48 protein-coding genes (2 of these 48 only partly in view) are annotated in these 57,384 nt (G+C 67.3%); 25 read left to right on the top strand and 23 right to left on the bottom strand.

Annotation, left to right across the window (positions count from 1 at the left end; all coding sequences use genetic code 11):
• Positions 1–800, top strand: the 3' portion of a protein-coding gene (locus tag LZK98_RS19195) for an alpha/beta hydrolase (RefSeq protein ID WP_233784111.1). Its footprint begins 136 nt before the window's first position; the window shows 800 of its 936 coding nt (coding positions 137–936); its start codon lies off the left edge, out of view; the stop codon is at positions 798–800.
• Positions 779–2,323, top strand: coding sequence for an MFS transporter (locus tag LZK98_RS19190; RefSeq protein WP_233784110.1), 1,545 nt, complete (start codon positions 779–781; stop codon positions 2,321–2,323). Before LZK98_RS19195 ends, LZK98_RS19190 begins: the two co-directional genes overlap by 22 nt.
• Here LZK98_RS19190 and LZK98_RS19185 read toward each other — a convergent pair.
• Positions 2,315–3,655: an Nramp family divalent metal transporter gene (locus LZK98_RS19185; protein ID WP_233784109.1), complete on the bottom strand. Its 1,341-nt coding sequence runs from the start codon at positions 3,653–3,655 to the stop codon at positions 2,315–2,317. The two genes, LZK98_RS19190 and LZK98_RS19185, sit on opposite strands and share 9 nt — an antisense overlap.
• Before the next feature lie 54 nt (positions 3,656–3,709).
• Positions 3,710–4,366, bottom strand: coding sequence for a uracil-DNA glycosylase (locus tag LZK98_RS19180; RefSeq protein ID WP_233784108.1), 657 nt, complete (start codon positions 4,364–4,366; stop codon positions 3,710–3,712).
• A gap of 22 nt (positions 4,367–4,388) precedes the next feature.
• On the opposite strand from LZK98_RS19180, the gene folK reads away from it, so the two are divergent.
• Both folK and LZK98_RS19170 read left to right on the top strand, forming a co-directional pair.
• Positions 4,389–4,874, top strand: a complete 486-nt coding sequence (gene folK / locus LZK98_RS19175) for a 2-amino-4-hydroxy-6-hydroxymethyldihydropteridine diphosphokinase (protein ID WP_233784107.1) — start codon at positions 4,389–4,391, stop codon at positions 4,872–4,874.
• Between the two features lie 939 nt (positions 4,875–5,813).
• Positions 5,814–11,723 carry an autotransporter outer membrane beta-barrel domain-containing protein gene (locus tag LZK98_RS19170; protein ID WP_233784106.1) on the top strand — a complete coding sequence of 1,970 codons (5,910 nt, stop codon included), beginning with the start codon at positions 5,814–5,816 and terminating at the stop codon, positions 11,721–11,723.
• 159 nt (positions 11,724–11,882) lie between these two features.
• On the opposite strand, the gene LZK98_RS19165 is transcribed toward LZK98_RS19170, so the two are convergent.
• On the bottom strand, positions 11,883–12,629 hold the full coding sequence (locus LZK98_RS19165) for an isocitrate lyase/PEP mutase family protein (RefSeq protein ID WP_233784105.1): 747 nt from the start codon (positions 12,627–12,629) through the stop codon (positions 11,883–11,885).
• Positions 12,630–12,739: 110 nt separating this feature from the next.
• Complete coding sequence (locus LZK98_RS19160) at positions 12,740–13,594, bottom strand: TolB-like translocation protein (protein WP_233784104.1); 855 nt, start codon at positions 13,592–13,594, stop codon at positions 12,740–12,742.
• A gap of 134 nt (positions 13,595–13,728) precedes the next feature.
• On the opposite strand from LZK98_RS19160, the gene LZK98_RS19155 reads away from it, so the two are divergent.
• Positions 13,729–15,639: a M48 family metallopeptidase gene (locus LZK98_RS19155; protein WP_233784103.1), complete on the top strand. Its 1,911-nt coding sequence runs from the start codon at positions 13,729–13,731 to the stop codon at positions 15,637–15,639.
• A 22-nt stretch (positions 15,640–15,661) separates the two neighbouring features.
• Here LZK98_RS19155 and LZK98_RS19150 read toward each other — a convergent pair whose 3' ends face one another.
• The 3 genes from LZK98_RS19150 to LZK98_RS19140 form a co-directional block, all read right to left on the bottom strand.
• The gene (locus LZK98_RS19150) at positions 15,662–17,347 is read right to left on the bottom strand and encodes a cation acetate symporter (protein WP_233786642.1); all 1,686 of its coding nucleotides are present in this window, start codon (positions 17,345–17,347) and stop codon (positions 15,662–15,664) included.
• A gap of 29 nt (positions 17,348–17,376) precedes the next feature.
• Positions 17,377–17,700, bottom strand: coding sequence for a DUF485 domain-containing protein (locus tag LZK98_RS19145; RefSeq protein ID WP_233784102.1), 324 nt, complete (start codon positions 17,698–17,700; stop codon positions 17,377–17,379).
• A 277-nt stretch (positions 17,701–17,977) separates the two neighbouring features.
• Positions 17,978–18,949: a DMT family transporter gene (locus tag LZK98_RS19140; protein ID WP_233784101.1), complete on the bottom strand. Its 972-nt coding sequence runs from the start codon at positions 18,947–18,949 to the stop codon at positions 17,978–17,980.
• A gap of 105 nt (positions 18,950–19,054) precedes the next feature.
• Here LZK98_RS19140 and LZK98_RS19135 point away from each other — a divergent pair, with 105 nt between their 5' ends.
• Complete coding sequence (locus LZK98_RS19135; RefSeq protein ID WP_233784100.1) at positions 19,055–19,540, top strand: Lrp/AsnC family transcriptional regulator; 486 nt, start codon at positions 19,055–19,057, stop codon at positions 19,538–19,540.
• A gap of 136 nt (positions 19,541–19,676) precedes the next feature.
• On the opposite strand, the gene LZK98_RS19130 is transcribed toward LZK98_RS19135, so the two are convergent.
• From LZK98_RS19130 to LZK98_RS19110, 5 genes are all read right to left on the bottom strand, one after another.
• Positions 19,677–20,477, bottom strand: a complete 801-nt coding sequence (locus LZK98_RS19130) for a LytR/AlgR family response regulator transcription factor (RefSeq protein ID WP_233784099.1) — start codon at positions 20,475–20,477, stop codon at positions 19,677–19,679.
• Positions 20,478–20,599: 122 nt separating this feature from the next.
• Complete coding sequence (locus LZK98_RS19125) at positions 20,600–21,694, bottom strand: sensor histidine kinase (protein ID WP_233784098.1); 1,095 nt, start codon at positions 21,692–21,694, stop codon at positions 20,600–20,602.
• Between the two features lie 87 nt (positions 21,695–21,781).
• Entirely contained in the window at positions 21,782–24,403 is a 2,622-nt protein-coding gene (locus tag LZK98_RS19120; RefSeq protein WP_233784097.1) for a TonB-dependent receptor, read from the bottom strand.
• Positions 24,404–24,552: 149 nt separating this feature from the next.
• Positions 24,553–26,691 (bottom strand): NAD-dependent DNA ligase LigA, encoded by a 2,139-nt coding sequence (ligA, locus tag LZK98_RS19115; protein WP_233784096.1) that lies wholly within the window; start codon positions 26,689–26,691, stop codon positions 24,553–24,555.
• Between the two features lie 317 nt (positions 26,692–27,008).
• Positions 27,009–27,506, bottom strand: a complete 498-nt coding sequence (locus LZK98_RS19110; RefSeq protein WP_233784095.1) for a winged helix-turn-helix transcriptional regulator — start codon at positions 27,504–27,506, stop codon at positions 27,009–27,011.
• Between the two features lie 98 nt (positions 27,507–27,604).
• Between LZK98_RS19110 and LZK98_RS19105 the strand changes: the two genes are divergently transcribed.
• From LZK98_RS19105 to LZK98_RS19080, 6 genes are all read left to right on the top strand, one after another.
• On the top strand, positions 27,605–28,174 hold the full coding sequence (locus tag LZK98_RS19105; protein WP_233784094.1) for a dihydrofolate reductase family protein: 570 nt from the start codon (positions 27,605–27,607) through the stop codon (positions 28,172–28,174).
• A gap of 9 nt (positions 28,175–28,183) precedes the next feature.
• On the top strand, positions 28,184–28,849 hold the full coding sequence (locus tag LZK98_RS19100; RefSeq protein WP_233784093.1) for a glutathione S-transferase family protein: 666 nt from the start codon (positions 28,184–28,186) through the stop codon (positions 28,847–28,849).
• A gap of 297 nt (positions 28,850–29,146) precedes the next feature.
• Positions 29,147–29,731, top strand: coding sequence for a hypothetical protein (locus tag LZK98_RS19095; RefSeq protein ID WP_233784092.1), 585 nt, complete (start codon positions 29,147–29,149; stop codon positions 29,729–29,731).
• Between the two features lie 45 nt (positions 29,732–29,776).
• Positions 29,777–31,297 carry a fumarate hydratase gene (locus LZK98_RS19090; protein WP_233784091.1) on the top strand — a complete coding sequence of 507 codons (1,521 nt, stop codon included), beginning with the start codon at positions 29,777–29,779 and terminating at the stop codon, positions 31,295–31,297.
• Positions 31,298–31,300: 3 nt separating this feature from the next.
• Positions 31,301–32,440 (top strand): MBL fold metallo-hydrolase, encoded by a 1,140-nt coding sequence (locus LZK98_RS19085; RefSeq protein WP_233784090.1) that lies wholly within the window; start codon positions 31,301–31,303, stop codon positions 32,438–32,440.
• An 83-nt stretch (positions 32,441–32,523) separates the two neighbouring features.
• A complete protein-coding gene (locus LZK98_RS19080; RefSeq protein WP_233784089.1) occupies positions 32,524–32,949 on the top strand; it encodes a hypothetical protein in 426 nt (141 codons plus the stop codon).
• An 80-nt stretch (positions 32,950–33,029) separates the two neighbouring features.
• On the opposite strand, the gene LZK98_RS19075 is transcribed toward LZK98_RS19080, so the two are convergent.
• Entirely contained in the window at positions 33,030–33,584 is a 555-nt protein-coding gene (locus LZK98_RS19075; RefSeq protein ID WP_233784088.1) for a DUF3617 domain-containing protein, read from the bottom strand.
• 156 nt (positions 33,585–33,740) lie between these two features.
• Between LZK98_RS19075 and LZK98_RS19070 the strand changes: the two genes are divergently transcribed.
• The 7 genes from LZK98_RS19070 to LZK98_RS19040 all read left to right on the top strand — a co-directional run bounded on the left by LZK98_RS19070 (position 33,741) and on the right by LZK98_RS19040 (position 39,285).
• Positions 33,741–34,763 carry a DNA/RNA non-specific endonuclease gene (locus LZK98_RS19070; RefSeq protein ID WP_233784087.1) on the top strand — a complete coding sequence of 341 codons (1,023 nt, stop codon included), beginning with the start codon at positions 33,741–33,743 and terminating at the stop codon, positions 34,761–34,763.
• Positions 34,750–35,172: a hypothetical protein gene (locus LZK98_RS19065; protein ID WP_233784086.1), complete on the top strand. Its 423-nt coding sequence runs from the start codon at positions 34,750–34,752 to the stop codon at positions 35,170–35,172. The genes LZK98_RS19070 and LZK98_RS19065 overlap by 14 nt, the downstream gene beginning before the upstream one ends.
• 68 nt (positions 35,173–35,240) lie before the next feature.
• Complete coding sequence (gene uvrB, locus LZK98_RS19060; protein WP_233784085.1) at positions 35,241–37,430, top strand: excinuclease ABC subunit UvrB; 2,190 nt, start codon at positions 35,241–35,243, stop codon at positions 37,428–37,430.
• A gap of 76 nt (positions 37,431–37,506) precedes the next feature.
• A complete protein-coding gene (locus LZK98_RS19055; RefSeq protein WP_233784084.1) occupies positions 37,507–38,247 on the top strand; it encodes an SDR family oxidoreductase in 741 nt (246 codons plus the stop codon).
• A 59-nt stretch (positions 38,248–38,306) separates the two neighbouring features.
• Positions 38,307–38,804 carry a hypothetical protein gene (locus LZK98_RS19050; protein WP_233784083.1) on the top strand — a complete coding sequence of 166 codons (498 nt, stop codon included), beginning with the start codon at positions 38,307–38,309 and terminating at the stop codon, positions 38,802–38,804.
• A 40-nt stretch (positions 38,805–38,844) separates the two neighbouring features.
• Positions 38,845–38,994 (top strand): hypothetical protein, encoded by a 150-nt coding sequence (locus LZK98_RS19045; protein ID WP_233784082.1) that lies wholly within the window; start codon positions 38,845–38,847, stop codon positions 38,992–38,994.
• A 3-nt stretch (positions 38,995–38,997) separates the two neighbouring features.
• The gene (locus LZK98_RS19040; protein ID WP_233784081.1) at positions 38,998–39,285 is read left to right on the top strand and encodes a DUF3175 domain-containing protein; all 288 of its coding nucleotides are present in this window, start codon (positions 38,998–39,000) and stop codon (positions 39,283–39,285) included.
• Between the two features lie 381 nt (positions 39,286–39,666).
• Here the strand turns inward: LZK98_RS19040 and LZK98_RS19035 are convergent, their stop codons facing one another.
• Positions 39,667–39,882, bottom strand: coding sequence for a hypothetical protein (locus tag LZK98_RS19035; protein ID WP_233784080.1), 216 nt, complete (start codon positions 39,880–39,882; stop codon positions 39,667–39,669).
• 71 nt (positions 39,883–39,953) lie between these two features.
• Here LZK98_RS19035 and LZK98_RS19030 point away from each other — a divergent pair, with 71 nt between their 5' ends.
• Positions 39,954–40,544, top strand: a complete 591-nt coding sequence (locus LZK98_RS19030; RefSeq protein WP_233784079.1) for an NADPH-dependent FMN reductase — start codon at positions 39,954–39,956, stop codon at positions 40,542–40,544.
• Here the strand turns inward: LZK98_RS19030 and LZK98_RS19025 are convergent.
• Positions 40,538–42,295: a hypothetical protein gene (locus tag LZK98_RS19025; RefSeq protein WP_233784078.1), complete on the bottom strand. Its 1,758-nt coding sequence runs from the start codon at positions 42,293–42,295 to the stop codon at positions 40,538–40,540. The genes LZK98_RS19030 and LZK98_RS19025 overlap by 7 nt on opposite strands.
• Positions 42,296–42,424: 129 nt before the next feature.
• Complete coding sequence (gene mutS, locus LZK98_RS19020) at positions 42,425–44,992, bottom strand: DNA mismatch repair protein MutS (protein ID WP_233786641.1); 2,568 nt, start codon at positions 44,990–44,992, stop codon at positions 42,425–42,427.
• A gap of 139 nt (positions 44,993–45,131) precedes the next feature.
• Between mutS and LZK98_RS19015 the strand changes: the two genes are divergently transcribed.
• Positions 45,132–47,399, top strand: a complete 2,268-nt coding sequence (locus LZK98_RS19015; protein WP_233784077.1) for an NADP-dependent malic enzyme — start codon at positions 45,132–45,134, stop codon at positions 47,397–47,399.
• Between the two features lie 146 nt (positions 47,400–47,545).
• On the opposite strand, the gene LZK98_RS19010 is transcribed toward LZK98_RS19015, so the two are convergent.
• A complete protein-coding gene (locus LZK98_RS19010; RefSeq protein WP_233784076.1) occupies positions 47,546–48,334 on the bottom strand; it encodes an SDR family oxidoreductase in 789 nt (262 codons plus the stop codon).
• A gap of 17 nt (positions 48,335–48,351) precedes the next feature.
• Positions 48,352–49,497, bottom strand: coding sequence for an acyl-CoA dehydrogenase family protein (locus LZK98_RS19005; protein ID WP_233784075.1), 1,146 nt, complete (start codon positions 49,495–49,497; stop codon positions 48,352–48,354).
• Positions 49,498–49,637: 140 nt separating this feature from the next.
• Between LZK98_RS19005 and LZK98_RS19000 the strand changes: the two genes are divergently transcribed.
• From LZK98_RS19000 to LZK98_RS18990, 3 genes are read left to right on the top strand one after another with little or no spacing between them, the layout of a single operon-like run.
• The gene (locus tag LZK98_RS19000) at positions 49,638–50,465 is read left to right on the top strand and encodes an SDR family NAD(P)-dependent oxidoreductase (RefSeq protein ID WP_233784074.1); all 828 of its coding nucleotides are present in this window, start codon (positions 49,638–49,640) and stop codon (positions 50,463–50,465) included.
• Positions 50,466–50,470: 5 nt separating this feature from the next.
• Positions 50,471–51,913, top strand: coding sequence for an MFS transporter (locus LZK98_RS18995; protein ID WP_233786640.1), 1,443 nt, complete (start codon positions 50,471–50,473; stop codon positions 51,911–51,913).
• A gap of 47 nt (positions 51,914–51,960) precedes the next feature.
• Positions 51,961–52,842: a tyrosine recombinase XerC gene (locus LZK98_RS18990; protein ID WP_233784073.1), complete on the top strand. Its 882-nt coding sequence runs from the start codon at positions 51,961–51,963 to the stop codon at positions 52,840–52,842.
• Between the two features lie 3 nt (positions 52,843–52,845).
• Here LZK98_RS18990 and LZK98_RS18985 read toward each other — a convergent pair whose 3' ends face one another.
• The 4 genes from LZK98_RS18985 to rsmI are packed head-to-tail and all read right to left on the bottom strand — an operon-like array spanning position 52,846 to position 55,657.
• A complete protein-coding gene (locus tag LZK98_RS18985) occupies positions 52,846–53,463 on the bottom strand; it encodes a DedA family protein (protein WP_233784072.1) in 618 nt (205 codons plus the stop codon).
• Complete coding sequence (gshB, locus tag LZK98_RS18980; RefSeq protein ID WP_233784071.1) at positions 53,463–54,422, bottom strand: glutathione synthase; 960 nt, start codon at positions 54,420–54,422, stop codon at positions 53,463–53,465. Before gshB ends, LZK98_RS18985 begins: the two co-directional genes overlap by 1 nt.
• Before the next feature lie 52 nt (positions 54,423–54,474).
• Positions 54,475–54,828, bottom strand: a complete 354-nt coding sequence (locus tag LZK98_RS18975) for a YraN family protein (RefSeq protein ID WP_233784070.1) — start codon at positions 54,826–54,828, stop codon at positions 54,475–54,477.
• Positions 54,821–55,657, bottom strand: a complete 837-nt coding sequence (rsmI, locus tag LZK98_RS18970) for a 16S rRNA (cytidine(1402)-2'-O)-methyltransferase (RefSeq protein WP_233784069.1) — start codon at positions 55,655–55,657, stop codon at positions 54,821–54,823. Before rsmI ends, LZK98_RS18975 begins: the two co-directional genes overlap by 8 nt.
• Positions 55,658–55,670: 13 nt before the next feature.
• On the opposite strand from rsmI, the gene LZK98_RS18965 reads away from it, so the two are divergent.
• Positions 55,671–56,861: a penicillin-binding protein activator gene (locus LZK98_RS18965; protein WP_233784068.1), complete on the top strand. Its 1,191-nt coding sequence runs from the start codon at positions 55,671–55,673 to the stop codon at positions 56,859–56,861.
• 4 nt (positions 56,862–56,865) lie between these two features.
• On the opposite strand, the gene hemW is transcribed toward LZK98_RS18965, so the two are convergent.
• On the bottom strand, positions 56,866–57,384 hold the 3' end of the coding sequence (gene hemW, locus LZK98_RS18960; protein WP_233784067.1) for a radical SAM family heme chaperone HemW. Its footprint extends 600 nt past the window's final position; only the last 519 of its 1,119 coding nucleotides appear in the window; its start codon lies beyond the right edge, outside the window; it ends in the stop codon at positions 56,866–56,868.

Here is a 57,384-nt window from a genome sequence, read left to right as displayed (position 1 = left end):
TCGCGCCGCCGCACGTCACCATCTGGCTGCCGCCGGGCTACGACGGCGGCAAGCGGCGCTACGGCGTGCTCTACATGCACGACGGGCAGAATCTGTTCGACCCCAATCTGTCGGCATTCAAGAAAGTGTGGGGCGTCGACGTCTCGATCCGGCGGCTGGTCGCGACGAAGCGGATCGCGCCGGTCATCGTCGTCGGCATCTGGAACCCGGGCAATGCGCGCTATCGACAATATCTGCCAAAGGCCGTCTACGATGCCGCGCCGGCATCGATCCGGACGGAACTCGACCGTCTCGCCGACGGCGCGATCAGTTCGGACGCCTATCTCCGCTTCATCGTCGACGAGCTCAAGCCGGCGATCGACCGCGACTATCGTACCCGACCCGACCGCGACCACACCGCGATCGCCGGGTCCAGCATGGGCGGACTGATCTCGCTGGCGGCGATCGCGCAATATCCGCGCGTCTTCGGCAAGGCGGCGCTCCTGTCGTCCCATTGGCCGCTCGGCAATCCTGCCACGATCGGGCCGTTCAATCCCGATGTCGCGGTGCTGTGGCGGACCTATCTCGACACCCGTCTCGGCGCCCCCGCCGGACGCCGCATCTGGAGCGACCACGGTACCGCGACGCTCGACGCCGCCTACGGCCCGTATCAGAAGGCGATCGATGCCGACTTCGCCCGCCTCGGCTGGAAGCGGGGCCGCGACTATGAGAGCCGCGTCTATCCCGGCGCCGCACACGAGGAGCTGAGCTGGGCCGCGCGCCTAGACGAGGTGCTCGGATGGCTGCTGGCGCGACGGTGAGCGAGACGGCGGACCAGGCGCTGGAGGAGGAGGGCAGGGTAGGCCAGCGCCGTCCGCTGCTCGGCTTCTGGCAGCTGTGGAACCTCTCGTTCGGCTTCCTCGGCATCCAGGTCGGCTTCGCGCTGCAGGGCGCGAACGTCAGCCGCATCTTCCAGACGCTCGGCGCCTCGATCGACGACCTGCCGATCCTGTGGATCGCAGGGCCGGTTACCGGCCTGATCGTCCAGCCGATCATCGGCCATTTCAGCGACCGCACCTGGGGCAGGCTCGGCCGGCGCCGGCCCTATTTCCTGATGGGCGCGATCCTCGCCTCGCTCGCGCTGGCGCTGTTCCCGAGCGCGTCGGCGCTGTGGATGGCGGCGGGGCTCCTCTGGATGCTCGACGCCTCGATCAACATCTCGATGGAGCCTTTCCGCGCCTTCGTCGGCGATATGGTCGATGAGCGGCAGCGCACGCGCGGCTATGCTTTCCAGACGATCTTCATCGGCACCGGCGCGGTGCTGGCCTCGCTCGCGCCCGCATTCCTCACCAAGGTGCTGGGCGTCAGCAATACCGCCGCGCCGGGGACGATCCCGCCGGCGGTCGCCTACGCCTTCCATATCGGCGCAGTAGCGTTGTTCGCGGCGGTGCTGTGGACGGTGCTGACGACGCGCGAATATTCGCCCGAGGAGCTGGCGCGGTTCGGCGCGACGACGGTCGAGGCGGAGCACGCACCGCTCGGCGCGCCGGGCGCGGCCGTCGGTGGCCTGTGGCTGGCGGTCGGGCTCGCGCTGGCGGCGGGCGTATGGTGGCTGGGCCTCGACAAGCCGCTCTACGTCCTCGGCTTCGGCCTTGCCGCGTTCGGCTCCGCGCAGATCGTCAACGCCGTCGCCGTGGCGCAGGGGCGGCGCGATTCGCTGCTCAACCATCTGCTGAGCGATCTCGCCAACATGCCGCCGACGATGCGCAAACTCGCGCTCGTCCAGTTCCTGTCGTGGTTCGGCCTGTTCATCCTGTGGATCTATGCGACGCCGATCGTCACCCGCTATCAGTTCGGCGCAACCGAAGCGGTGGGGCGAGCCTATAACGACGGCGCCGACTGGGTCGGCGTGCTGTTCGCGGTCTACAACGGCGTGGCAGCGCTCTACGCCTTCATCCTGCCCGCGCTCGCCGAGCGGATCGGCGCGACGCGGCTCCATGCGGTAAACCTCGTCGCCGGCGCGCTCGGCTTCGCTTCGGTGCTGCTGATCGCCAGCCCGACGCCGCTGATCCTGTCGATGGTCGGCATCGGCATGGCCTGGGCATCGATCCTGACCATCCCCTATTCTCTGCTCAGCGCCAGCCTGCCGCAGGCGAAGCTCGGTGTGTACATGGGTCTGTTCAACATCTTCATCGTGCTGCCGCAGCTCGTGGTGTCGAGCGTGATGGGCTCGCTCGCCCGCGCGCTCTATCCGGAGGCGCCGATCGTCTCGTTCCCGATCGCCGCCGCCTGCTTCGTCGGCGCGGCGATCCTGATCCTCAGGGTGCGCGAGGACCTACAATAGCACGCCGGCCAGCAGCGTTACGTTGAGCCCGATCACCACCGCGCAGATCAGCCAGGCCGCGGCGAGCAGCCATCCGCGGCTGGCATGCTCGCCCATCAATCGCCGGCTGCTGGTGAACTGGACGAGCGGCACCATCGCGAAGGGCAGCTGCAGGCTCAGCACCACCTGGCTCAGCACCAGCAGCCTGGCGGTGCCGCTCTCGCCATAGAGCCCGGCGACGATCGCCGCCGGCGCGATCGCGATCATCCGCGTGACCAGCCGCCGCAGCCACACCGGCAGGCGGATGTTGAGGAATCCCTCCATCACGATCTGGCCGGCGAGCGTGCCGGTTACGGTGGAATTCTGCCCCGAGGCAAGCAGGGCGATCGCGAAGATCACGCTCGCCGCGCCGACGCCGAGCACGGGGGTCAGCAGCCGATAGGCATCCTGGATCTCGGCGACCTCGGTGCGGCCGGTGGTATGGAAGGCGGCTGCGGCGAGGATCAGGATCGCGGCGTTGATGAACAGCGCCAGCATCAGCGCCACGCTCGAATCGATCGTCGCGAGCTTCAATGCCTCGCGCCTGCCGTCGGGCGTCGGGGCGAAGGCGCGCGTCTGCACCACCGCCGAGTGGAGATAGAGATTGTGCGGCATCACCGTCGCGCCGAGGATGCCGATCGCGATGTAGAGCATCGCTGGGTTGGTGACGATCTCCGGGCTGGGAATCAGTCCGCGCGCGATCCCCGCCAGACTGGGCTGGGCGAAGACGAGCTCGAGCGCGAAGCAGCCGGCGATGATGATCAGCAGGGCGACGATGAACGCCTCCAGCTTGCGGAATCCGTAGCGCTGGAGCGCGAGGATCAGGAGCACATCCACCGCGGTGATCGCGATGCCCGCGACCAGCGGGATGCCGAGCAGCAGCTGCAGCGCGATCGCGGTGCCGATCACCTCGGCCAGGTCGCAGGCGATGATCGCCAGCTCGCACAGCAGCCACAACGCGATGTTGACCGGACGCGAGTAGTTGGCGCGGCACGCCTGGGCCAGGTCCATGCCGCCGATGATGCCGAGCTTGGCCGACAGCGCCTGCAGCACCATCGCCATGATGTTCGACAGCAGGATGACCGAGAGCAGCGTATAGCCGAACGCCGACCCGCCGGCGAGGTCGGTCGCCCAGTTGCCCGGATCCATATAGCCGACCGCGACCAGATAGCCTGGCCCCGCGAACGCGCCGAGCTTGCGCCAGAAGCCCGCGACGGCCGGCACATGCACCGAGCGGTGGACCTCGGAAAGGCTTGGGGACAGGCTCGGCGAAGGCGGCGGCACGACAGCGTCGGCAACGGGCGGCGGCGCCATATGATCCTTTCCCCGGTTGATCCGGACCCTTTATGTGGTGCGCATCGTCCCGGCTCAACCGCCGAGCTCTACGGCGCGCGCGAAAACGGCCTCGAACATCTCCGCCGTCAGCCGGCCGGTGTTCTGGTTGTAGCGCGAGCAGTGATAGCTATCGATCAGGATACGCCCGTCGGGCATCCGGTGCTCCGCGAGATGGGCGAAACGCGCCTTGGGCAGCTTGCCGCCCAGCACCTTCACCGCCGACTGGTGCGCGATCTGGCCGAGCGCGACGAACACGCGCAGCCGGGGCAGCGCCGCGACCTGGCCGTCGAGGAAGGTCCGGCAGGTCCGGGTTTCCTCCGGTGTCGGCTTGTTCTCGGGCGGCAGGCATTTGACCGAATTGAGGATGACCGCGCCGGTGAGGCGCAGGCCGTCGTCGGGCCGTCCCTCGTAACGGCCGGCGGCGAGACCGAACTTCGCCAGCGTGCCGAACAGCAACTCGCCGGCATAGTCGCCGGTGAACGGCCGCCCGGTGCGGTTGGCGCCGTGCTTGCCGGGGGCAAGGCCGATGATGCCGAGCCAGCTTTCCGGATCACCGAACGCCGGAACGGGTGCATTCCACCAGCCTGGATGCTCGACCCTGAGCGCCTCCCGCAACGCCACCAGCCGCGGACAGCGCGGGCAGTCGCGCGGCGGCTCGGTTGCGGGAATGGGGCCGGGTGCGAAGCTCACGCATCTCCGCTAGGGCAGGCGCATGGGGCTCACAAGCTACGCGATCGCGCTGGGATCGAACCGGAGGGGGCGGCACGGCGGCCCGGAGGACGAGGTGCGCGCGGCGCTGGCGCTGCTGAAGCCGATCGCGGTTTCGCCGATCGTCGGCAGCGTCGCGATGGGCCCGTCCCTGCGCCGCTACGCCAATGCCGCCGCGATCGTCAGTACGGACGAGGCACCGGATGTCCTGCTCCGTCGCCTGAAGGCGATCGAGCACGCCTTCGGCCGCCGCCGCGGCCGGCGCTGGGGCGCCAGGGTGATCGACCTCGATATCATCCTCTGGTCCGAAGGCGCGTGGGCGAGCGCGGGCCTGATCGTGCCGCACATGGCTTTCCGCGAGCGCCTGTTCGTTCTCCAGCCGCTGGCCGCGATCGCGTCCCGCTGGCGCGATCCGGTGACCGGCCTCAGCGTCCATCACCTCCTCGCGCGGTTGACCCGGCCGCGCGCCACACGTAGGGCGCAGCCTTAGCGGTTCCGTAGCTCAGTCGGTAGGGCAAGCGGCTTTCAGCTGCGTGACGACCGGACTGATTATAGTGCAGATGCAAGTTGTTGGAGGAGGTCGCGAAACGGTTTTGATCGAGATTTGATAGTGAGGGCCCTTAGCTCAGTCGGTAGAGCAACTGACTTCGATTGGAGTCACCGCCGAGAAATTGGCGGATGAGAAGGTGTCAAAGTCGGGGAACCCGTCCGCGTCGCGGCGACGGCAATCCCGAGCCAAGCCCCGGCAACGGGGAAGGTGTAGAGGCCTGACGGCACCCACCTACGTCCTTCGGGATAAGGTGAAGGGAAGGTCCAGACCACGAACCCGGTAACGGGGCGGCGAAAGCCGAAGTGGGAGGTTAATCAGTAGGTCGCTGGTTCGAATCCAGCAGGGCTCACCAATTCGAGGTAATCTCATCAGCCTGCCGAACGCGACGAAGGAGCGGTCGAATAGACCGCTCCTTCTATATTCCGGGCCTAGTGCCTTCCCTCAACCTCCGGCAGTGTTTTGTCGCCGTGTCCGTCGATAGCGACGTTGACAGCCATCATTGCGCGAAACATGAGCTCCAGGGTCTGTTGTCCGTTATGAGGCGATGAGTCCTTCGATCAGTTCGAGTTGCATCGCTAGATCAGACAGGAAAACAATCTCAGGTGTTTCGAAATCTTCTAAGCAATGACTATCTGTCTCCTTCCGGAATGTTCTGCTCTGTTCGAGTGCCTGCGATGATCATCTGGCGTTCGACGCTGCGCGATGCTATGTTTAAGTAATTCGAACTCTAGATTTAATTGTGTTTTGTTTTGTAGAAGTGGCGATCCGCCGGCAAGATGAATTCAATATCAGGATATTCTGGTTAATAAGAACTTCGTTGCACTCTAGACAAAATCAAATCGACTTCCCATAGAGTCTATCCGTTTTACGGGGGGATTCATGGCCATTTTTTCCGCTAGGCGGCGAGCTTATCGCTATGCGTTGAGTGTGAGCGCGCTTGCAGTCGCGGCGCTTTCCGGCACCGCGGCATCGGCGCAGTGCGTCCCCGATCCCCCCCTCGCCGACCAGACGACCAAGTGCGATGGCACGCAGACCGGCGGTCTCGTTGTGGCATCCGACCGAAGCACGGTTCAGATCAGTGAGGGGGCCGTCCTTTCGTCATCCACAGCGGCTGCCCTGCTCGTTGCGCGTCAAAGCGGCGCCAGTTACTCCAACACCACGACCATTGTCGCCGATGGCGCCGTCCAGGGAATCGGTCAGTACGGCATCGAGTTTCGCACCGGCGCTCGCAATGCCAGTTTCAATACCTCCGAAACGCTCAGGCTGACCGTCGGCGCAAGCGGTAGCGTCACCGGCACGACCGGCATCGCCATGACGGGCTCGGCCGCCAATCCGTACGGTTACACCTTCCTGGTGCTGGACAATAGCGGCACGATCAGCGGAACCAGCGGGCGGGCGATCCAAGTGGCGCCGAACGTGGGGTCCTATCTCGACATCGTGAATCAGGAATCGGGCGTGATCGGCGCGATCAGCGGCGTCTTCTCCCGTCTGGACAACAAGGGCGTGATCGACGGCGGCCAGAACAGCGCCATCGACGGCCGAGTTTCCGGCTACATCGGTCCTTCCGCAACGCTCAGTAACAGCGGGATCATCACCTCGAGCGGTGCTGCCGCCACCGTCATGGGCATCGGCTACAATTATACCCTGATCAATTCGGGCACGATCTCCAATTCCGGCACGGGCATGGCGATCGACGGCAACGGCATCCGTTTGACCAACGAGACGGGCGGCAGCATCCGGGCCGGCAGCGACGGCACGGCGATCCGTGCGGCCGACGGGGGCTTGCAACTGGTCAATTCGGGCACGATCGACGGCGATGTCCTGATCCAGACGGCGCCGGCCACCTATGTCGCGAACAGCTCGGTCGATTCCACCCGCGGCGCGATCAACGGCGATCTGATCTTCGGTGCGGGTAACGATACGCTCGTTGCCACGATGAAGGACGGCGCGCTGTTCACCGGCGTCACCGGAGCAATCAACGGCGGCGAGGGCAATGACGGCATCCTCCTCGACATCCGGCAGGACAGCACGATCGCGACCGGCATCTCGGTGCCGGGGTTCGACTATCTGCGGATCGCCACGGCGTCGGACGCGACGACGACCCTGGCGGATGGCTTCGCCTGGGCGGGGCCGCTCACCCTTTCCGGCAGCGGGACGGTGATCAACCGGACCAATCTGGTCGCGAACGGCTATCTCGGGCTGCAGGCAGGTGACGGCTATGCGTACAGCCTTGAATTCTCCAACCTCGGGACGATTACCGGCAATTCCAACGGCAACGGCGGAGCCATATCGCTGTACGGCATGGCATTCGACAATGCCGGGACGATCGACATCATAGGCGATGCGCTGCGCGCCGGTGGCAGTGTCGATTTTACCAACAGCGGCACGATAACGGCGACCAACAACGCGGTTGTATTCAGTTGGGGCCCCTTCGCGAACAGCGGTACGATCCGCTCGACGGCGGGCACCGCGCTCACCATCGAATGGGGCGCCGGTAATCAGATCGAAAACAGCGGCACGATCGATGGTGCCAAGGTCGGAGTCCGCCAGATGGGCGGAACTCTGTTCAACAGCGGTCTGATCTCCTCTGCCGGAACGGCTGTGGTCGCCGGCGGCACGCTCTACAATCAGGCGGGAGGTGTGATCCGCGGCGGCACCATGGCCATCGGACCGGAAGCCGGTGCGGGCGGGGTCTACGGGGCAACGGTCATCAATGCCGGCACGATCGAAGGCGACGTCTACCTCGCCAGCAACTCGCCATATAGCGGCAACACCTTCTTTGCCCAGAAAGGCGGCGTCCTCAACGGCGACCTGACGCTCAGCAAGAGCGACACGTTCATCGCCGATCTGAGCAGCCGGACCGGCAGCGGCTTCACCGGCATCAACGGCACGGTGACCGCCAATGGCGCGGCGCTTCGCTACCAGGTCACGTCCGACGCGACCCAGATGCTGGGCAAAGTCGCCGATTTCGGCAGCGTCAGCTATGAGGTGGCCGAGGGGGCAACGCTCGGCCTGAATGCCGCCAGGGCACGAACCGAGAGCCTGACGCTCGGCGGGCACGGCACGGTCGACCTCGATGCCGATTTCACAATCACGGACGGCACGGCGATCACCGTCGCCGCCCCCTTCCAGCTTCCTGGTGCGTCCTGGGAAAATTCCGATCTCCTGATCGTCAGTCACGGTGACATCACTATCCGCCGACAGGACACCGGCGCCCTGACCTATCCGGAATATGGCGCAGCGGTCTATCTCGGCTCCGCCGGGCAGTTCACCAACAAGGGCACGATCAGCTACCAGAACGCGCTGCCGGCCAATTTCGCCCTGCCTGTCGTCATCCGCGAAGGCGGCAAGGTCGTCAACGACGGGACGATCCTGCTGGATCGCGCCATCGCGATCAGCGGCGCTGCGGAGGTGATCAACAACGGCTCCATCATCGAGGCGCCCGGCGGAACGGCATCGCAAGGCATCACCGCCCGTGAAGTTACCAACAACGGCATCGTAAGGGTCGGCAACCAGGCCGTCTGGGTCGACAGCTCCAGTACGAGCATCGACAATGCCGGCACGTTGGAGAGCCTGACCACGGCGGCGATTTCCGGCTATACTGCGACGATCCGGAATGATGCTGCCGGCGTGATCCGCGGCGGCAACGGCACTGCCATTCAGCTCCAGGGCGGATCGGTCGTCAACAGCGGCTCGATCATTGGCACGGTCGATCTCGCCTATGCCCCTTACGGCGGCCAGTCCTATTATCCGAGCAGTTACATCGCGCAGGGCGGTACGCTCCAGGGGGATCTGCTGTTCGGTGCCGGGAACGATCTCTTTTACGCCAAATCCGGGACGACGGGCGTGACCGGCATCATCGATGGCGGGGAGGGGAGGGACATCTTCGGCACGGAATATGCCGAAACGAGCACAGTCGCCGTCGATCGTCCGATCACCGAAGCACGAAATTTCGAGGAGCGGCTTTCGGTCGCATCAGGATCCGACACGACGCTGACACTGGTCGCCGACACGGTCCTGACCAGCGCCATCAACGTGGGCGGCGATGGCAGGATCATCAACCGCGCCTCCACAACCGATCTCGTCGGCACCTATCAGACGAGCCTTCTGACCATCCCGCCGATATTGGCAAGCTTCACGAACGAAGCCGATATCGGCGGCGCGTCGATCAGCACGCGCAGCTTCACCAACAGCGGCAACATCGGCACCTACGGCGCCTGGATTTCGGCCAACGATGTCGTGAACTTCGACAATTCGGGAAGTATCGCCGGCACGACGGGCTATTTCCGATCGGCCGTGTATCTAGGGGCATCCGATCTATCGACGCTGACGGCCAGCAACGACGGCATCATCGACGGCGGCATGACGATCGCCATGCGATTTTCGACAACGGCCACTTCGCCGGCAGCCAGCATCGTCAACAAGGGCACGATACGGTCGACCGAGGTCGCCGCGGTCAACATTACGGCGTCGGGCAACGGCGGCAAAGGCGCCATTTCCTTCGACAACCAAGGTGTGATCGAGGGCGATCTGGCGGGCATTTCTGTTTACAGCCGTTTCGATTATCCGGTGAACACCGTCGCCGACACGATCACGGCGGTGTCCCTCACCAACTCCGGCACGATCCGCACCTCGGGTGACGGCGTTCGCTTCGACAGCGTCGATTACCAGGGGAATCCCCTCACTTATGTGTATCCCGCTGTCACGATCCGCGCTGCGGCCCCTGCCGGCCTGTCTCTGAACAACAAGGCCGGTGGGCTGATCGCTGCGGACGGGCAGGATTCGATCGCGATCCTCTCCGCCGCCGGCGCTCTGACGCTGGTCAACGACGGCATCGTCCGTGGCAGCGGCTGGATCGACACCGGCAGCGCTCGCCTGGCTGGCGCCGTGCAGACGGGTGCAGCGGACGACTATATCCGCAACAACGGCACGATCGCCGGTTCCCTCGCCCTGGGGGATGGCAGCAACCGCGTGGAGAATTACGGGACGATCGACGGCGACGTCACCTTCGGCTCGGGCGACGACAGCTATACCCAGTCGGCCAGCGGCGTGCTGACCGGCACGGTCGACGGTGGGGCGGGCATCAACGCGTTGATCGTGGATGCCGACGCCAACGGCACATATCAGGCGTCGCGCTATCGGAACTTCCAGAATCTCCGGCAGATCGGCAGCGGGACGATCGTCTACGCCGAACCCGCCAGCTTCGACTCCATCGAGGTTTCGAACGGCATTTTCCGCGTCGCGGAGAACAACTCGATCAACAGCCTGGGCACGTTCGCGATCATCGGTGGCCGGGTCGTCGGCGCGCTCGGCTCGACCATGACCGCGAGGCGCTTCGACGTCGCCAGCGGCGCGACCTTCGGCAGCGCCGGGACCGTCAACGGCGATGTGAACGTCCAAGGCACATTGAGCCCGGGCGCTTCCCCCGGCACGATGACCATCAACGGCGCATTGTCGCTGGCGAGCGGCTCCACCACGCTCTTCGAGATAACGCCGACCGTCAGCGATGCCATCGTCGTCAATGGCAAGGTCACCATCGCGGACGGCGCGACACTCACCCTCACCGGGTCGCGGCCGCTCACGCCGGGCGTGACCTATGACCTCATCACGGCGAGCGACAGCATCTCCGGCCGCTTCAGCACGATCAATGCCCCTGCCACATTGGGCCTGATCGTCCAGACGGCCGACGGCATCGAATTGCGCGGGCAGTTCATGCTGACGGCAGGTGCCAATGCGCAGGCGGCGCGGGTCGCCGATTATCTGAACGGCGTGCTGGCCGACGCATCCCTGCCGGCCGCGATGCTCGCCGCCGTCCCGTCCCTGCTCGACGCCAACGGCTTTGCGAGCGACACGGCAATGCGGCAGCTCTCGCCGGAAGCCTATGCCTCGGCCACCCAAATCGGCGTCGAGAAGGGGCTGGCGCTGGTCTCGGCCAGTCGGAGCTTCGCCATGGGGGAGGGGCGCAGCGACGCGGGGCTTTTCACCTTCGGACAGGTGTTCGGCGGCTGGCGTGACTTGCCCGGACAGGCTGCCAGAGGAACGGCCCGCGCCGACATTTCGGCTCATGGGCTCGTCGGCGGCGTGGGCTACGGCTCCGAGCGGGCGTCGATCGGCGCATTCGTCGGCTGGGCGAGCGCTTCGCAGCGCCTTCGCGAGCTGGGCGCCAGCACCGATGCGGACGGCGTCATCGCAGGCGTTGTCGGCAAGCTGCAGGTCGATCGGGTCGCGGTGACTGCGTTGGTCGCGCATGACGGCAGCAACGCCGACACCGATCGCGCGCTTCCCGGCGACAAGGCTCGCGGGCATTACGATCTGAACAGCTGGATCTATGACGTCCATCTCAGCTACGACTTCGATCTGTCGGACGGCTGGACGCTCAGTCCCGAGCTGGGCGCGACACGGATCGATACAAAGCGCGCAGCGGTGCGGGAGGCGGACGGTACGCCCTTCGACTTGTCGGTGAGCGGCGCCAAGACCGACGCCACTTTCCTGGGCGCTGCCCTGAAGCTGACCGGCAGCCCGAGCCATATGTTGCAGCCGTGGCTCTCGGCAGGAGCGCGCAGCCAGCTATCCGGGCGGACGGTGACCGCCAGGGCCGATTTCACGGACATCTCAACCGGATCGATGCTTGCCTATGGTGCGGGGAGAAGCCGTACCCTGGCCACGGTTTCCGCCGGACTGAACGCGCGTCTTTCGCAATCGACCATGCTCATGGCCCGTGTCGGCAGCGAATTCGGCGCCGATAGTACGGGTCAGGAAGCGAGCGTCGGCCTGCAGATGCGTTTTTAGAGAGAGCAGGCGCGGGGGCGACATTGTGGATCGACCGATCCAGGAACATCGGATCGATCCATAATCTTCCGTGCAGGACATTGCATCGGCAGGAGATCGACCAAAGACGGATATGAGGCGGGAAAGGCAACTAGGTTCAACCTCATCCGACCCGAGCGCTTAGCCGATGTAGATCGCGCGCGCCGCGTCCTCGACCGCCTGCATCGCGATACGATAGGGGCCGGGACCGTAGCTGATCCGGGCGACACCAGCCGCGGCGAACTCGGCGTTGGAGGGCGCGCCGGGCCAGGTCATCGCGTTCACCGGCAGCGGCGATTCGCGGCAGACGCGCGCGAGCAGGTCGAGGTCGACCAGCCCAGGTACGAAGAAGCCGTTGGCGCCGGCTTCGGCGTAGGCATGGGCGCGGGCGATGGCGTCTTCCGCCTTGGCGGCGTCATGCGTGTCGGGTTTGGCCTGGAGGAAGATGTCGGTGCGCGCGTTGATGAAGAAATCCGCGCCCGCCGCCTTGCGCGCGACGGCGATGCGGGCGGCATGATCCGCTGCCGGGCGGAGGCCGCCGCCGGCGAGGCCGTCCTCGAAGTTGCAGCCGATCGCACCCGTGGCCGCGAGCGCGGTGACGTTGGCGGCGAGGCCTTCTGCGTCGGCGGCATAGCCGGCCTCGAAGTCGATAGTGACGGGAAGGTCAACGGCACCCACGATCCGTGCGGCGTTGGCGATCACGAGGTCGACCGGCACGCCTTCGCCGTCGGCGAGACCGTGTGCGTCGGCGACCGACCAGCTGCCGGTGGCGATCGCCCGGGCACCGGCGCGCGCGACCGCGCGGGCGCTGCCGGCGTCCCAGGCGTTGAACAGCACGAGCGGCGTGCCGGCGACGTGGAGCGCGGTGAACTGCTGGAACTTCGACATGGCTTCTCCCTCTCCGTGACTCGAACCGCTCTTTACCGCATCCGGCGGAAACCCGGACGATGATCAGGCGATGGCAGGGGGCGGCGGCGAATGCCTCCTGAAACTTGCGGTCAACCCCGGCAGCGCGGCGGCCAGCCTGGCTGGGGCTTGCCGATCATCACCAGCTCACCGGACTTGCCGTCGCCAACGTCGCGCGCGATCAGCACCGCCTTGCCGTCGGGCGCGAACAGCGCGCCGATCTCGGTGCGGTTGACGTTGTAGCCCGGGCCGAGCTTCGTTCTTTGCAGCCAGCCATGCGGGCCGCGGTGGCTTTCGTAATAGCCCTCGGCGGTTGCGATCAGCATGCGCGTGCCGTCGGGAGAGACCAGCGGCTCGTAATCGTCGCCGGGGCCGTTGATCGCGGGGCCGGCGCTCTCGACCGTCCAGCCGCCGTTCGTCCGGCGGGCGCGCCAGATATCGGTCTTGCCGATGCCGCCGGGGCGGTTCGAGCCGAAATAGAGCCAGCCATCGGGCGCTTCGCGGGGGAACCACTCCTGCCCATCCGAATTGATCGGCGCCGGCAGCCGTTCGGGCGTGCCCCAGCGGCCGTCTGCCCTGCGCGAGACGGTCCAGATATCCAGGTCCTTGCGGCGGATGCCGTCGGTGCTGCGGTTCGAGATGAACCACAACCGGCGGCCGCCGTCGGTGAAGACCGGGTCGGCCTCCAGCCCGTCGCCGGCGATCGGGGCGTCCCTAGCTGCTTCCCAGCCGCGCGGGCCGCAGCGGCTGTAGAGAATGCGCCAGCCGCTGAAATCGGGTTTCGAGCGGACGAACCAGACGTCGCCGGTCAGGGGATCGAAGGCGGGATGCGATTCGAACTGATCGGTCGAGAGCGGGGCGGGCGGAGTCCAGCCGGCATCGGCCGCGAGGGCGGCGGGAGAGAGGACGGCAGCCGCAACCATCACCGTCTGACGCCACGCGCGCATCGTCTCCGCTCCCCATTCGTTCCTGTTATGTGCCAATGCGTACCGGCAAGGATGAGGAGAGGCAAGCCCGGCAGCCTTGCAGACGACGGCCGATTGGGCGACCGTGCAACCGGGGACCGGGGAAAGAATCGGCAATGGTGTTCGGGGGAAGGCGGCTCCAGGTCAGCGAGCCGGCGGGCGAATGGAGCATGCCGGCCGGTGTCGACGAGCGGTACGGGCCGCTAGTCGCGCGGCTGGAACGCGAAGCGGCGCAGCGGCCGCGCGGATATGCGCGCAAGGTCGTGCTGGCCGCTCTGCTCGGCTATGGTTTCGTCGGCCTGGTGGTCCTGGCGCTGGCGGCGATCGCCGTGGCGATGGTCGCGATGATCTTCTTCTTTCACTGGGCGGCAGGGCTCGAGATCAAGATCGCCATCATTTGCGGCATCGTCGGCCTCGCCATCCTGCGGTCGCTCATCGTGCGGGCGGAGCCGATCGAAGGACGCAGGCTCGATGCCGCCGAGGCGCCGGCGCTACACGTCATGGTCGAGCAGCTCCGGCGAGCGACGGGCGGGCCGCGCATCCATGAGGTGGTGGTTACGGGCGAGTTCAACGCCGCGATCGTCCAGCAGCCGCGGTTCGGACTGTTCGGCGGATCGTTCAATACGCTGATCCTCGGCCTGCCCTTGCTGCAGGGCCTGAGCCGCGACGAGGTGACTGCGGTGATCGGGCACGAGCTCGGCCATTTCGTCGGCGCGCACGGCCGGTGGACCGCCTTCACTTATCGCGTACGTCTGCGCTGGTGGCAGATCGCGTCCGCTCTCGAGCATGGCGCGACGGCAAGCGTGATGCGGTGGTTCGTGCGCCGCTACGTGCCTTGGTTCAATGCCTATAGTTTCGTGCTCGCCCGTCAGCAGGAATTCGAGGCTGACCGGACGGCGGCACGGGTGACTGATCAGGCGACCGCCGGGGCGGCGCTGGTGCGCGTGCGACTTCAGAGCGAGCGCTTCGATCGGAGCTGGCAACGGCTATGGTCGGAGTCGCATCAGCATGACGCGCCGACGGCCATGCCTTTTCGAAGCGCCGCGGAGCATCTGACACGAGCGGAAGGTGACGGCGCCGACCGCCAGGGTCTGGAGGCGGCGCTCGCGGTCGCAACGGGGCTTGGCGATACGCATCCGAGTCTGGCCGATCGCCTCCGCGCCCTGGGCTGCGAGGGGCGAGTGCCGCAGCCCCTGGTTAGAAGCGCTGCGGACGAACTGCTCGGGCCGATCGCCGATCGGCTGGCAGACGAACTGGATGAGAGCTGGTGGCGGACCGCCAGCGAATGGTGGGCCGAGGCGAGGGAAAGGCGGCGGCAGGAGATCGCCGACCTCGACGCGCTCGAGGAGCGCCTGTCCCGCGGTGAGCTGACGCGCGAGGAGCAGGAGCATCATCTCGATCTGGTTCGCACGGTGCGCGGCGACGCGGCGGCGATACCCTATCTGCGCGCGTTGCTTGCGAGCGAACCCGACCTGCACGGCCTGCGCTTCCATCTGGGCGAGCTGCTCCTCCGCACCGGGGACGAGGCGGGAATCGCGGAGCTCGAAGCGGCGGCGGAGGCGGTGCCGATGCTGGAGGCGGCTGCGTGCGACCTGATCGCAGGCCATCTGAGCGATGCCGGCCGCCATGCCGAAATCGAACCGTGGATCGAGCGGCTGCATCGGGCCGCGCTCCGCGAGAATCTCGCCGAGAAGGAGCGGCGCGAGATCGATCCGGCCGTCGAGCTGCTCCCGCTCGACTGGAGCGACGAGGTGCGCGAGGCCGTGCGACAGCGGCTGAGTCAGGTCGTCGGCCTTCGCCAAGTCCGTGCGGCCCGGCGGCGGTTTCCGGGCAGCGGCGGCGAGCAGATCGTGTTCGTCTTCTCCGGCCATGCCGGCGCCGACGGGCAGGAGGTGATCGACGGGGTGATCGCCGTCCTGCTCGATTATGGCGACACGCTCGGCTTCCAGCGCACGCGGCAGGTCGCCTGGCTCGACCGGCGGCTGGCCAGGGTCGCCGGCAGCGAGCTCCATGCGGAGGACGCCTAGACGGCGCCCGTTTGCCCCGATCTCAATGCGCGCTCGCGGTGGCGGCGCCGATGCCGGTCTCGGAGCGAACGCGCTGTTCGAGATAGCCGTCGCGGTCGACGGCGGCGCGGCCTGAGCGATCGAGCAGCGAGACGATCCAGATCACCAGGAAGGCGACCGGCATCGAGAAGATCGCCGGCGAGGTATAGGGAAAGACCGGCGCGGCATTGCCGAGCACCGTGACCCACACTGCCGGCGACAGGATGGTGAGCACCAACGCGAGCACCAGCCCGATCGAGCCGCCCCAGACGACGCCGCGGGTCGTGCAGCCCTTCCACAGCACCGACAGCAGCAACACCGGGAAGTTGGCCGAGGCGGCGAGCGCGAAGGCGAGGCTGACCATGAAGGCGACGTTCTGCTTCTCGAAGATGATACCGAGCAGGATGGCGACCACCGCCAGCACCATGACGGTGCGGCGCGAGACGCGCAGTTCGTCCTCGGAGCTCGCGCGGCCGTGGCGGAACACCGAGGCGTAGAGATCGTGGCTCACCGCCGACGCGCCGGCCAGCGTCAGGCCGGAGACGACGGCGAGGATGGTGGCGAAGGCGACTGCGCAGACGAAGCCGAGGAACAGGTCGCCGCCGATCGCGTCGGCGAGGTGGATCGCGGCCATGTTGCCGCCGCCTCGCAGGGTCCCGGTCACGGGATCGAGGAACGCCGGGTCGGTCGCGACCAGCACGATCGCGCCGAAGCCGATGATGAAGGTCAGCAGGTAGAAATAGCCGATCCAGCCGGTCGCCCACAGCACCGACTTGCGCGCCTCCCGCGCGTCGGGAACGGTGAAGAAGCGCATCAGGATATGCGGCAGGCCGGCGGTGCCGAACATCAGCGCCATGCCGAACGAGATCGCCGAGATGGGATCCTTGATGAAGTTGCCCGGACTCATGATCGAGCGGCCCTTCTCGGCCGCGGCGGCGGGGTCGGCGCCCGCCTTGGCGGCGAGCATCGTCTTCACCTCGACCGCGCGGGCGAACAGCGCGTCGGGCGAGAAGCCGACGCTCGCCAGCACTGCGACCGCCATCACGGTCGCGCAGCCGAGCAGCAGCACCGCCTTGATGATCTGCACCCAGGTGGTGGCGATCATCCCGCCGAACAGCACGTAGAGCGTCATCAGCACGCCGACGATCACCACGGCATAGCCGTAGGGCAGGCCGAACAGCAGCTTGATGAGCTGGCCGGCGCCGACCATCTGCGCGATCAGGTAGAAGAGGACGACCGCCAGCGTGCTGAACGCCGCGAACAGCCGCACCGGCGCCTGCGCGAAGCGGAACGAGGCGACGTCGGCGAAGGTGTAGCGGCCGAGGTTGCGCAGCCGCTCGGCGAGCAGGAACAGGATGATCGGCCAGCCGACCAGGAAGCCGGTCGAGTAGATGAGCCCGTCATAGCCGTCGGCGAAGATCTGCGCCGAGATGCCGAGGAAGGACGCGGCCGACATATAGTCGCCGGCGATGGCGAGGCCGTTCTGGAAGCCGGTGATGCCGCCGCCGGCCGCATAGAAATCGGCGGTGGTGCGGGTCTTGCGCGCCGCCCAGCGGGTGATGCCGAGGGTGAAGAGGACGAAGGCGCCGAACATCAGGATGGCGGGCCAGTTGGTCCGCTGCTGCTGCGCCTCGCCGGTGAGGGCGTCGGCGAGCGCCGCGCCGGGCAGGGCGAGGGCGACCAGGAGCAGGGAGAGGCGGGGCGTGAGGAGGGAGCGCTTCACCGGCCGGCATCCTCGCGGATGGCGCGGACGGCGGGATCGAAATCGCGGTTGGCGCGGCGGACGTAGACGCCGGTCAGCACGATGCCGACGAGGATGACGGCAAGGCCGAGCGGGATACCTAGCGTGGTCGTCCCGCCGCCGATCGGGCGGGCCAGCAGCGTCTTGTCGAAGGCGATCAGCAGGACGTAGCCGAAGAAGACGACCAGCATGATTGCCGTCAGCAGCCAGGCGAAGCGCGACCGGCGGGCGACCAGCGCCTGGTAGCGGGGATCGGCGGCGACCTGCCGCAGGCGCGCGCTGTCGGTGGTTTCATCGGGCATCGTGCCGGCATCCCCCTCTTTTCAGGTTCCGCCGTGATCTGGTTGCGGTTCCGGCGGTGGCGCGAACCTGCCCGGATTGTGGCGGAGTGGCAAAGGTTATTGTCGGGGGCATTCGCGCCGGCTTCGACAGCCATTGCCTGAGCCTTGCAACCGTCACCCCGGCCTTGGGCCGGGGTCCACCGGGAGGCAAGGGCTGAGGAGGCTCCAACCCAGCCCGTGAGGTTGGGTGGACCCCGGAACAAGTCCGGGGTGACGAAGAAGGAAGGCCGATCCAAGCCTAAGCCACCGCCGGAACGGCTTCAGCCGGCCTCCGGTGCGCCGCCATGCAGGACAGAACGCTGAGGACGACCAGGGCGAAGGCCGCCATCTCCAGCCCCGTCGGAAAGCGCTGCTCCCAGACGAACCCGTAGACGAGGGCGAACAGCGTCTCGAACAGGATCATCTGGCCCACCAGCGTCAGCGGCAGCAGCCGGCTCATCCGGTTCCACAACGCATTGCCGGCGATAGAGGCGAGCACCGCCACCCCGATCGATACGCCGGCGAGCTGGGCCCAGTCGCCCGCATCGTGCCGGGCCGTGCCGAGCAACAGGGCGATCGGGACCAGGGCGACGCTCTGGGCGCCGGTGACGACGCCGGTCAGCAGGCTCCAGTCGTGCGCGGAAACGTCGGGAAGGCGGGCGAGCCAGCGGCTGTTCCCGACCGCGTAGCTGGTCCAAGATATGAGCGCGCCGATCGCGCAGATCAGGCCGATAGCCTGCGCGGCCGAGGACCCGACCGGCGCCTCCGCCACGGCTTGCCAGCCGATGCAGATCGCGCCGCCGGCTGAAAGCAGGAGCGAAGGGACGAGCCGGTTCAGGGGAACCGCGCCCCGGTCCCGGCTGCCGATGATGGTCACCGCCACCGGCAGGAAGCCGATGACGAGCGAGGTCATGGCGATGCCGCCCATCTGCACGGCGCTCGAGAGCAGGATATAGTAGAGCGTGTTGCCGGCGAGCGCGAGCCAGCCGAGCGCTAGCCATCCCTCGCGCCCGATCCGCGGGACCAGCGATCGCCAGCGTGGTGCGACAAGGACGGCGGAGATCAGGCCGTAACAGAGATAGCGGCCGATGGTGAGCTGGAGCGGGCTGAACCGGCTCGCCAATGCGGGCGCGAGGAATACCAGTCCCCACAGGGCGCCCGCGCCCATTCCGCACAGGATTCCAAGGGCCATCGCGTTGCTGCCGGCCTCCTTTCGAAGGGCAGAGGTCATGATGTCTGTCCGCGCTTTACCGGTGATGAGGTGCGCGTTTTATCATCGCTGGAACGGTGCGTGCGCTCTTGATTCGAGGCTGAAATGCAACAAAAACTCGCGGAAATGCCGAGCAGACCCTCTCATGCCCGCGGGCTGGACGCGTTCGACCGAGCGATCCTCCGCATCGTCCAGCGCGACAACAAGACGCCGCAACGGGTGATCGCGGAGGCGGTGAATCTCTCCGCCGCGGCGGTGCAGCGCCGGATCGCCGCGCTGGAGGACGCCGGCGTCATCGCGCGGAACGTCGCCGTCGTCGATCCGGATGCCGTGGGCCTGGCGATCACCGCCGTGGTCGAGGTGCACCTCCGCGACGAGCGGGCCGCGACGGTCGACGCCGCCAAGGCGCTGTTCCGGGAGACGCCCGACGTGCAGCAATGCTATTTCGTCACCGGCGGGGTGACCTTCGTGCTGGTCATCGTCAGCCGCGACATGCGGACCTACGAGGCACTGACGCGCCGGCTGTTCGCCGAGAATGACTTCGTCGAGCGCTACCGCACGCTGGTCGCGCTCGACCGGGTCAAGGCCGATACAGCTGTGGTGATTCCGTGAAACCTTCCGTGCTCCTGCGAAGGCAGGAGCGTTGGAGGATCGCAGGGATGTCGTTTGCGGCCAAGGCTCCTGCCTTCGCAGGAGCACAAGGACAATATTGAAGATTGAAGCTGATCGCGGCCGGCAGCGATCCGCCCTAATGCACGAACCGCGCGACCACGTCGCGGTAGGAACGGCTGACCTTCACCTGCCCCCCCGATTCCAGCACCAGGAAGCATTCGCCGTTGGTATGCGGCTTGACCTGCCGGACGAGGTCCAGGTTGACGATCGTCGAGCGGTGGACGCGCTGGAAGCGGCGCGGGTCGAGGCGCTTCTCCAGGTCCTTCATCGTCTGGCGCAGGATCAGCGTGTTGTCGCCGGTCTTGATGCACATGTAATCGCCGGCCGCCTCGACCACCTCGATCGTGTCGACGTCGACGCGGAAGATCTTGCCGCGGTCCTTGATGTTGATCAGCTTCTCGAAGCGGCTCGCCGCAGGCTGCTCGGTGCCGTCGGCCAGGGTCTCGGCGGCGTCGGGGGCGACCTCGGCGAGCACTTCCTTGAGCTTCTCGACCTCCTCGGCGCCGCGCTTCTCGCTGAGGCGCTGGCGGACGCGATCGAGCGTGTCGGCGAGGCGGGCCTCGTCGACCGGCTTCAGAAGATAATCGACCGCCTGCGCCTCGAACGCGCGGATCGCGTGGTCCGAATAGGCGGTGACGAAGACGAACAGCGGCGGCTCGACCTCCATCAGCCCCTGCACGACCGAGAAGCCGTCGAAGCCCGGCATCTGGATGTCGAGGAAGACGAGGTCGGGCTTGTGGGTCTTGATCGCGCTGATCGCCTCGCGGCCGTTGCCGCATTTGGCGACGATCTCGACGTCGTCGAACTCCTGGAGACGAAGCTCGAGGCCCTGGATCGCCAGCGGTTCGTCGTCGACGAGGATGGTGCGGATGGTCATGCTGCCTCACTCAAAAATAAACGTGACTGCCCCCACCTGCGGACTCTCCCGGTGCCGGACCTCTTCCCGCCGCCGCCGCTTTCCCTACGGCGTGTGGAAGGGAGGTTCGTGGGTCCGACCCCTTATGCTGCCTCTCTTACCGGCTCCTCGATCTGGAACGGAATTTCGATCTCGACGCGGAAGCCCTTGCCGGGGACGGACCGCGTCTCGAAACGGTGGTCGGGGCCATAGGCCTGCGCCAGCCGCTCTCTTATATTGGCGAGGCCGACCCCGGTTGAAAGGCTTGGCCTTGGACGCGCGTCGCTCAAGCCCGGGCCGGTGTCGGATACGGTGATCTGCACCCTATCGCCGACGAGTCGAGCGGAGACGCCGATATCAGCGCCCTCCTCCTGCGGCGTTACGGCATATTTGATCGCATTCTCGACGAGCGGCTGGAGCAGCAGCGAAGGCAGGCGCGCCTTCTCGACCCGCGGCTCGACCTCGAAGGAGGTGCGCAGGCGGTTCTCGAACCGCATCTTCTCGATTTCGAGGTAGAGCTTCAGCGTTTCGATCTCCTGCGCGACGGTGACATGGGCGGTCGGCTCGTTGATCAGCGTGTAACGCAGGAACGCCGACAAACGGCTCAGCATCGCATTGGCACGCTCCGTCTGCTTGAGCAGCACCAGCGTCGAGATCGAGTTGAGCGTGTTGAACAGGAAGTGCGGGTTGAGCTGGTAGCGCAGCATCGCGAGCTGGGCCGAGGAGGCCTGGGTCTCCAGGAGCTGCATCTCGTCGATCTGCTTTTCGACGATCAGATAGAAGTTGATGCCGAAATAGAGCGCCGACCAGCCGGCGAGCACGGTGAAGTTCAAGAAGATGGTGCCGAGCACCAGGCTGATCGTGATCCCCGGCTCGGCGCTGCGCACGAACGAATAGGTGAAGGCGTCGATCACCGCATAGACGACGGTGGCGACCGCGAGCGTGACCAGCGTCAGCAGGATCTCCGTCACCCGCGGCAGGCGGCGATAGTAGCCGTAGAGCGTCGAGAGCAGCAGCGTGATGCAATAGCCGACGATCGCCTCGATGATCGCGACGATGATGTTCTCGAACGACAGGTTGTTCGAGATGGTCGAGACGGTGCGCAGCAAGAGATAGCCCGACCACCCCGCCGCCTGCAGCAGCCAGAAGGCGCGGCTCTTGTCCTCGAAGAACGGGCGCGAGAAGATCGCTGGCTTCACGGGACCAGCGTTTAGCCGGGCAGAACGTAAAGAAAAAGGCCGCCGCCCGAAGGCGACGGCCGATTTCTTGCGTCGGTCATGCAGCCATTAGAAGCCGATGACGAACGATCCCATGAAGGTCCGCGGATAGCCGAGCTGGGCGTTCGGCGGCGCGCCATAGCCGGTGACGGCGCCGGTGGCCGAGTTGAAGCTCGGCCCCTGGTTGATGTTCGCGGTGAAGCCGCCGACGTAACGCTCGTTGAAGACGTTGAGCAGGTTGAACTGGAAATAGGTCTGGTCGTTGAGACCCGCCCAGTCGAGCTTCACCCGCGCATCGGCATTGACCAGCGTATAGGCCGGCGTCTTGTTCGGGAAGATCTGCGTGACCTGCGCCGCATTGTTGACGGTCAGCAGCTGACGCACCGGCTCATTGGTGTCGTAGATGTAGCGCGGGCCGGTCCGCTTCACGTTCACGCCGAAGCTGACGTACGGCAGGTCGACCGTGGTGCCGCCGCCGAACATGTAGACCGGCGCGCCCGATTCACGCTTGCCCGCGGTCTGGGCATAGATCGGATCGCCGCTGGTCAACCGGCCGATCACGACGTCATCCTGAATCTCCGAGTGGAGATAGGAGCCGAAGGCATAGACCTGGAATTCGGGCACCGGCTGATAGCTGGCGAAGCCGTCGAAGCCGTATTTCTTCACGCGGCCGAGATTGCGGTAGACCGACCGGTCGAGCTCCGGATCATAGGACTGCGCGAGGCGGTTCTGATAATTGGTGTACCATGCGCCGATCTGGGCCTGGAACTTCGACGAGCGATAGCGCAGGCCGAGATCGAAATTGTCGGTCGTCTCCGGCTTCGGGCGCGCCTGATCGGTGTCCACCGGGAAGAAGAAGGCGTTGTAGAGATTGTCCGTGCCGGGCACCTGGACGCCCTGCGAGTAATTGCCGAACACGCTCACCTTCGGCGTGATCTCATAAGTGAGGCCGACATTCGGCGTCGCCTTCTTATAGTGCAGGATACGCTGCTGCGGGCCCTGGACGGTCGGGTTCGCGGCCTGATAGGCGGCGGTCGCGGCCGCGTTGGTGCCGAAGCAATCGACGAAGCCGGAGGCGCTCGTCGTGTAGCAATAGTTGTTCAGGTCGCGCTTGAAGAACTTCATCGCCAGGCCGACGTTGACCGTCAGCGCATCGAAGAAGCGACCGCGATACTCGCCCGAAACCTGGTGCAGCACCGCATAGGAGAGGCGGTCGCGCTTCTGGAGAACGTTGCCGCCGGCATCCTCGGCCGGATTGTTGATCGGGAAGACGTTGATAGGCACGCCGTTGGGCAGCAGGAAGCCGACCTCGCCGGTCTGGCGATGCCGGGCGTGATCGAAGGTGTAGTTGACGCGAACGGTCTGCGTATCGCTGAAATCATAGCGCAGGCCCGCGATCACGCCGATGCGCCGCGTGCCGGTCTGGCTGGGGGCGAGCACACGGACGGTGTCGAGCAGGTCGCCGTCGCCGTTGAGGTCACGGCCGAAATAGGGCGTGCCGCCGATATAACCGGTCTGGCGGGTGGCCGAGGCGCCCGAACCGATCGTGCGCGTGCCTTCCTGTGCGACCACGGTGCCGCCGCCGTTCGCCTGGACCCACTGATAGCTGGGGTCGACCGTCAGGACCAGGTTGTCGGCCAGGGTGAAGCGCGAGTTGATGCGGATGTTGCCCGTGTTCGACGGGTTGTAGCGCTCGTCGAAGGTCGAGCCGCAGCTGTTGGCGGCGTCGGCGACGCCGGCCTGCGCGACCTGATTGGTCTGGCAGCGCGCGATCTCATAATAGGGCTTCTCGTCGCCGATCGGGAAGCGGTTCGCGCTGCCCGACCCGACGGTGCGCGGGGTGCGGACGATGGTTTGATTCGGCGCCGTCCCGGTGACCGTATCGACCGTCGTATCCCAGCGGAGCGGCAGCGAACCCTGGAAGTTGTTCCGGTTCACGTTGTAATGGCCGGCGATCGCGATGAAGTCGCCGTTGTTGCCGAGATCCTGATAGAGCTTGGCGTTGTACTGCTGCTTCTTGACCTTGCCGATATTGTTGAAGATGACGTCGTTGCGCGCCTGGCTCGCCGCGAAGAACATGCGCGGGCCGCCGTCGAAAATCTCACCGGTCTGGATCATGCCGAAGGTGCGGAAGAAGCCGGAATCGCCGGCCGATCCGACCAGCTTCGCGCCGAAATCCTTGCTCGGCGTGATCGTGCGATAGTTGACGGTCGAACCGGTCGCCGCGGCGCTCGGCGAGTCGACGTCGGTCGAGCCGAGGTTGACGTTGACCTGCTCGATCAGCTCGGGATCGAGCTGCTGGTTCGAATAGAGAGCGTAGTTGCCCGAGTCGTTCAGCGGGATGCCGTCGAACGTCTGGTTGATGCGAGTCGAATCGAAGCCGCGGATGGTGAGCGTGCCGCCCGCCGAGCCGAACGGATCGTTGTTCTGGAAGCTGACGCCCGGAAGCTGGTTGATCGTGTCGTTGATCGTCTGGCCCGGCGCCTGGCGGTTGATGAATTCCTGGGTCAGGACCGCCTTGGCCTTCGACGTATCGGGCGCCTGGAAGCCGCCGACTTCACTTGCTCCGCGCGAGCCCGTGACGACGATGTCCGACTGGTCGAAGTCGATCGAACCGGTCGACTGGGCATAGGCAGCGCCCGGGAGCGTGAACGCGACGAGCGCCACGCCGGCAAATAGCTTCATCCGCATGAAAATTTCCCCTTGGAGCCAGTGTGCTCGGAACACGGCGACCCCCGCCGTTGCGGCGCCCCCTGCGCCTCATTTGTGACGCTTAAATGACGTGCGGCGAGTCGTGCAATGTCAAGCCGAACGTAATTTTGTTGCGTTGCAAAATGGCATCACCCGGCCGCGGCGACGATCGCGGCCCAGCCGGCCTCGTCGACCACGCGGATACCTAGCTCGGCAGCCTTCTTGAGCTTCGAGCCGGCGCCGGGACCCGCCACCACCAGATCGGTCTTTGCCGACACCGATCCCGACACGCGCGCGCCCAGGGTCTCTGCCTGGGCCTTGGCCTCGTCGCGGCTCAGCGTCTCGAGCGTGCCGGTGAACACCACGGTCTTGCCCGCGACCTCCGACTCGCGCACGTCGAGGACGAACGGGGGCGGGCTCACCTCGCCGAGCAGGTCGTCCCACACCGCGCGGTTGTGCGGCTCGTGGAAGAAGTCGGCGAGGGCGTGGCCGACGGCGGCGCCGACATTCTCGACGCCGATATGCTCGGCGATCGCCTTGTCGCGGCGCGCGTGGAACTTCTGCTCGGTCTCGCCCAGCGCGGGCGCCATTTCGTCCCGGAGCGCGATGATCTCGTCCGCCAGCGCCCGGATCTCGGGGAAGGTGGCGTAGCGCTTGAGCAGGTCGCGCGCAGTGATGCTGCCGATGTGGCGGATGCCGAGGCCGAACAGCAGCCGCACCGGATCGGGGCTGCGCTTCGCCTCGATCGCGGCGAGCAGATTATCGACCGACTTGTCCTTCCAGCCCTCGCGGCCGAGCAGCTCGTCGCGATGCGCGGCGAGACGGTAGATGTCGGCGGGCTCGGCGATCCAGCCGAGATCGAGGAATTCCTGCAGACTCTTCTCACCCAGCCCCTCGATGTCGAGCGCGCCGCGGCTGACGAAATGGCGCAGCCGCTCCAGCCGCTGCGCCGGGCAGATCAGCCCCCCGGTGCAGCGGATGTCGACCTCGCCTTCCTCGCGCACCGCGTCGGATTGGCATTGCGGGCAGTGGGTGGGGAAGGTCCACGGCTCGCGCGGTTCGTCGCGAGTGAGGTTCTCGACGATCTGCGGGATGACGTCGCCGGCGCGCTGGAGCACGACGCGGTCGCCGGGGCGGACGCCGAGGCGGGCGATCTCGTCGGCGTTGTGCAGTGTCGCGTTGGTGACGACGACGCCGCCGACCGTCACCGGCTTCAGGCGCGCGACGGGCGTGAGCTTGCCGGTGCGGCCGACCTGGATGTCGATCCGCTCCAGTGTGGTCTCGGCGCGCTGGGCGGGGAATTTGTGCGCGATGCCCCAGCGCGGCGCGCGGCCGACGCTGCCGAGCCGGGTCTGCCAGTCGAGCCGATCGACCTTGTAGACCACACCGTCGATGTCGAAGGGAAGGTCGGCGCGCTCGTGCTCGATCGCGCGGTAGACGGCGAGCGCCTCTTCGACGGTGTCGCAGCGTTTGAATGCCGCGGCGACGGGGAAGCCCCAGCCCCGGATCGCGGCGACCATGCCGGCCTGGGTATCGGCGGGGAGCGCGCTCGCCTCACCCCAGCCCCAGGCGAGGAAGCACAAGGGGCGGGAGGCGGTGACCGCCGCGTCCTTCTGGCGGAGCGAGCCGGCGGCGGCGTTGCGCGGGTTGGCGAACTGGCGGGCCTTGTCCGGGTCGCCAGCCTTGGTGGCCTCGGCGAGCAGGCGGACGTTGAGCGCGGCGAAATCGTCCTTCGCCATATAGACCTCGCCGCGCACCTCGAACACGTCGGGGGCGTCGGCGGGGAGCTCGCGGGGGATGTCCCCGATCGTCAGTGCATTGGGAGTCACGTCCTCGCCGATGGTGCCGTCGCCACGGGTGAGCGCACGGACGAGGCGGCGGTTCTCATAGCGCAGCGAGCAGGACAGGCCGTCGATCTTGGGCTCGGCGGTGAGGGCGATGGGGGCGTTCTCTGGTAGGCTGAGGAAGCGGCGGATGCGGGCGAGGAACTCGAAGACGTCGGCGTCGTCGAAGGCATTGTCGAGGCTGAACATCGGCCGCGCGTGCGGCACCTTGGCGAGGTTGCCGGCGGGGGCGGCGCCGACCTGCTTCGACGGCGAATCGGCACGGACGAGCGCGGGGAAGGCAGCCTCGATCGCGGCATTGCGGCGGACCAGCGCGTCGAATTCGCCGTCGCTGATCTCCGGCGCGTCGTCGGTGTGGTAGAGGCGGTTGTGGTGGGCGATCTCGGCGGCAAGCCGCTCGAGCTCGGCGGCGGCCTCGGCCTCGGTGGTGGGGAGCGCGTCCATGCGTTTCTCGCTACGGCAAGATGCGGCGGAGTTGAACCCGGGCTGGGGTGAGAAGGCTTTTTTGGTTCACGCGAAGACGCGAAGGCGCGAAGAATGAAGTGAAGAGTTTGTTCGCGCGGAGACGCGGAGACGCGGAGGTGTCTTGCTTGCGGCACCCGTCTCGCGTCAGCGAGACCTTTCAACCTGTGGCGAGCACCAACCATGAAGGCCGCTGGCGCGGCTGAGCGTGCGGCAGGCGACGTTCCTCCGCGTCTCCGCGTCTCCGCGCGAACCTCTTCTTCCTTTTTCTTCTTCGCGCCTTTGCGCCTTCGCGTGAACTATTCTACTTCTGCGAGCGCCGCCTCATAGGCAGCCTGCAACCGTGCCCCCACGCTCTCATGTCCCGGCGGCAGCGGCGTGCCGAGATGGACGTGGCGCAGCTCCGCCATGAAATCCTCCCAAAGCGGCGGGCCGCCTTCCTCCAGCAGCTGCGCGCGGACCGACAGCTCACGGGTGACCGGCGTGTGGCGGCGGCCCCAGGCGCCCATCATCGCCAGCACGGGGACGAGCTGGATCGCCTTCTCGGTGAGGCTCAGCGTGCTGCGCTGGCTGTGGGTGGGATCGGGCGCGCGGGTGATGAAGCCCCAGGCGTCCAGTTTCTTGAGCCGGTCGGCGAGGATGTTGGAGGCGATCCGCTCCTCGGAATGGGTGAGCAGGTCGCGGAAATGGCGGCGGTTGCCGAACATGATGTCGCGGATGACGATCAGGCTCCAGCGGTCGCCGAGCGCCTCCAGCGTCAGGTTGATCGGGCAGCCGGATCGGATCGTCTCGCTCATTCCGGAAATATGGAGAAACCGCTTGCAATATACAAGCGGTCAGATTATCGACTCGATACCGATTGCAAAACGCAAGCAGTTAATGTGAGGAGGTCGAGATGGGCAAGCTGGTGGTATCGGTGTTCACGAGCCTGGACGGATTCATCGAGCCCGAGAGCGGCTTCGAAGGGCCGGCATGGTCCGACGACGTCGAGCGGAACTGGTCGCTGCATTCGCTCTCGCGGGCGAAGCACCTCGTCTACGGGCGCACCAATTTCGAGTTCATGCGCGATTTCTGGAGCCAGGCGGAGACCGATCCGACCAGCGTCGCCGCGGGCATCAGCTATGCGGGGACGATGAACGCGCTGCCGAAGACGGTGTTCTCGCGCACGCTGACCGGCGATCCGGGTTGGAACGCCACGCTGGCCCGGGACGGGATTGCGCCGACGATCGCGCGGCTCAAGGCCGAGATCGACGGCGACATCTTCGCCTTCGGCGGCAAGGGGCTGATCGGTGCGCTGATCGAGGCCGACGTGGTCGACGAGATCATGATGATGATCGTGCCGGTGCTGTGGGGCGCCGGACGCCGGTTGTTCGAGGGCGAGCACGCGCGGCAGGAGCTGGCGCTGATCGAAAACCGTACGCTCGATACCGGATCGGTGATCCTGCGCTATGCCCGCACACGATAGGAGGGGACGATGACCGAACCGGCGATCAGGCTCTACGCACACCCTTTGTCTTCCTACTGCCACAAGGCGCTCACCGTCTTCTACGAGAAGGGCGTGCCGTTCGAGTTCGTGATGCTCGACGGCAGCGAGCCGGCGGCGAGCGCGTTCGCGGCGCTGTGGCCGATCGGGCGCTTCCCGATCATCACCGTCGGCGAGCGGATGATCGCGGAGGCGACCGTCATCATCGAATATCTCGACGTCCATCATCCGCAGCCGGCGCGACTGATCCCGGAGGATCCCGATGCGGCGATCGAGGTCAGGATGCTTGACCGCTTCTTCGACAACTACGTGATGACACCGCAGGGCAAGGTTGTGTTCGATTTCCTGCGCGACGGCGAGCACGACGAGCGCGGCGTGCGCGAGGCGCGGGCGATGCTCGACACTTCCTACGCATGGCTCGACGGCTGGCTGGCAGGGCGGGAATGGGCCGCGGCCGGGCAGTTCAGCCTCGCCGACTGCGCGGCGGCGCCGGCGCTGCTCTACGCCGACTGGACCCATCCGATTCCGGAGCGGTTCGCAAACCTCCGCGCCTATCGCACCCGGCTGCTCGCGCGGCCGAGCTATGCCCGGGTGCTCGACGAGGCGCGACCCTATCGGCACATGTTCCCGCTCCGCGCGCCGGAGGGGCGGGACTGAGCTTGATTTTGGTTCACGCAGAGACGCGGAGGACGCAGAGGTGCCTCGCCTGTAGTCCCCGTCTCGCGTCAGCGAGACCTTTCAACCTGCGGTAAGCCACAAGCATGAAGGCCGCTGGCGCGGCTGAGCGCGCGGCGGGCGACGTAATCTCTGCGTCCTCTGCGTCTCTGCGTGAACCAATTCTTCTTCTCTTCGCGCCTTCGCGCCTTCGCGTGAACAAAACTCGACCCGCCTCCGGTGGAAAGCCGGCGCCAAATGCGGCAGGATCGCGCGCCAAGGCCTTGGGAGCGCGGCACGATGGGGACCGACCAGCTCTACCTGCACATCCGGGTGGTGATGAGCATCATCCTGGGGCTCGGCATCACCACGCTGTTGAAGGGCGTCGCGGCGATCATCGTGCATCCTAAGCGATACCGGTGGTCGTGGATCCACATGAGCTGGGTGGTGTGGACGCTCGTTTCGATCGTCACCTTCTGGTGGTGGGAGTTCCGCCTGGCCGAGGTCGCGCGCTGGACGTTCGGGTCCTATCTGTTCGTGATCGCCTATTGCTCGTGCTTCTTCATGCTTTCGGCGCTGCTGTTCCCGGAGGACGTGCAGGAATACGGCAGCTACGAGGGTTATCTGCTCGAGCGGCGGGCCTGGTTCTTCGGACTGATCGCGCTGATGACGCTGATGGACCTCGCCGACACCTCTCTGAAGGGCGCGTCGCGCTGGCATGCGCTGGGGTGGCTGTATCCGATGCACATCGCGGTGATGCTGGCGGTGGCCGGGCTCGGCGCGTGGCTGAAGGACAAGCAGGCGCAGCTCGTACTGGCGCTGGCGGCGCTCGGCTATCAGCTGGTCTATTACGGGATCGAGTATTTCACGCTGGCGACCGAGTGAGAGACGTTGCGGCATCCGAGCGCGGGCCTTAGTGGCGGCTCCGCCATGACCGTCACCATCAAGCCCGCCGACCTGATCGAGAGCGTCGCCGACGCGCTCCAGTTCATCAGCTACTACCACCCGATGGATTACATCCGCGCGCTGGGCGCGGCCTATGAGGCCGAACAGTCGCCCGCCGCCAAGGATGCGATCGCGCAGATCCTGACCAACTCGCGGATGTGCGCCGAGGGGCATCGGCCGATTTGCCAGGACACCGGCATCGTCACCGTGTTCGTGAAATGGGGGCAGGACTGCCGGCTGGACGGCGACCGGAGCCTGCAGGAGGTGATCGACGAAGGCGTGCGGCGCGCCTACCTCCATCCCGAGAACAAGCTGCGCGCCTCGATCCTCGCCGATCCGGCCTTCACCCGCCGCAACACGCGCGACAACACGCCGTCGGTGCTCCACGTCGAGATGGTGCCGGGCGCGAAGGTGTCGGTCGACGTCGCGGCCAAGGGCGGCGGCAGCGAGAACAAGTCCAAGTTCAAGATGATGAACCCGTCGGATTCGATCGTCGACTGGGTGCTGGAGACGGTGCCGCAGATGGGCGCCGGCTGGTGCCCGCCGGGGATGCTCGGCATCGGCATCGGCGGGACGGCCGAGAAGGCGATGCTGCTCGCCAAGGAAAGCCTGATGGGCGCGATCGACATGAGCCAGCTCAAGGCGCGCGGGGCCCAGAACGATATCGAGGCGCTCAGGATCGAGCTCTATGACAAGGTCAACGCGCTCGGCATCGGCGCGCAGGGGCTGGGTGGGCTTTCGACCATCCTCGACGTCAAGATCCTCGACTGGCCGACCCATGCCGCGTCGAAGCCGGTGGCGATGATCCCCAATTGCGCCGCCACCCGCCATGCGCATTTCGTGCTCGACGGATCGGGGCCGGCCTATCTGGAAGCGCCGAAGCTCGACGAATGGCCCAAGGTCGACTGGGCACCGGACAGCGCGGCCAAGCGGGTCGACCTCGGCACGCTGGCGCCGGAGGTGGTGAAGGGCTGGAAGCAGGGCGACCGGCTGCTCCTGAGCGGCAAGATGCTGACCGGGCGCGACGCGGCGCACAAGCGGATCAAGGACATGCTCGATCGCGGCGAGGCGCTGCCGGTCGAGTTCCGCGGCCGCGTGATCTATTACGTCGGCCCGGTCGATCCGGTCGGTGAGGAAGTGGTGGGCCCGGCCGGCCCAACCACCGCGACGCGCATGGACAAGTTCACCCGCATGATGCTGGAGCAGGGCCTGCTGGCGATGGTCGGCAAGGCCGAACGCGGACCGGCGGCGGTGGAGGCGATCCGCGACCATCAGTCGGCCTATCTGATGGCGGTGGGCGGCGCCGCCTATCTCGTCGCGCGCGCGATCAAGGGCAGCAAGGTGGTCGGCTTCGAGGACCTCGGCATGGAGGCGATCTACGAGTTCGAGGTGCAGGATTTCCCGGTGACGGTGGCGGTGGATTCGACGGGCGCCAACGTCCACCAGCTCGCGCCGCTGGTATGGCGGGAGAGGATCGCGAAGGAGAAGCTGCTGGAGAAGGCGTGAGCCATGCGCCGCCTGGCCGGGTTTCTCGCGGGCACGGTGCTGTGGCTTATCGTCGCGGTCTGTCTTGCGATCACGATCGTTCCCCGCTTCCTTGACCACATCTATTATCGCGGCCCCGCGAGCGGGCATTTCGACGGAGAGCGGTTCTTCAATCCCGATGGCGCGGACGATGTGCGGCCGGGACCGGGATTTGCGCTGCGCTACCTGACCCGCGATGATCGGCCGGCCTGGCCTTCGCGCGTTGCGATCGCCCCTTCGAAACCCGCTCCTCGGGTCGAGGGGAGGGCGATGGTCGCGACCTGGGTCGGCCATGCGACGGTGCTCGTGCAGACGGAGGGGCTCAACATCCTCACCGATCCGGTGTGGAGCGACACGGTCGGGCCGCTGGGCTTCGGGCCGCGGCGGGTGGCGGCGCCCGGCATCCGCTTCGAGGACCTGCCGAAGATCGACCTCGTTCTCGTCAGCCACAACCATTACGACCATCTCGACCTGGCGACGCTCCGGCGGCTGTGGGAGCGCGACCGGCCGATCATCGTCACCAGCCTGGGCAACGACGCGGTGATGGGCTTTCCCGCCAAGGCGCTCGACTGGGGCGGGCGCGTGGCGGTGAAGCCCGGCGTCGAAGTGGTGGTGACGCGCAGCCATCATTGGGATTCGCGCTGGTTCGCTGATCGCAACCGGGCATTGTGGTCGAGCTTCGTGGTGCGGCTGCCGGGCGGCAACCTGTTCTTCGCGGGCGATACCGGAGCGGGCGATCTCGGCTGGGCGGACGACGCGGCGCGGCTGGGGCCGGTACGCCTGGCGCTGATCCCGATCGGCGCGTTCCGCTTCGAGGCGGGACAGATGGCCTCGGGAAGCCATATCGGGCCGGTCGATGCGGTGGAGGTGTTCCGACGCCTTGGCGCTGCGAACGCGATCGGCGTGCATTGGGGGACATTCCGGCTGTCCTACGACGCAAGGGACACGCCGCCGAAGCTGCTCGCCGCCACGATGCGCTGCGCCGGCCTCGAGGGCTTTCATGCCATGCCGATCGGCGCGCCGCGAACGATACCGCCGCTCTCCACGCGCCCATCCGCACCGGCGATATCGCGCGACGCGCTGCTCCGGTGCCTCGATACGCCGGCAGTCCGCGCACTGCGCTGAACCTGTTTGCGCGCCGCCCGGCGCCTGTTAGGAAGCGCGCCGGGGGAAGGGGTGTGCCCGAGGCAGGAAGCAGCGCCTTTTATGTGACGACGATCGACCGGGCGGGTTTGGCACTCGGCGCGGGCGGAGCCTTGTCCGGTCTGGTCGCGGCAGCGCTGGTCGCGGCGGGCGGACGTGCGGGCCTTGGCGCGCTGCTGCTCGGCTGGCTGGTCGGCGCGGTGTTCTCGATGCTGGCGATCGTCGCGGTCGCGGGGCCGGTGTGGGTGGCGCTCCACATCGCCGGCCGCCGCGGCCCATGGACCGCCGCGGCGACAGGCGGCGGAATCGCGCTGGTGCTGTTCAGCGCCGGCCAGACCTGGGGGTTCGGGATGTTCGGCGCCCCAGCGAACGACGCGGCGACCTTCACCTACCGGATCGTGAGCGCGGTCGCGACCAGCCTGATCGTCGCGCTCGCCGCCGCTGCGATCGGCTGGGTGATGCAGCGGATCGCCTACCGGCGGATTCTCTAGCGCCGTTCGCCCGGCGAAACAGTCGCGGCGCCGGCCGATGGGACCGGCGCCGCTCGAACTGCGGAAAGGTGATGTCCGCTTCAGCCTGCTTTGGGGGCGGCGGTGCATTCGCCGGTGCGCTTGGCCTCCATGGTCATGGTCATTTCCATGTTGCCCATCGGATTGCCGCCGCCGCCCTGGCCGGTGGAGGTGACCGCGATCTTGTAGGAATCGGGGCTGTAGTTGCCCTTCATCGTCATCTTGCGCTGGACGCCGGCGACCGTGCAGGTCTGGACCGCATCGATGTTGCCGCCCGACATGGTGAAGTGGTCGTACTTGCACTGGCCGCTCTGGTCGCCGCCGAAGAAATTGCCCTTGGGCTGCTTGGCGTCCTCGGCGGTGAGGCAGGTGGTGAAGCTCTGCGCCTTGCTCATCGACGCCTTGACCTGTTCGGCCGCCGCGGCGGGCATTCCCGGCACCTTCACGTCGCTGATCGCGACCGTGCCCTGCCACTGCCCCGGCGACATCATCGCGCCGCCGCCGGCCGCATCGACCTTGGCCGCGACTTCCTCGGCAGTGGCGTTGGTCGCGGAGACCGACGGCCCCTGATTGCACGCGGCGAGCGGAAGCACCGCGAGAATGATGGCACGCTTCATTGGCATACTCCCTGTTCAGGCTTGGATGCCCCCTCCCGGTTCAGGAGCTTAGCGGGGATGTATGACAACTCAAGTGAGATCAGGTGCGGATATTTGTTCTTGGTTTGTTCTTAATGTTCTGCTACCGAATCAATCTTGACGGGGGAGGCGGAACGGATGCGCGGCGGCGCCACTAGCGAGCGGACCAGAATTCCTGCAGCAAGTTTCGAGACATATCTGCGTACCGGCCGGCGAACCTGGCGGGTCGAGAGAAAATATAACCATTGGCACGATCCTGAGGACGGGCGGTTCACCTTCGCCGGAGGGGGCATCTACGTCGGCGAGGGAAACGGGGCGTCTCTGACGGATGACCAGCCGGGTGCGGGTGATCGAGCGGCCGCTTCGTCGCGGTCGAGCACAAGGGCAGCGCCTCAGGTATGGGCTGCTTTAAATCCGCGCGATCCCCTTAACCCGCGCAATCACTCGATCCATGTGGTGCGGCGTGGGGAGACGCTGACGAGTATCGCCGCGAAGCGGAAAGGGGTCACCGTTGCGGATCTGGCTTGGCTGAATGGCATCCGTGCCGATCGGCCGCTGCGCGTCGGTCAGCTGATCAAGCTACCGCATCAGGCGTTTCTGGACGCCGGTCGGGAGGCCAAAAACAAGACCCTAGCGCTGTTCTATTACGCGGACACGCACGGCAGGCGGTTGCCGCCCGATCCCGCCCGTCCGCCGACGCTTGCAAGCCAATTGCTCGATACGAATTGGCGAGCAGTAAGGAAGAACGGCTATGATTTCCAGATCGACCCGATCGTGCGGACACGGCGGATTAGAGGAGAATTGTCACTTGACGCTCGGGGGCAACGATCGCGGTACAATCAGGCGCAAGCTGGCGGTCAGGATCGCCGCCGGGGCGACGATGGCGGTCATTACATCGCTGTTCGCTTCAATGGCCCTAGCGACAAGTTCAACCACTTTGCCCAGGATAGGAATTTCAACCGCGGCGGCTATCGCGCTCTTGAAAACGACTGGGCAAGGGAACTGCAGAACAAGCACCGCGTCTTCGTCGACATCGTGCCTCATTATACAGACTTCTCGACGCGGCCGGATCGAATCCGCATCACCTGGTACGTCGACGGTAAGAGGCGGTTTCAGGAATTCCCGAACGAGGCGGAACGGCGATCCAATGGCAAAAGATAAATATGAGATCCTCGGGCCGATGTTCGCGGACATAGGCGCTGAACTGGCTGAGATCGTTGGTGGGAATCCCAACGGGACATTCCTCTACGTCGAAATAGGCGAGGGATGGGTCCGGCCAAGCGTGTATAAGGACGAAGGTAGCGTCGTACGCGATTTCGAAATTGGCGAATCGCGTCTTTGCGATCTTATCTTCGATGCCTGGTATGCCGAGGATACTGACAAGCGCTGGGCTGTAATGGAATATGAGATTGAAGGCGGCAAGTTCGACGTACGCTTCAAATTTCCTGACGAAGTCGATGTGCTGCGCGATATTCATGATCGCCGCGAGGTGATGTTGAAGGCGCGCTATGGCGACAAGCCGGTGATCTATCCGCCGATCCCGGATGATTTCTCCGAGCTGAAGGAGTGAACGGCCGGCGCGTGCGGTCCTGCTGATTGGTCGATTGCTGCCGAACGTCGTCGCCCTATATCGTCCCCATGGCCATCCAGATCCGCACCACCCTCGACGAGCCCGAGACCGGGCAGAGCTTCGTGCCGCACCGGCCAGAGCGGCCGCCCAAGGCGGAGGGCGGGAAACGGTTCGAACTCGTCTCCGACTATTCGCCTTCGGGCGATCAGCCGCAGGCGATCCGCGAGCTGGTCGAGGCGGCTGAGGCGGGGGAGCGCGACCAGGTGCTGCTCGGCGTCACCGGCTCGGGCAAGACCTTCACCATGGCCAAGGTGATCGAGGCGCTGCAGCGTCCGGCGCTGGTGCTGGCGCCCAACAAGATCCTGGCGGCGCAGCTCTACGGCGAGTTCAAGAGCTTCTTCCCGAACAACGCGGTCGAATATTTCGTCAGCTACTACGACTATTACCAGCCCGAGGCCTATGTGCCGCGATCGGACACCTACATCGAGAAAGAAAGCTCGGTGAACGAGGCGATCGACCGGATGCGGCATTCGGCGACGCGCGCGCTGCTGGAGCGCGACGACGTCATCATCGTCGCCTCGGTCAGCTGCCTCTACGGCATCGGATCGGTCGAGACCTATTCGGCGATGATCTTCGATCTCAAGAAGGGCCAGACCGTCGACCAGCGCGAGATCATCCGCAAGCTGGTCGCGCTCCAGTACAAGCGCAACGACCAGGCGTTCGCGCGCGGCAATTTCCGCGTGCGCGGCGACAGCCTGGAGATCTTCCCGTCGCACTATGAGGACACCGCCTGGCGGGTGAGCTTCTTCGGCGACGACATCGAGGAGATCGTCGAGTTCGATCCGCTGACGGGGAAGAAGGTCGCGAGCCTCGATTATGTCCGCGTCTATGCCAACAGCCACTATGTGACGCCGGGGCCGACGCTCAAGCAGGCGATGGAGGGCATCCGTCACGAGCTCGCCGAGCGGTTGAAGGAGCTGGAGGCGGAGGGCAAGCTGCTCGAGCTGCAGCGGCTGGAGCAGCGCACCAATTTCGACCTGGAGATGATCGCCGCGACGGGCTCCTGCGCGGGGATCGAGAATTACAGCCGCTTCCTCACCGGCCGCCTGCCCGGCGAGCCGCCGCCGACGCTGTTCGAATATCTGCCCGAAAACGCGCTGCTGTTCGTCGACGAGAGCCACCAGACGATCGGCCAGATCAACGGCATGTCGCGCGGCGACCATCGCCGCAAGATCACGCTGGCCGAATATGGTTTCCGCCTGCCGAGCGCGATCGACAACCGGCCGCTCCGCTTCAACGAGTGGGACGCGATGCGCCCGCAGACCACCTATGTCTCGGCGACGCCGGGCGACTGGGAGATGGAGCGGACCGGCGGCGTGTTCGCCGAACAGGTGATCCGCCCGACCGGCCTGATCGATCCGCCGGTCGAGATCCGGCCGGTCGAGGAGCAGGTGCAGGACCTGATCCAGGAATGCCGCAAGACCGCCGAGCTCGGCTATCGCACGCTGGTGACGACGCTCACCAAGCGCATGGCCGAGGACCTGACCGAATATATGCACGAGGCCGGGCTCAAGGTCCGCTACATGCATTCGGACACGGAGACGCTGGAGCGTATCGAACTGATCCGCGACCTCCGCATGGGGGTGTACGACGTGCTGGTCGGCATCAACCTGCTGCGCGAGGGGCTCGACATCCCGGAATGCGGGCTGGTCGCGATCCTCGATGCCGACAAGGAGGGGTTCCTGCGCTCGGAGACCTCGCTCATCCAGACGATCGGCCGCGCAGCGCGCAACGTCGACGGACGCGTGATCCTCTACGCCGATCGCGTCACCGGCAGTATGGAGCGCGCACTGAACGAGACCAACCGGCGCCGGGAGAAGCAGATGGCGTACAATGCCGAGCACGGCATCACGCCGGAGACGGTGCGCAAGTCGATCGGCGACATCATCGCGCATGTCGCGTCGAAGGATCAGGTGACGGTCGAGATCGACGCCGACCGGCCGCACATGGTCGGCCACAACCTGCGCGCGTACATCGAGGAGCTCGAGAAGAAGATGCGCGATGCCGCCGCGAACCTCGAGTTCGAGACGGCGGCGCGGTTGCGCGACGAGATCCGGCAGCTCGAGAACGAGGAACTGGGCCTGCCCGCGGGCGAGCACAAGGCGCCGGTGATGGGGCGCTCGACCGAAGGCAAGCCGGGGACGCGCAAGACGCGCTACGGGAAGGTGCAGCGGAAGTTCGGCGGGCGGCGGCACTGACCTCCTTCCGCGGCGTTCTGGGCATCAACCTCTTCGGAACGTGCGGCGACCATCAGTCGAGGCTGGGAGACCGTAGATGGCCAGATTTGGCGGTAGGCGCATCCTGATCACCGGCGGCACCAGCGGGATCGGCCTGGCAGGCGCGCGCCGGCTGGCCGAGGAAGGCGCCGAGCTAATCGTGACCGGCCGCAACCCGGATCGGCTGGAGCAATGTCGCAAGCTGCTGCCGGAGAGCGTGCAGCTCGTTCGTGACGACGCCGCCGATCCAGACACCGGCCGCCGGCTTCTGGAAGCGGTGCAGCGCGGCGTACGGCTCGACGGACTGTGGCTCAACGCCGGCTATGCCGATGTCTCGCCGGTCGAGGATGTCGACGCCGGCTTCTTCGACCGGATGATGAACGCCAACGTGCGCGGGCCGGTGCTCCAGCTCGCGGCGCTGAGCGGTGTGCTGAATGACGGGGCGTCGGTGGTCGTCACCTCCTCGACCTCGACCTACGAAGGCGCGGCGATGGCGAGCGTCTATGCCGCTACCAAGGGCGCGCTGATCTCGCTCAGCCGCTGCTGGGCGTCGGCGCTCGCGCCACGGGGCGTGCGGGTGAACGCGCTGGTGCCTGGTCCGATCGATACCGCCTTCCGCGATTTCATGCCCGGGGACGTGCGCAAGAGCTTCGAGGCGGACGTGACCGGCCGCACCGCGCTCGGGCGGGTGGGTTCGGCCGAAGAGGCGGCCGCGGTCGCATTGTTCCTGCTCTCGGACGAGGCCAGCTATGTCACCGGCGCGCAATATGCCGTCGACGGCGGGCTGACGATGGTCTGATGCACGCCGGTCCCGACGGCGGTTGAGGCGGACGGCGGCTTCGCCCATAAGGTGCGGCAATGCGTACTCGTCCGCTCCTCGCCGCGCTGATGCTCGGCACCCTCGCCGGCTGCATTCCCTCCACCACGCCGCCGCCCGCGCCGCCTCCGCCGCGGCCGGCGCCGGTGGCGACGCCCGCGCCGCCGCCTCCGCCGGTCTCGAGCGACTGGCGCGACTGGCCGCTGACGCCGGGGGACTGGCGCTATGCCGGCGGGGTGGCGACCTTCGGACCGGCCGGCGCGCCGGTGTTCACCATTGCCTGCGGGAGCGATCGCCGCGTCACGCTGACCCGCGCGGTGCCCGACGGGGCGACGATGGCCATCCGCACCACCAGCCGGTCGCAGACGCTGGCCACCGCCAACGGCGGCGGCAGCGCGGTGCTGCCGGCGCGCGATCCGCTGCTCGACGCGATCGGGTTCAGCCGCGGGCGCTTCATCGTCCAGGGCGTGGCCGCCCAGCCGCTGGTGATCCCGGCCTGGCCCGAGATTCTGCGCGTGATCGAGGACTGCCGAAGCTGATCGCGGCGCCCATGCGTTGATGCGCGCGAGGAGACAGCCGATGATCCGCAAGCTGAAATCGGGCGAATACCGCCTCTATTCGCGCAAGGTCGATCCCCGGACGCACAAGCGCCGCAACCTCGGCACCTTCTCGACGCGCGAGGGCGCGGAGAAGCACGAGCGCGAGGTGCAGTATTTCAAGAGGCATTGAGCCATGGCCGCGAAGAGGAAATGGTCGCACGAGGTGACCGAGCATTCCGATGCGCTCGACCTCGACCGCGACGTGTTTACGCTGCACGATCCCCGGAAGATCGCGCAATCGCTGAAGCGCTCGGCCGAACACAGCAGGCGGCGCAAGAGCGAGCCGTTCCGGTCGGCGATGTCGATGCTGACCTTCTACATCAACCGCGCCGGCGCGGGGCTCGATGCCAAGCAGAAGCGGATTCTGGAGGACGCGAAAGACGAGCTTCGCAGCATATTCGGCCGCGAACGGCAGACGTGAGAGAATCGTCGAAAACGCGATGCATTACAAGACTTGAATGCGCGACTCGCGTGATTCACATAGGGAGCGTGCCTGGCAAGGCACATCGTCTTAACAAGCGAAAGGAGGTGATCCGATGTCTCATGGTTCAGCAATGGGGTCGGTTCAGTTCGTTCGGGAGACGCGCCGCTGATATCGGATAAGCGGACGGAAGCCCTCCGTCCGTGGCGCGAGCGGGAGGTATCCTCCTCCAATCAACGCTCGACAGTCCGATGAAAGCGGCCCGCATGGTCTCCCGGGCTGGAGCTCTCCGGCCGCTGACCATGTCGGAGGTCGCCGGGTGGCAGGGATGCCATCCGGCGGCCTCTTTCATTTTCATCGCCTGCTTCCGGTTGCGCGGCATCAGCGATCGGTGTCGACCGGAGGTGTGGCATCCTGATCGCTCAGCTCGCCACGGCGGCGGTCGCTCGGCGATTTGGCCGGCTTGTGGCCGAGGTCGAACGCGGCGCCGTCGGTCCGGTCGCCGGGTCGGTCGGTGCCGCTTCGGCCTTCATTGTCCCTCAGCGTGGGATCGCGGCTATTGGTGCTGGCCTTTCCCTGGCCGCTGTTGTCGCGCATGGCTCTCTTCCTGTCGTTGGACAGGCAATCAACGAAACAGGCGGGGCGAGGCTCCGCGGCAGGGGGCCTTCATGGCGGATCGCATTCTCGTCTTCTACGGCTCCTATCGGCGCGACCGTATGGGCATCCGGCTCGCCCATTATCTGGTCGATGGGTTCCGGGATCGCGGCGCCGACGTCGAGCTGATCGACGCGCGGGCGGTCGGGCTGCCGATGCTCGACCGCATGTACAAGGAATATGCGCCCGGCGAGGCACCACCGGCGATGGCGGCGCTGGCGGAGAAGATCGTCGCGGCCGATGCCTTCGTGTTCGTGGCCGGCGAGTATAATTGGGGGATGCAGCCCGGGCTCAAGAACCTGACCGACCATTTCCTGGAGGAATGGTTCTGGCGGCCGGCGGCGGTCGCCAGCTATTCGGCCGGACGCATCGGTGGGGCGCGCAGCAACGCGATCTGGCACGGCTCGCTCAGCGAGATGGGCATGGTGGTGATCTCGAGCACGATTACGGTCGGCCAGATCAGCCGGACGCTCGACGCCGACGGCTCGCCGGTCGGCGACGGCGGGGCGGCACTCGACCGCCAGTTCCCGCGCTTCGCCGACGATCTCGCCTGGTGGACCGAAGCGGCGCGGGAGCAGCGGGGGCGAAAGACACCGCCTTACTGAGCCAGGCCGTCAGCAGCGGGCGCGGGAGGCTTGCTCGGTACGATGAGCTTGATCGTCGGCTCGAAGGACTTGTCGACCCATGTCCCGTCGATCTGATAACTGATTGCCCCTTGCACCGTGCAGCTGGCGTTCTGCCAATCGCTCGTCACCGCGGCATCATAGTCGGCCTCGACAGCGATGGTCACCAGGAAACCGCTCGTATTGGTGCGCTGCGTAACCGCGCTCGACACGCGATAGTCCCCGAGCTGGGCGGGCGAAGCGGAGCAGCCGCCGACCGCAAGCTTGTCGACGCGCACCTGCGGGTTCGCGCCCATCACATTGTCGTCGGTCACGCGGATCGTGGAGGTCCAACGCACCAGCGAACGAGCAGGCGCGCCGGGCAGGGCGCTTGCGGTGAAGGCGACCGGGACATTGGACTGTAGGACATGGGTCGGCGTCTTCCCGACGGCGAAGCTCGGGCGGACCGGGATCTTGAACGGCTGAAGCCCGGCAGGAAGCAGCGGATCCTTGATCTGCAGCGCGAAGGCGGGGCGGTGCGATCCGGCGGGGAGCGAGGCGGGCGCGGTATATTCGAAAGTGAAGCGGCACGCCCTGTCCTGTCCTTCGCCCTGCATCCCGGCGCCCAGGATCGCGATGCCGCCGGCCGCGGCGCTGGCGTCCGCGATCTCCCAGCCGATATTGCAATATCGGAGCGGCAGCATCGGCACATCGGCCTGGAAGGTCTTCTGCTGACCGGACCTGAGGCTGTTGTCGCCGGTCGGGACGAGGCGTGACACCGCGGTAGCGTTCATCACGCGGACGACGTCGGCGGCCGCCGGCAGCGGATAATAGTCCGCCTGCGGATACGCCTGCCCCGCATCTTCGAGCATGAACCGATAGAGACGGACACGCCCGGTGCTGGAGCCGGCGACGGTCCCGCCGAGCGACGACTTCCCGGTGAGGAACGGCAGGCTGATTCCCCCGCCCACCTTGCCGGTGATCGCGAGCCCCTGCGTCTCGGTGATATTGCGGCTCAGCATCCATCCCCGGATCGAATAGAGGAGCTGGTTGCCCGTCGACACGCCGTTGCGCTGATACCATTCCCAGAACCAGAGTCCCGCCTTGAACTGGTCGGCCGCGCTGCGGGCAGGGCCGTTCTTGGTCCAGTCCCGGACGATAGGTGACACGAAGCTGCCGCCGGTCAGGCTGGCGGTCTCGTTGAAATTGCCGTTGATCGCGCTGTTGCCGGCGCCCTCCAGGGTGATCGCCGCGAGAGAGAATCCGGAATTGAGGTCCGCGGCCGCCTTGATCGAGCTCGCGCAGTTGGATTCATAGGTGACGAGCTGGCGATCGTCGTCGACGAACTGCTGCTCGCTGTTGTCGTATTCGTCGGCGAGATAGCGCCCGTTGTCGATGACGACGTCGCCGAAGCGGGTGTCGCTCGACTTGTAGACGTAAGCAAAGATCCTGGTGAGCGGGTCGCTCGCCCATGGCTTCACGCGCTTTACGCTGAAATCCGGGATCTGGGAGATGATCTTCGGGATGGAGGAGACCGGATGGTCGCGTTTGTCACGCTTCAGCTTGAGCTTTCCGACGCCGCCCAGGCACAGGCTTATCATGTCCGAATAGTTCTTTTCCAGCCAGCCGCTGAGCATCGTCTCGCTGTTCTGGTAGGGCGCGGGCGCCGGATCGGGGGCCTGCGCCTCGGAGTTTATGGCCCAACCGGCAATCACCGCGGCGGATATTGCGAGTGCGAGCGTGCTCGTCTTCATGATCGGCCCCCCTGTCGATCGTGAACGGGAGAACGTAACAAGTCGTGCTTGGGCTGGCCAGTCGAAATAGCGGAGGCGGTGTCGACTTTACATCCGTTTTCGTGACTATCCGTTTGCCTGGACTGCGACTTACTCGCTGGCCATTGATTTCAGCCGGTACAGCACCTCCAGTGCCTCGCGCGGGCTGAGCGCGTCGATGTCGAGGCCGTCGAGCTCCGCGCGGAGCGCATCGACCGCCTCCTCCTCCGCTTCGGCGGCCGCGGCGAACAGCGGCAGGTCGTCGAGTCCCGCGGCGAGACCGCCGGTCTTCTCGCGGCCGGCCTCGAGCTTGTCGAGCACCGCCTTGGCGCGCTTGATCGTCGCAGGCGGCAGGCCGGCGAGGCGGGCGACGGCGAGACCGTAGCTGCGGTCGGCGGGACCCTCCGCCACCTCGTGGAGCAGGACGAGGTCGCCCTTCCACTCGCGCGCGCGGACATTGTGGAGGGTGAGCGCGTCGCAGCGCTCGGCGAGGCGCGTCAGCTCGTGGTAATGCGTCGCGAACAGGCAGCGGCAGCGGTTGTCCTCGTGGATCGCCTCGACCACCGCCCAGGCGATCGCCAAGCCGTCGTAGGTGGAGGTGCCGCGGCCGACCTCGTCGAGGATGACGAAGCTGCGCGCTGTCGCCTGTGCCAGGATCGCGGCGGTCTCGACCATCTCGACCATGAAGGTCGAGCGGCCGCGCGCGAGATTGTCCGACGCGCCGACGCGGCTGAACAGGCGATCGACGAGCCCCAGCGTCGCGCGCGTCGCGGGCACGTAGCTGCCGGCCTGCGCCAGTACCGCGATCAGCGCGTTCTGGCGCAGGAAGGTCGACTTGCCGCCCATGTTGGGGCCGGTGACCAGCCACAGACGGTTGCCCTCGGATAACATGCAGTCGTTGGCGACGAAGCGGCCGCCCGCTTTCGCCACCGCCGCCTCGACCACGGGATGGCGGCCGCCCTCGACCTCGAAACAGGCGTGGTCGACGAGCGCGGGCAGTGCCCAGCCGCCCTCCGCCGCCCGTTCGGCGAGGCCGGCGGCGACGTCGAGGCGGGCGAGCGCGTCGGCGGTGCGGGCGATCGGCTCGCGATTGGCGAGCGCCTGTTGGGTCAGCTCCTCGAGATGCGCGGCCTCGGCGGCGAGAGCGTGCGCGCCGGCATGGGCGACCTTGATCGCTACCTCATGCAGCTCGGGTGCGTTGAAGCGGACCACGCCGGCGAGCGTCTGGCGGTGGGTGAAACCGCTGTCGGGCCGCATCAGCGGATCGGCGGCCTTGGCCGGCACCTCGATATGATAGCCGAGCACACCGTTGTGGCGGATCTTGAGCGAAGCGATGCCGGTCTGATCGCGATACTGCGCCTCCAGCGCGGCGATCGCACGGCGGCCGCCGGCGCCGGCGTCGCGCAAGTCGTCGAGCGCGGCGTCATAGCCCTCGGCGATATAGCCGCCGTTCGCGGCGTCGATCGGCGGCGACGGAACGAGCGCGCGGGTGAGGAGGTCGATGAGCGCGCCATGGCCCTGGAGCTGAGGTGCGAGCTCGACCAGCAGCGCCGGCTCATGGAACTGGCCGAGCATCTCGCCGAGACGCCACGCGCCGTCGAGGCCGTCGCGCAGCTGCCCCAGGTCGCGCGGGGAGCCGCGCCCGGCGGCGAGGCGACCGAGGGCGCGGCCGATGTCGGGGAGGGCCCGGAGTGCGGCGCGGATGCGCTCGCGCAGGGCCGCGTCGTCGTGGAAGCGCTGGACGAGGGCAAGGCGGGCCTCGATCGCCGCCTTGTCCATCAGCGGTGCGGACAGGTCCTGCCCGAGCAGGCGCGCGCCGGCGCCGGTGACGGTGCGGTCGACCGCGTCGAGCAGCGATCCGGCGCGGGTGCCGGCGGCGCTGATCGTCAGCTCCAGACTCTCGCGGGTGGCGGCGTCGATCGCCATCGCCGCTTCGGAGCGGACGATGCGCGGCGGGCGGAGGAAGGGGAGGGCGCCGCGCGCGGTATGCTCGAGATAGGCGACCAGGCCCCCCGCCGCAGCCAGCGCCGCGCGCGACATCGCGCCATAGCCGTCGAGCGTCGCGACGCCGAACAGGGCCTTGAGCCGCTCCTCGCCGCGCGCACTGTCGAAATCGCCGCGAGGGCGGAACACGGTCGCGTCGGCGAAGCCACCGTCGGCCGCGACTACCTCGGCCGGGCTCAGCCGGGCGAGCTCGGCGCCGAGGCTGCCGGCGTTCGTCTCGATCACCTCGAACCGGCCGGTCGATACGTCCGCGGCAGCGATGGCGATCGCGCCGCCAGCCTCGCCCACTGCCGCGCACCAGTTGGCGGTGCGCGAATCGAGCAGCGCTTCCTCGGTCAGCGTGCCCGCCGTCACCACGCGGATGATCGAGCGGCCGACCAGCGCCTTGGAGCCACGCGCCTTGCGGGCCTCTTCCGGCGTCTCGGTCTGGTTGGCGATGGCGACGCGGTGGCCGGCCTTGATCAGGCGGGCGAGATAGCCCTCCATCGCATGCGCGGGCACACCGCACATCGGGATCGGCGCGCCGCCATGCTCGCCGCGTGCGGTGAGGGCGATATCGAGCACGGCGCTGGCGATCTTGGCATCCTCGAAGAACAGCTCGAAGAAGTCGCCCATCCGGTAGAACAGCAGGCAATCCTCAGCCTCGGCTTTGAGCGCGAGATATTGGGCCATCATCGGAGTGGGAGCGGCATCGGCCATGCGCGCCGAGGTAGCCGAGCGCTCGCGCGGACGGCAAGGGGATCGAACGGGCGCTATGCGGTTCCCTTCTCCGAAACGGCTGACTAAAGACCGGCGCGAGAGCCGGGAGAGATAGATGTCCGACGAACGAGCAGAAGCGAACGTGCAGTTTTCGGAGCGCGAGGCGCTGCTGTTTCACTCGGAGGGCCGCCCGGGCAAGATCGAGATCGTCGCGTCCAAGCCGCTGACGACGCAGCGCGACCTGGCGCTGGCCTATTCGCCGGGCGTCGCGGTGCCGGTGCAGGCGATCGCCGATGATCCCGCCACGGCCTACGACTATACCGCCAAGGGCAACCTGGTCGCCGTGATCTCCAACGGCACCGCGATCCTGGGGATGGGCAATCTCGGCGCACTCGCCTCCAAGCCGGTGATGGAAGGCAAGGCGGTGCTGTTCAAGCGCTTCGCCGACGTCGATTCGATCGACCTCGAACTGAAGACCGAGGACGTCGACCGCTTCATCGACGCGGTCGAGCTCTTGGAGCCGAGCTTCGGCGGCATCAACCTCGAGGACATCAAGGCGCCCGAGTGCTTCATCATCGAGCAGACGCTGCGCGAGCGCATGAACATCCCGGTGTTCCACGATGACCAGCACGGCACCGCGATCATCACCGCCGCCGGCCTGATCAATGCCGCGCTGCTCACCGGGCGCAAGATGGAGGAGATCAAGGTGGTGGTGAACGGCGCGGGTGCCGCCGCGATCGCCTGCACCGAGCTGATCAAGGCGATGGGCGTGCGCCACGACCACGTCATCATGTGCGACCGCAAGGGCGTGATCTACCAGGGCCGCGACGACGTGAACCAGTGGCAGTCGGCCCATGCCGCCGTCACCGAGCGCCGCACGCTGACCGAGGCGCTGGAGGGCGCGGACGTGTTCCTCGGCCTCTCCGCCGCGGGGGCGCTGAAGCCCGAGATGGTCAAGCACATGGCCGAGGCGCCGATCATCTTCGCCATGGCCAACCCCGAGCCCGAGATCCGGCCGGAGGCGGCCAAGGCGGTTCGCCCTGACGCGATCGTCGCGACGGGGCGGTCGGACTACCCCAACCAGGTCAACAACGTCATCGGCTTCCCCTTCATCTTCCGTGGTGCGCTCGACGTGCGCGCGACGGGCATCAACGACGCGATGAAGATCGCCGCGGCCAAGGCGATCGCCGAGCTGGCGCGCGAGCGGGTGCCGGAGGAGGTCGCCGCGGCTTATGGCGTACGCCATGTGTTCGGGCCCGAATATATCATCCCGGCGCCGTTCGACCCGCGCCTGATGGAGAATGTCCCCTCCGCCGTCGCGCAGGCGGCGATGGATTCGGGCGTCGCGACCAAGCCGATTCTCGACATGGCCGCCTATCGCCAGGCACTGCGTGCGCGGCTCAACCCGACGACGTCGGTGCTCACGCTCGCCTATGAAGGCGCGCGGGCGCATCCCAAGCGTGTGCTGTTCGCCGAAGGCGAGGAGGAAGTGGTGCTGCGCGCGGCGATCGCCTTCCGCGAGGGCGGCTACGGCACGCCGGTGCTGGTCGGGCGCGAGGACGTCCACGATCGCCTGCGCGCACTCGGGGTGAGCGATCCGGAGAGCTATGAGGTGCACAACAGCCGTACCTCGACGCTGGTGCCGACGATGGTCGACTTCCTCTACAAGCGGCTGCAGCGGCGCGGTTATCTCCGGCGCGATGCCGAACGAATGATCAATCAGGACCGCAACATCTTCGGCGCGGTGCTGCTCCAGCTCGGCGAGGCCGATGCGATGATCACCGGCGTCACCCGCACCTATGCCCAGACGATCCGCGAGGTGCGGCGCGTGATCGATCCCGTCGCCGGGCGCACGCCGTTCGGCATTCACCTGATGGTCGGGCAGACCCATACCGTGTTCATGGCCGACACCACGATCAACGAGCGGCCCAATGCCGAGGAGCTCGCCGACATCGCCGAGCAGACCGCACTGGTCGCACGGCGGATGGGGCACGAGCCGCGTGTCGCCTTCCTCAGCTATTCGACCTTCGGCAATCCCGAGGGCCAGTGGCTCGACAACATCCGCGCCGCCGTGAAGGTGCTCGACGGCCGGCAGGTCGGGTTCGAGTACGAGGGCGAGATGGCGCCCGACGTGGCGCTCAACCCGAAGCAGCTCGCCAACTATCCCTTCGCGCGGCTTTCCGGTCCGGCCAATGTGCTGATCATGCCGGGGCTGCAGTCGGCCAACATCTCGGCCAAGCTGCTGCGCGAGCTCGGCGGCGACAGCGTGATCGGTCCGATGCTGATCGGCATGGAGAAGCCGGTCCAGGTCGCGCCGATGACCTCGACCGCGAGCGAGCTGGTGACGCTGGCCGTGCTCGCGGCGGGCGGGATCGCGCGGTAACCCCAATCCTCCTCAAGCTTGCTTGGGGAGGCGACCGTCGGCGTAGCCGGTGGCGGAGGTGGGCCGCGCTGCCTGCGGCAGCTTTCCCTACCACCACGCCCTACGGGCGCGGTCCCCCTCCCCGAACGAGTTCGGGGAGGAATTGCTCAGGCGTCGATGCTGCTCCCCAGCGACGCGTTGACCAGACCCCCATCGACCACCAGCGTGTCCCCCACGACATAATCCGACGCGCGGCTGGCCAGGAAGATCGCCGCCCCGGCCATGTCCTCGAAATTGCCGATGCGGCGCATCGGGATGCGCTTGGCGACCTCGTCGCCATGATCGCGCGCGGCGCGGTTCATCTCGCTGGCGAAGGCGCCCGGGGCGAGGCTGGTGACGATGATCGCGTCCTTGATCAGCCGCGCGGCCATGCGCTTGGTGAGGTAGATCAGCGCCGCCTTGGATGCGTGGTAGCTGTAGGTCTCCCACGGATTGAGGCGCAGGCCGTCGATCGAGGTGATGTTGATCACCTTCGACGGTGCGTCGAAGCTCGCCTTCGCCTTGAGCAGGCCGTGCAACGCCTGGGTCAGGAAGAAGGGCGACTTGACGTTGAGGTCCATCACCTTGTCCCAGCCGGCCTCCGGGAACTGCTCGAACGGTTCGCCCCAAGCGGCGCCGGCGTTGTTGACGAGGATGTCGAGGTGATCCTCGTGCTCCGCAATCGCGGTCGCGAGCGCGCGGCAGCCTTCCACCGTCGAGACGTCCTGCGGCAGCGGGATGCAGTTGGGGCCGAGCTCGGCCGCGGTCTCCTCGCAGGCCGGTGCCTTGCGCGAGGAGATGTAGACCTTCGCGCCCTGTTCGATGAAGCCCTTGGCGATGATCTTGCCGATCCCGCGCGATCCGCCGGTGACGAGGGCGACCTTGCCCTCCAGGCTGAAGAGGCTGTTGAGGCTCATGTTTCTCTCCTTGTTGGTCAGCCGCCGCGCTTCAGCGTCTCGCGGGCGATGATGAGCTGCTGGATCTGGCTGGTGCCTTCGTAGATGCGGAACAGGCGGACGTCGCGGTAGAGCCGCTCGATGCCGTAATCGGCGATGTAGCCGGCGCCGCCGTAGATCTGCACCGCGCGATCGGCGACGCGGCCGACCATCTCGCTGGCGAAATATTTCGCGGCCGCCGATTCCAGCACCACCTCCCGACCGGCGTCCTTCGCCGCCGCCGTCTCCAGCACCAGCGCCCGCGCGGCGAGCGCTTCGGTCTTGCTGTCGGCGACCATCGCCTGGATGAGCTGGTGGTCGGCGATCGGCTTGCCGAACTGCCGACGTTCGCTGGCATAGGCGACGCAGTCGGCGATGAGGCGCTCGGCGACACCGACGCAGACCGCGGAGATATGCAGCCGGCCTCGGTCGAGCACGCGCATGGCGATCTTGAAACCCTCGCCTTCCTCACCGAGCCGATTGATGACGGGGACAGTGACGTCATCGAAGTTCACGTCGGCGACCCTGGCGCCCTTCTGTCCCATCTTCTTCTCGGGCTCGCCGATCGAGACGCCCGGCAGGTCGCGCGGCACCAGGAAGGCGGAGACGCCGCGTCCGCCCGGCTCGTCGCCGGTACGTGCCATCACCGTGAACAGATCGGCCTTGTCGGCATTGGTAATGAAGCGCTTGGTGCCGGAGAGGCGATACACGTCGCCGTCCCGCACCGCGCGCGCCTTCACGCTGCCCGAATCGGAGCCGACGTCGGGTTCGGTCAGTGCAAAGCTGGTGATCACCTCGCCGCTGGCAATGCGCGGCAGCCATGCAGCCTTCTGCTCGGGTGTGCCGGCCATCACCAGGCCCTGGCTGCCGATCCCGACATTGGTGCCGAACGCCGATCGGAACGCCGGCGTGGTGCGGCCGAGCTCGATCGCGACGCGCACTTCCTCGCTCATGGTCAGACCGAGGCCACCGTGTTCTTCCGCGATCGACAGGCCGAACAGACCCATCGCCTTCATCTCCTCGATCACCGCATCGGGGATGGCGTCGCGGGCCTCGACCTCGGCCTCGAGCGGGCGCAGCCGTTCGGCGACGAATCGCCGTACCGTATCGATCAGCGCGTCGAAGGTCTCGGCGTCGAGGGCCACCGCATCCGCTCCTTTATCTTCTGCGACTCTGCTAACCGCCGACCGCGCAGGCCGCAAGCGCAGCATACCGCATTTTCCAACCGGGCCGATTGACGGACGCCGGACCGCCCCTATGCTGCCTGGGAAAGACAGGAGAGCGCATGCGGTTCGAGGGCAAGCGCGCAGTCGTCACCGGCGGCGCATCGGGGATCGGGCGCGCCACCGCCGAGCGGCTGGCGAGCGAGGGTGCCGAGGTGTGGATCGGCGACATCGACGACGCCGGCGGGGAAGCGGTGGCGGCGGCGATCGATGGACATTACCGGCATTGCGACGTCAGCGATCCGGCCGAGATCGCGGCGCTGGTCGGAGCGGCGGATGCGGCGGGCGGGCTTGATGCGCTCGTCAACAATGCGGGCGCCGGCGGGTCGCGCGAGCGGATCGACGCGATCTCGGCGGAGGAGTGGGACCGCACCCATGCGCTGCTGCTGCGGTCGGTGGCGATGGGTATCCGCTATGCCGCGCCGTTGATGGCGAAGCGCGGGGGCGGGGCGATCGTCAACACCTCCTCGGTCTCGGCGTTCCAGTCGGGGGCGGCGCCGATCGCATATTCGGTGGCCAAGGCCGGCGTGCTCCACCTGACCCGCATCGCGGCGGCGGAGCTGGCGCAGCACGGCATCCGGGTGAACGCGGTCGCGCCAGGCTTCATCACCACCAACATCTTCACCGCCTCGCTCGGCATCGACGGCGCGGCGCGCGAGCAGGCCAATGCCATGATCGCCGGCGTCGCCGCCCAGGCGCAGCCGATCGCGCGCGCAGGCCGGCCAGAGGACATCGCCGCCGCGATCGCCTATCTGCTGAGCGACGAGGCCGGGTTCGTCACCGGCACGCATTTCCTTATCGATGGCGGCATGAACATCGGGCCGCGTCACAGCTGGGATCCGGCGGCGCCGAGCTTCTTCGACGCCATCGCCAAGGTTGCAGGACAGTGACCGACATGGCGCGCGGCGAAACCGGCGGGAGCGCGCTGCCGCCGGTGCGGCGGATCGGGCAGGGGACGATGCTCGCCTATGCCTTCGGCGCGGTCGCCTATGGCGTGAAGGATTCGGGATTCGGCACCTTCCTGCTCCTGTTCTACAACCAGGTGGTGGGGCTCCCGGCCGCGACGGTCGGGCTGGTGGTGATGTGCGCGCTGCTGATCGACGCGATGATCGATCCGGCGGTCGGCTTCTTCTCCGACCGCACGCGCGGGCGTTGGGGGCGGCGGCATCCGTGGATGTACGGCGCGGCGCTGCCGATCGCGATCGGCTGGGTGCTGTTGTGGAACCCACCCGCGCTGTCGGAGCCGATGACGCTCGTCTGGCTGTTCGTGATCGCCGTGGTCGTGCGCTCGGCAGTGTCTTGCTACGAGGTGCCCTCGGTCGCGTTGACGCCAGAGCTCACCGCCGATTACGACGAGCGCACGCGGATCATGGCCTATCGCTATCTGTTCGGCTGGGCCGGCGGGCTGCTGATGCTGCTCGCGGCCTATCAGGTCTTCCTCGCGCCGACGCCGGAGTATCCGAACGGGCTGCTCAACCGCGCGGGTTATGCCCATTTCGCCATTGCCGGAGCAGTGCTGATGGCGGCGGCGATCCTGGTCTCCGCCCTCGGCACGCACCATGAGATCAAGCGGTTGCCGCGGCCCGAGGTGCGCGAGGGGACGCTGAAGAGCAGCTTCGCCGAGCTGGTCGCGACGGTGCGGAACCGCGCCTTCCTGATTCTGATGCTGGCGGGGGTGTGCGCCTATACCAATCAGGGGATCAGCTATGCGCTGTCCAACTATCTTTACAGCTACGTGTGGGGCTTCAAGGGTGCGACCTTCGTCTATCTGATGCTGGTGCTGTTCGCGGGCGTGATCCTGGCGTTCCTGCTGGCGCCGCGCGCCGCCAAGCATTTCGGCAAGCCGCGCGCGGCAGGCGGGGCGGTGCTGGCGGCGATGGTCTTCCAGACCGCGCCCTATTGGCTGCGGCTGGCGGGATGGTTCCCCGAACCCGGCGAGCCCGCGCTGCTCCCGGTGCTGTTCTCCTTCTACATCGCCAGCACCGCGCTCAGCGTGTCCGCCTTCATCATCGGCGCGTCGATGATGGCCGACGTGGTCGAGGATTCGGAGACGCGCACGGGCCTGCGCTCCGAGGGCGTGTTCTTCGCCGGCTCTTTCTTCGTGCAGAAATGCACCTCCGGCATCGGCATCTTCCTGGCCGGGATGATCCTGGCGATCGCGGCCTTTCCCGAGAAGGCGACGCCGGGGCAGGTGCCGGTGGGGACGATCGACCGGCTGACGATCGTGTTCAGCGTGATCTATCTCGCGCTGGCGACGCTTTCGGCGGTGCTGTTCCTGCGCTTTCCGTTCGGCAAGGCCGAGCATGAGGCGCGGATCGCGCGATTGGCGCGGGAGTAGCAGCCTCTTCGCTTTGGTGGAGGCCGCGATTGGGATAGGCTCTGCTCGTGTCCGAGCCCTTGCCTCTTCTCTACGCCGCGCACCTTGCTCGCGACCGGCGGCGGTCGGCGCATACCGTGCGCGCCTATCAGGCGACGGCGGAGCGGCTCGTCGCCTTCCTCCAGCAGCATTGGGGCGAGGCGGTGGACCTGGCTGCGCTGTGCAGGATCACACCGGCGGACTTGCGCGCCTTCCTCGCCGCGCGGCGGAAAGACGGCCTCTCCAACACCTCCGCCGCGCGCGAGCTGTCGGCGGTGCGCGGCTTCCTCGCCTTCGGTGGGGCCGAGCCGCCGCGGCTCAAGGGGCCGCGGGTCAAGAAGGGCGTGCCGCGCCCGATCGCGCCCGACGAAGCGATCGCGCTTGCCGAGGAGGTCGCCGAGGACGCCGCCGAACCCTGGATCGCCGCGCGCGACTGGGCGGTGCTGCTGCTGCTCTATGGCGCCGGGCTACGCATCGGCGAGGCGCTGGGGCTGACCGGCGCGGTGCTGCCGCTCGGCGAGACGATGGCGGTCACCGGCAAGCGCGCCAAGACCCGCATCGTGCCGCTGCTCCCGCAGGTGCGCGAGGCGATCGAGCATTATGTCGCGCTCCAGCCCTGGGGCGTTTCCCGCGACGCCGAGCTGTTCCGCGGCGCCAAGGGTGGTCCGCTCTCGCCGGCCGTAGTGCGCCGCTCGGTTCGCGCTGCGCGGACGCGGCTAGGTCTCCCACCCCGTACCACGCCGCACGCGCTGCGCCACAGCTTCGCGACCCACCTGCTCGGCCGCGGCGCGGACCTGCGCGCGCTGCAGGAGCTGTTGGGGCATGCGAGCCTCAGCTCGACCCAGGTCTACACCGCAGTCGATGCCGCGCATCTGCTCGACGTCTACCGCAACGCCCATCCGCGGGCGTGATCGCTACTCGGCTTCGGCCGGTGCGCTTTTCCGCGGCTTCCAGGTGATCACGCGCCAGATGTAGGTCAGCACCAATGCGGCCACGATGACCATGACGATCGGCCCGACATAGCGGTCGATCTCGTCGATGTTGGTCTTGAGCCAATAGCCGACGCCGACCAGGATCACATTCCACACCAGGCTGCCTGCCGCGGTGTAGGTGACGAACTTGGCGAACCCCATGTGCATCAGCCCTGCCGGCAGCGAGATCATCGTCCGGCCGAACGGCAGGAAGCGGAACACGAACACCGTCTTGCCGCCGTGCCGCAGGAAGTGGCGGCGGAGATTCTCGACGTCCTGCCATTCCATCGTCAGCCAGCGGCTCCAACGGTCGACCCAGGGCTTCAGCCGCTCATAGCCGAAGCGCCGGCCGATCTCGTACCAGACGAGGTTGCCGAGCACCGTGCCAGTGGTGCCGGCGGCGAGGATGCCGGCAAGGTTGAGCTTGCCCTCGGCTGCGGCGATCCCCGCGATCCCCATGATCACCTCGGATGGCACCGGCGGGATCACGTTCTCGAGCATCATCAGGAAGAAGATGCCCCAGTAGCTGACGAACACCGGGTTGTGGGTGAAGTCGAACATCAGCGGGCGCGCTCGGCCACCCGCCGCTCGATCGCCTCCCAGATCATCGCCCCGGTGTCGGTGCCGTTGAAGCGGTCGATCGCGACGATGCCGGTGGGGGAGGTGACGTTGATCTCGGTCAGCCACTCCCCGCCGATCACGTCGATGCCGACGAAGATCAGGCCGCGCCGCTTGAGCTCCGGCCCGAGCGCCGCGCAGATTTCCTGCTCCTTCGGTGTCAGCTCCGTCTTCGCGGCTTTCCCCCCGACCGCGAGGTTCGATCGGATCTCGCCCTCGCCCGGGATGCGGTTGACGGCCCCCGCGACCTCGCCGTCAACCAGCACGATGCGCTTGTCGCCCTTCGCCACGCCGGGCAGGAATGCCTGGAGCATGTGCGGTTCGCGATAGGCGGTGTTGAACACCTCGATCAGTGAGGCGAGGTTCGCCCCGTCGCGGCCGACCTTGAAGATCGCCTTGCCGCCGTTGCCGTGGAGCGGCTTCACCACGATCTCGCCATGCGTGGCGAGGAAGGCGCGTGCCTCGGCGAGGCTGCGGGTGACCAGGGTCGGCGGCATGAAGCGCGCGAAGTCGAGCACCCACACCTTCTCCGGCGCGTTGCGCACGCTGGCCGGATCGTTGACCACCAGGGTTCTGTCGCTGATCCGCTCGAGCAGGTGGGTGGCGGTGATGTAGCCGAGGTCGAACGGCGGGTCCTGGCGCATCAGCACCACGTCGGCTTGGTCGCCGAGATCGAGCCGCACCGGCTCGCCGAAGCGGAAATGGTCGCCTTCGACGCGCTGCACCGTCACCGGATGCGCCTCTGTCCACACATGCCCGTCGGCGTAGTTCAGGTCCTCGGCCGCATAGTGGAACAGCCTGTGCCCGCGCGCCTGCGCCGACAGCATCAGCGCGAAGGTCGAATCGCCGGCGATGTTGATCGATTCGAGCGGGTCCATCTGGACGGCGACACTCAGGCCCATTCGCAAATCTCCATCAGCGCGGACCGCCACTTAGGAAGTGGCGGCGCGGAAGTCACCCGATCCAGGCATTCTCGATGTGCCGCGGCGCCGTGCGCGGGGCGAGCAGGATCACGTCGACGCGGATGTCGTCGCCCGGGCCGGCATAGCGCGGCATCAGATATTCCGCCGCCGCCGCGACGCGCGAGAGCCGCCGCTGGTCGATCGCGAAATCGAGTTCGACATCGCTGGCGCGCGCCTTGACCTCGACGAAGGCGACCAGATTGCCCCTCCGCGCGATCAGGTCGACCTCGCCGGCCGGCGTCCGCACGCGCCGGGCGAGGATGCGCCAGCCCTTGAGCCGCAGCCACCACCCCGCGATCCGCTCGCCGCGCCGGCCGGCGGCTTCGGCGGCACGTCGGTCACGCATCCTTGAGTTCCATCGCCCGCGCGTAGAGCGCGCGCCGGTCGAGCCCCAGCCGCTTCGCCACTTCCGCTGCCGCCTTGGAGGCGGGCAGGCGTGCCAGCGCTTCCTTGAGCGCCGCGTCTGCATCCTCTTCGCTCGCCGGCGCCCGCTCGCCGGGCGGGGCGACGATGACCACGATCTCGCCCTTCGGCGGCGCATCGGCATAGCGTGCTGCCAGCTCGCCGAGCGTCCCGGTCACGCATTCCTCGAATCGCTTGGTGATCTCGCGCGCGACCCCGGCCTCGCGGTCGCCGAGCCCTTCCGCCAGCGCGGCCAGCGTCGCCGCCAGCCGCGGGCCGCTCTCGTACAGGATGAGCGTCGCCCGCACGCCGGCCACCTCCGCGATCGCCGTCGCGCGGGCGCCGGCCTTCGCGGGGAGGAAGCCGAGGAACAGGAACCGGTCGGTCGGCAGCCCCGCCAGCGTCAGCGCCGCGATCGCCGCGCAGGGGCCGGGGATCGTCGTCACCGGATGTCCTGCCGCGCGCGCGTCGCGCACCAGCTTGTAGCCTGGGTCGGAGATCAGCGGCGTCCCCGCGTCCGACACCAGCACCACCGTCTCTGCCGCCATCCGCGCCACCAGGCCGGGGCGTACCGCTTCGGCATTATGGTCGTGGTACGGCGTCATCGGCCGCTTGATGCCGAGGTGATTCAACAGCTTGGCGGTGACCCTGCTGTCCTCGACCGCGATCACGTCGGCGCCTTTCAGCACCTCCGCGGCGCGCGGGGAGAGGTCGCCGAGATTGCCGATCGGGGTCGCGACGATGTAGAGGCCGGGGGAGAGTTCGGCGTTCATGAGGGGATAGTCTATGGCGGATGCGGCAAGCAGGACGCAACGGCGCGGTGCATTGAGGCAGCTGATCGCGCTGGCGGGAGCCGCGTTGCTGGCGGGATGCGCGACGCTCGTCCCCAAGGGGCCGGCGCCCGAAGCACCGCCGCCCACCGCTCCGCCGCCCAAGGCACCTGCCACCTCGACGCTGCCCGAGGACGTCGAGCGCCACCGCGTCGCGCTGCTGGTGCCGCTGTCGGGCACCAACGCGGCGGTCGGCCGCAGCCTCGCCAACGCGACCCAGCTCGCGCTGCTCGACACGCAGAACGAGCGCGTGCGCATCACCAGCTACGACACCGCTGCCGGCGCCGCGGCCGCGGCGAATCGCGCGATCTCAGAAGGCAACCAGCTCATCCTCGGCCCGCTCCTCTCGGAGGATGTGCGCGTGGTCGCGCCGATCGCCAAGCGCGCGGGCGTGCCGGTGCTGAGCTTCTCCAACGACGCCTCGGTCGCTGGCGATGGCGTCTATGTGCTCGGCTACATGCCGGGCCAGTCGATCGAGCGGGTGGTCGACTATGCCCGTAAGAGCGGCATCACCAACTTCGCCGGGCTGGTGCCCAAGGGCCTCTATGGCGAGCGCGCGTCCAATGCCTTCCTGCGCGCGGTCGAGGGCGCCGGGGGCAAGGTGGTGACGATGCAGACCTACGACCGCAGCTCCGGCTCGATCGCCGCGGCGGTGGCGCGGATGCCCCGGACCTCGCCGTTCCAGGCGGTGCTGATCGCCGATTCGGCCGGCACCGCGGCGCTGGCGGTGCCGGCGATCCGCCGCAATGGCGGCGCGTCGGCGCGCGTGCTCGGCACCGAGCTGTGGAACACCGACGCCTCGCTCGGCAGCCGTCCGGCGCTGAACGGCGCCTGGTTCGCCAGCGTGTCGGACACGCTCTATCGCCAATATGCCACCAAGTACCGCACACGCTTCGGCAGCGCGCCCTATCGCCTGTCGAGCCTCGGCTATGACGCGGTGTTGCTGACCGTGCGCATCGCCCGCGACTGGCGGGTGGGCACGCGCTTCCCGCAGAACCAGCTCGGCGACAGCGGCGGCTTCGCCGGCCTCGACGGCGCCTTCCGCTTCGGCCGCGACGGCGTGGCGGAACGGGCGCTCGAGGTGCAGGAGGTCCGCGGCGGCACGACGGTGACGGTGTCGCCGGCGCCGTCGGGGTTCGCGCGGTAACCCCTTAGGGCCGCACGATCGCCTTCAGGATGCCGTCGAGCAGCAGCACGCCGGCATCCGTGACGGCGAGGCGCGGGCCGCTCCGGGCCAGCAGGCCTTCCGTGACGAGGCGACCCACCGCCGCCTCGTCGAGGATCGTCGGGTCGGGCTCGACTCCCTCGGCGAGCCGCAGCCCCATCAGCAGCGCCTCGATCGCCTGGGTGTGCGTGTCGAGCGGGTCCTCGCTCTCGATGCCGTGGCCGTTGCGGTCGACCGCGGCGAGCCAGTTCTCGGGCTTCTTCCGGCGAAAGGTCGCGAGCCCCCCGCGCCGACCGTGCGCGCCGGGGCCGATGCCGGCGTAATCACGGTAGCGCCAATAGGCGAGGTTGTGGCGGCTCTCCGCGCCCGGCCGCGCATGGTTCGACACCTCGTAGCGCGGCAGCCCGGCGGTCGCGGTCATCGCCGCGGTCGCCTCGAACAGCTCGGCCGCCGCGTCGCCGTCGGGGATCTCCAGCTCGCCCTTGGCAGCGAGGGTGGCGAAGCG

The sequence above is a fragment of the Sphingomonas cannabina genome (genome assembly GCF_021391395.1).
In the GTDB taxonomy this organism is placed as follows: Bacteria; Pseudomonadota; Alphaproteobacteria; order Sphingomonadales; family Sphingomonadaceae; genus Sphingomonas; species Sphingomonas cannabina.
Note: the sequence above shows the minus strand (reverse complement) of the source record. Positions and strands in the feature narration are given on the sequence as shown.

Bases quoted from the DNA above. Each gene is read 5' to 3' on its own strand.
- LZK98_RS19190 (WP_233784110.1), top strand. From the start codon at position 779: ATGGCTGCTGGCGCGACGGTGAGCGAGACGGCGGACCAGGCGCTGGAG.
- LZK98_RS19185 (WP_233784109.1), bottom strand. From the start codon at position 3,655: ATGGCGCCGCCGCCCGTTGCCGACGCTGTCGTGCCGCCGCCTTCGCCG.
- folK (WP_233784107.1), top strand. From the start codon at position 4,389: ATGGGGCTCACAAGCTACGCGATCGCGCTGGGATCGAACCGGAGGGGG.
- LZK98_RS19170 (WP_233784106.1), top strand. From the start codon at position 5,814: ATGGCCATTTTTTCCGCTAGGCGGCGAGCTTATCGCTATGCGTTGAGT.
- LZK98_RS19165 (WP_233784105.1), bottom strand. From the start codon at position 12,629: ATGTCGAAGTTCCAGCAGTTCACCGCGCTCCACGTCGCCGGCACGCCG.
- LZK98_RS19160 (WP_233784104.1), bottom strand. From the start codon at position 13,594: ATGCGCGCGTGGCGTCAGACGGTGATGGTTGCGGCTGCCGTCCTCTCT.
- LZK98_RS19155 (WP_233784103.1), top strand. From the start codon at position 13,729: ATGGTGTTCGGGGGAAGGCGGCTCCAGGTCAGCGAGCCGGCGGGCGAA.
- LZK98_RS19145 (WP_233784102.1), bottom strand. From the start codon at position 17,700: ATGCCCGATGAAACCACCGACAGCGCGCGCCTGCGGCAGGTCGCCGCC.
- LZK98_RS19140 (WP_233784101.1), bottom strand. From the start codon at position 18,949: ATGACCTCTGCCCTTCGAAAGGAGGCCGGCAGCAACGCGATGGCCCTT.
- LZK98_RS19135 (WP_233784100.1), top strand. From the start codon at position 19,055: ATGCCGAGCAGACCCTCTCATGCCCGCGGGCTGGACGCGTTCGACCGA.
- LZK98_RS19130 (WP_233784099.1), bottom strand. From the start codon at position 20,477: ATGACCATCCGCACCATCCTCGTCGACGACGAACCGCTGGCGATCCAG.
- LZK98_RS19120 (WP_233784097.1), bottom strand. From the start codon at position 24,403: ATGCGGATGAAGCTATTTGCCGGCGTGGCGCTCGTCGCGTTCACGCTC.
- ligA (WP_233784096.1), bottom strand. From the start codon at position 26,691: ATGGACGCGCTCCCCACCACCGAGGCCGAGGCCGCCGCCGAGCTCGAG.
- LZK98_RS19110 (WP_233784095.1), bottom strand. From the start codon at position 27,506: ATGAGCGAGACGATCCGATCCGGCTGCCCGATCAACCTGACGCTGGAG.
- LZK98_RS19105 (WP_233784094.1), top strand. From the start codon at position 27,605: ATGGGCAAGCTGGTGGTATCGGTGTTCACGAGCCTGGACGGATTCATC.
- LZK98_RS19100 (WP_233784093.1), top strand. From the start codon at position 28,184: ATGACCGAACCGGCGATCAGGCTCTACGCACACCCTTTGTCTTCCTAC.
- LZK98_RS19095 (WP_233784092.1), top strand. From the start codon at position 29,147: ATGGGGACCGACCAGCTCTACCTGCACATCCGGGTGGTGATGAGCATC.
- LZK98_RS19090 (WP_233784091.1), top strand. From the start codon at position 29,777: ATGACCGTCACCATCAAGCCCGCCGACCTGATCGAGAGCGTCGCCGAC.
- LZK98_RS19085 (WP_233784090.1), top strand. From the start codon at position 31,301: ATGCGCCGCCTGGCCGGGTTTCTCGCGGGCACGGTGCTGTGGCTTATC.
- LZK98_RS19075 (WP_233784088.1), bottom strand. From the start codon at position 33,584: ATGAAGCGTGCCATCATTCTCGCGGTGCTTCCGCTCGCCGCGTGCAAT.
- LZK98_RS19070 (WP_233784087.1), top strand. From the start codon at position 33,741: ATGCGCGGCGGCGCCACTAGCGAGCGGACCAGAATTCCTGCAGCAAGT.
- LZK98_RS19065 (WP_233784086.1), top strand. From the start codon at position 34,750: ATGGCAAAAGATAAATATGAGATCCTCGGGCCGATGTTCGCGGACATA.
- uvrB (WP_233784085.1), top strand. From the start codon at position 35,241: ATGGCCATCCAGATCCGCACCACCCTCGACGAGCCCGAGACCGGGCAG.
- LZK98_RS19055 (WP_233784084.1), top strand. From the start codon at position 37,507: ATGGCCAGATTTGGCGGTAGGCGCATCCTGATCACCGGCGGCACCAGC.
- LZK98_RS19050 (WP_233784083.1), top strand. From the start codon at position 38,307: ATGCGTACTCGTCCGCTCCTCGCCGCGCTGATGCTCGGCACCCTCGCC.
- LZK98_RS19045 (WP_233784082.1), top strand. From the start codon at position 38,845: ATGATCCGCAAGCTGAAATCGGGCGAATACCGCCTCTATTCGCGCAAG.
- LZK98_RS19040 (WP_233784081.1), top strand. From the start codon at position 38,998: ATGGCCGCGAAGAGGAAATGGTCGCACGAGGTGACCGAGCATTCCGAT.
- LZK98_RS19035 (WP_233784080.1), bottom strand. From the start codon at position 39,882: ATGCGCGACAACAGCGGCCAGGGAAAGGCCAGCACCAATAGCCGCGAT.
- LZK98_RS19030 (WP_233784079.1), top strand. From the start codon at position 39,954: ATGGCGGATCGCATTCTCGTCTTCTACGGCTCCTATCGGCGCGACCGT.
- LZK98_RS19025 (WP_233784078.1), bottom strand. From the start codon at position 42,295: ATGAAGACGAGCACGCTCGCACTCGCAATATCCGCCGCGGTGATTGCC.
- mutS (WP_233786641.1), bottom strand. From the start codon at position 44,992: ATGATGGCCCAATATCTCGCGCTCAAAGCCGAGGCTGAGGATTGCCTG.
- LZK98_RS19015 (WP_233784077.1), top strand. From the start codon at position 45,132: ATGTCCGACGAACGAGCAGAAGCGAACGTGCAGTTTTCGGAGCGCGAG.
- LZK98_RS19010 (WP_233784076.1), bottom strand. From the start codon at position 48,334: ATGAGCCTCAACAGCCTCTTCAGCCTGGAGGGCAAGGTCGCCCTCGTC.
- LZK98_RS19000 (WP_233784074.1), top strand. From the start codon at position 49,638: ATGCGGTTCGAGGGCAAGCGCGCAGTCGTCACCGGCGGCGCATCGGGG.
- LZK98_RS18995 (WP_233786640.1), top strand. From the start codon at position 50,471: ATGGCGCGCGGCGAAACCGGCGGGAGCGCGCTGCCGCCGGTGCGGCGG.
- LZK98_RS18985 (WP_233784072.1), bottom strand. From the start codon at position 53,463: ATGTTCGACTTCACCCACAACCCGGTGTTCGTCAGCTACTGGGGCATC.
- gshB (WP_233784071.1), bottom strand. From the start codon at position 54,422: ATGGGCCTGAGTGTCGCCGTCCAGATGGACCCGCTCGAATCGATCAAC.
- LZK98_RS18975 (WP_233784070.1), bottom strand. From the start codon at position 54,828: ATGCGTGACCGACGTGCCGCCGAAGCCGCCGGCCGGCGCGGCGAGCGG.
- rsmI (WP_233784069.1), bottom strand. From the start codon at position 55,657: ATGAACGCCGAACTCTCCCCCGGCCTCTACATCGTCGCGACCCCGATC.
- LZK98_RS18965 (WP_233784068.1), top strand. From the start codon at position 55,671: ATGGCGGATGCGGCAAGCAGGACGCAACGGCGCGGTGCATTGAGGCAG.